The 57,671-nt window shown below is 70.6% G+C and carries 43 protein-coding genes (1 of these 43 running past the window's edge); 19 read left to right on the forward strand and 24 right to left on the reverse strand.

Annotation, left to right across the window (positions count from 1 at the left end):
* The first annotated feature begins 162 nt into the window (after positions 1–162).
* Complete coding sequence (locus A9977_RS08805; RefSeq protein WP_183024516.1) at positions 163–381, forward strand: hypothetical protein; 219 nt, start codon at positions 163–165, stop codon at positions 379–381.
* A gap of 3 nt (positions 382–384) precedes the next feature.
* Complete coding sequence (locus A9977_RS34590; protein ID WP_183024517.1) at positions 385–8,649, forward strand: GH36-type glycosyl hydrolase domain-containing protein; 8,265 nt, start codon at positions 385–387, stop codon at positions 8,647–8,649.
* Here the strand turns inward: A9977_RS34590 and A9977_RS08815 are convergent.
* The 5 genes from A9977_RS08815 to A9977_RS08835 form a co-directional block, all read right to left on the reverse strand.
* Complete coding sequence (locus A9977_RS08815; RefSeq protein WP_183024518.1) at positions 8,592–10,769, reverse strand: TonB-dependent siderophore receptor; 2,178 nt, start codon at positions 10,767–10,769, stop codon at positions 8,592–8,594. The two genes, A9977_RS34590 and A9977_RS08815, sit on opposite strands and share 58 nt — an antisense overlap.
* A gap of 239 nt (positions 10,770–11,008) precedes the next feature.
* The gene (locus tag A9977_RS08820; RefSeq protein ID WP_183024519.1) at positions 11,009–11,737 is read right to left on the reverse strand and encodes a tetratricopeptide repeat protein; all 729 of its coding nucleotides are present in this window, start codon (positions 11,735–11,737) and stop codon (positions 11,009–11,011) included.
* Positions 11,730–12,965 carry an AI-2E family transporter gene (locus tag A9977_RS08825; RefSeq protein WP_183024520.1) on the reverse strand — a complete coding sequence of 412 codons (1,236 nt, stop codon included), beginning with the start codon at positions 12,963–12,965 and terminating at the stop codon, positions 11,730–11,732. Before A9977_RS08825 ends, A9977_RS08820 begins: the two co-directional genes overlap by 8 nt.
* Entirely contained in the window at positions 12,962–13,711 is a 750-nt protein-coding gene (locus A9977_RS08830; protein ID WP_183024521.1) for a LytTR family DNA-binding domain-containing protein, read from the reverse strand. Before A9977_RS08830 ends, A9977_RS08825 begins: the two co-directional genes overlap by 4 nt.
* 35 nt (positions 13,712–13,746) lie before the next feature.
* On the reverse strand, positions 13,747–14,814 hold the full coding sequence (locus tag A9977_RS08835; protein ID WP_183024522.1) for a sensor histidine kinase: 1,068 nt from the start codon (positions 14,812–14,814) through the stop codon (positions 13,747–13,749).
* Positions 14,815–14,863: 49 nt separating this feature from the next.
* Here A9977_RS08835 and argH point away from each other — a divergent pair, with 49 nt between their 5' ends.
* From argH to A9977_RS08875, 8 genes are all read left to right on the forward strand, one after another.
* A complete protein-coding gene (gene argH / locus A9977_RS08840; RefSeq protein WP_183024523.1) occupies positions 14,864–16,261 on the forward strand; it encodes an argininosuccinate lyase in 1,398 nt (465 codons plus the stop codon).
* A gap of 7 nt (positions 16,262–16,268) precedes the next feature.
* Positions 16,269–16,877, forward strand: a complete 609-nt coding sequence (locus tag A9977_RS08845; RefSeq protein ID WP_183024524.1) for a putative colanic acid biosynthesis acetyltransferase — start codon at positions 16,269–16,271, stop codon at positions 16,875–16,877.
* Between the two features lie 76 nt (positions 16,878–16,953).
* Complete coding sequence (locus tag A9977_RS08850) at positions 16,954–17,529, forward strand: RNA polymerase sigma factor (RefSeq protein ID WP_183024525.1); 576 nt, start codon at positions 16,954–16,956, stop codon at positions 17,527–17,529.
* Positions 17,530–17,539: 10 nt separating this feature from the next.
* The gene (locus A9977_RS08855; RefSeq protein ID WP_183024526.1) at positions 17,540–18,295 is read left to right on the forward strand and encodes an anti-sigma factor domain-containing protein; all 756 of its coding nucleotides are present in this window, start codon (positions 17,540–17,542) and stop codon (positions 18,293–18,295) included.
* 91 nt (positions 18,296–18,386) lie between these two features.
* Positions 18,387–19,187: an SGNH/GDSL hydrolase family protein gene (locus A9977_RS08860; RefSeq protein ID WP_183024527.1), complete on the forward strand. Its 801-nt coding sequence runs from the start codon at positions 18,387–18,389 to the stop codon at positions 19,185–19,187.
* Positions 19,188–19,435: 248 nt separating this feature from the next.
* Positions 19,436–20,278, forward strand: a complete 843-nt coding sequence (locus tag A9977_RS08865) for a glycosyltransferase family 2 protein (RefSeq protein ID WP_183024528.1) — start codon at positions 19,436–19,438, stop codon at positions 20,276–20,278.
* 35 nt (positions 20,279–20,313) lie between these two features.
* Positions 20,314–21,285 (forward strand): UDP-glucuronic acid decarboxylase family protein, encoded by a 972-nt coding sequence (locus A9977_RS08870; protein ID WP_183024529.1) that lies wholly within the window; start codon positions 20,314–20,316, stop codon positions 21,283–21,285.
* 13 nt (positions 21,286–21,298) lie between these two features.
* Positions 21,299–22,666 (forward strand): UDP-glucose/GDP-mannose dehydrogenase family protein, encoded by a 1,368-nt coding sequence (locus tag A9977_RS08875; RefSeq protein ID WP_183024530.1) that lies wholly within the window; start codon positions 21,299–21,301, stop codon positions 22,664–22,666.
* Between the two features lie 15 nt (positions 22,667–22,681).
* Here the strand turns inward: A9977_RS08875 and opgC are convergent, their stop codons facing one another.
* Both opgC and A9977_RS08885 read right to left on the reverse strand, forming a co-directional pair.
* Complete coding sequence (opgC, locus tag A9977_RS08880; protein WP_183024531.1) at positions 22,682–23,863, reverse strand: OpgC domain-containing protein; 1,182 nt, start codon at positions 23,861–23,863, stop codon at positions 22,682–22,684.
* Positions 23,864–23,873: 10 nt separating this feature from the next.
* Complete coding sequence (locus tag A9977_RS08885; protein ID WP_183024532.1) at positions 23,874–25,118, reverse strand: glycosyltransferase family 4 protein; 1,245 nt, start codon at positions 25,116–25,118, stop codon at positions 23,874–23,876.
* A gap of 134 nt (positions 25,119–25,252) precedes the next feature.
* On the opposite strand from A9977_RS08885, the gene A9977_RS08890 reads away from it, so the two are divergent.
* Positions 25,253–31,282, forward strand: coding sequence for an MG2 domain-containing protein (locus tag A9977_RS08890; protein WP_220811625.1), 6,030 nt, complete (start codon positions 25,253–25,255; stop codon positions 31,280–31,282).
* A 42-nt stretch (positions 31,283–31,324) separates the two neighbouring features.
* On the opposite strand, the gene A9977_RS08895 is transcribed toward A9977_RS08890, so the two are convergent.
* The 3 genes from A9977_RS08895 to A9977_RS08905 are packed head-to-tail and all read right to left on the reverse strand — an operon-like array spanning position 31,325 to position 32,368.
* Complete coding sequence (locus A9977_RS08895; RefSeq protein ID WP_183024533.1) at positions 31,325–31,747, reverse strand: PaaI family thioesterase; 423 nt, start codon at positions 31,745–31,747, stop codon at positions 31,325–31,327.
* A gap of 34 nt (positions 31,748–31,781) precedes the next feature.
* Positions 31,782–32,033, reverse strand: a complete 252-nt coding sequence (locus A9977_RS08900) for a hypothetical protein (protein ID WP_183024534.1) — start codon at positions 32,031–32,033, stop codon at positions 31,782–31,784.
* Between the two features lie 50 nt (positions 32,034–32,083).
* Positions 32,084–32,368 (reverse strand): DUF3955 domain-containing protein, encoded by a 285-nt coding sequence (locus A9977_RS08905; protein WP_183024535.1) that lies wholly within the window; start codon positions 32,366–32,368, stop codon positions 32,084–32,086.
* Positions 32,369–32,503: 135 nt separating this feature from the next.
* On the opposite strand from A9977_RS08905, the gene A9977_RS08910 reads away from it, so the two are divergent.
* The gene (locus A9977_RS08910) at positions 32,504–32,782 is read left to right on the forward strand and encodes a DUF2164 domain-containing protein (protein WP_183024536.1); all 279 of its coding nucleotides are present in this window, start codon (positions 32,504–32,506) and stop codon (positions 32,780–32,782) included.
* A 23-nt stretch (positions 32,783–32,805) separates the two neighbouring features.
* Here A9977_RS08910 and A9977_RS08915 read toward each other — a convergent pair whose 3' ends face one another.
* Positions 32,806–33,012, reverse strand: a complete 207-nt coding sequence (locus A9977_RS08915) for a hypothetical protein (protein ID WP_183024537.1) — start codon at positions 33,010–33,012, stop codon at positions 32,806–32,808.
* Positions 33,013–33,174: 162 nt separating this feature from the next.
* Here A9977_RS08915 and pbpC point away from each other — a divergent pair, with 162 nt between their 5' ends.
* Together pbpC and A9977_RS08925 are read left to right on the forward strand one after the other, a co-directional pair.
* The gene (pbpC, locus tag A9977_RS08920; protein ID WP_183024538.1) at positions 33,175–35,346 is read left to right on the forward strand and encodes a penicillin-binding protein 1C; all 2,172 of its coding nucleotides are present in this window, start codon (positions 33,175–33,177) and stop codon (positions 35,344–35,346) included.
* Between the two features lie 112 nt (positions 35,347–35,458).
* Positions 35,459–36,784 (forward strand): MFS family transporter, encoded by a 1,326-nt coding sequence (locus A9977_RS08925; protein WP_183024539.1) that lies wholly within the window; start codon positions 35,459–35,461, stop codon positions 36,782–36,784.
* 10 nt (positions 36,785–36,794) lie between these two features.
* Here the strand turns inward: A9977_RS08925 and A9977_RS08930 are convergent, their stop codons facing one another.
* The 4 genes from A9977_RS08930 to A9977_RS08945 form a co-directional block, all read right to left on the reverse strand.
* Positions 36,795–38,138 (reverse strand): S9 family peptidase, encoded by a 1,344-nt coding sequence (locus tag A9977_RS08930; protein ID WP_183024540.1) that lies wholly within the window; start codon positions 38,136–38,138, stop codon positions 36,795–36,797.
* Positions 38,135–40,855, reverse strand: a complete 2,721-nt coding sequence (locus A9977_RS08935) for a tannase/feruloyl esterase family alpha/beta hydrolase (protein WP_183024541.1) — start codon at positions 40,853–40,855, stop codon at positions 38,135–38,137. Before A9977_RS08935 ends, A9977_RS08930 begins: the two co-directional genes overlap by 4 nt.
* A gap of 175 nt (positions 40,856–41,030) precedes the next feature.
* A complete protein-coding gene (locus tag A9977_RS08940; RefSeq protein WP_183024542.1) occupies positions 41,031–42,383 on the reverse strand; it encodes a dicarboxylate/amino acid:cation symporter in 1,353 nt (450 codons plus the stop codon).
* Positions 42,384–42,495: 112 nt separating this feature from the next.
* The gene (locus A9977_RS08945) at positions 42,496–43,056 is read right to left on the reverse strand and encodes a putative glycolipid-binding domain-containing protein (protein ID WP_183024543.1); all 561 of its coding nucleotides are present in this window, start codon (positions 43,054–43,056) and stop codon (positions 42,496–42,498) included.
* A gap of 74 nt (positions 43,057–43,130) precedes the next feature.
* On the opposite strand from A9977_RS08945, the gene A9977_RS08950 reads away from it, so the two are divergent.
* Together A9977_RS08950 and A9977_RS08955 are read left to right on the forward strand one after the other, a co-directional pair.
* Positions 43,131–44,363, forward strand: a complete 1,233-nt coding sequence (locus A9977_RS08950; protein ID WP_183024544.1) for a DNA polymerase IV — start codon at positions 43,131–43,133, stop codon at positions 44,361–44,363.
* A 1-nt stretch (position 44,364) separates the two neighbouring features.
* Entirely contained in the window at positions 44,365–45,042 is a 678-nt protein-coding gene (locus A9977_RS08955; protein ID WP_183024545.1) for a TIGR02117 family protein, read from the forward strand.
* 10 nt (positions 45,043–45,052) lie between these two features.
* Here A9977_RS08955 and A9977_RS08960 read toward each other — a convergent pair whose 3' ends face one another.
* Positions 45,053–46,333: an aspartate carbamoyltransferase gene (locus A9977_RS08960; protein ID WP_183024546.1), complete on the reverse strand. Its 1,281-nt coding sequence runs from the start codon at positions 46,331–46,333 to the stop codon at positions 45,053–45,055.
* Positions 46,334–46,410: 77 nt separating this feature from the next.
* Positions 46,411–47,442: a purine nucleoside permease gene (locus A9977_RS08965; RefSeq protein WP_183024547.1), complete on the reverse strand. Its 1,032-nt coding sequence runs from the start codon at positions 47,440–47,442 to the stop codon at positions 46,411–46,413.
* A gap of 143 nt (positions 47,443–47,585) precedes the next feature.
* Between A9977_RS08965 and A9977_RS08970 the strand changes: the two genes are divergently transcribed.
* On the forward strand, positions 47,586–48,794 hold the full coding sequence (locus A9977_RS08970; protein ID WP_259651877.1) for a DNA topoisomerase IB: 1,209 nt from the start codon (positions 47,586–47,588) through the stop codon (positions 48,792–48,794).
* Here A9977_RS08970 and A9977_RS08975 read toward each other — a convergent pair.
* From A9977_RS08975 to yaaA, 6 genes are all read right to left on the reverse strand, one after another.
* Positions 48,740–49,420: a hypothetical protein gene (locus A9977_RS08975; protein WP_183024548.1), complete on the reverse strand. Its 681-nt coding sequence runs from the start codon at positions 49,418–49,420 to the stop codon at positions 48,740–48,742. The two genes, A9977_RS08970 and A9977_RS08975, sit on opposite strands and share 55 nt — an antisense overlap.
* On the reverse strand, positions 49,417–49,773 hold the full coding sequence (locus A9977_RS08980; RefSeq protein WP_310936110.1) for a response regulator: 357 nt from the start codon (positions 49,771–49,773) through the stop codon (positions 49,417–49,419). The genes A9977_RS08975 and A9977_RS08980 overlap by 4 nt, the downstream gene beginning before the upstream one ends.
* A 72-nt stretch (positions 49,774–49,845) precedes the next feature.
* The gene (gene queF, locus A9977_RS08985; protein ID WP_183024550.1) at positions 49,846–50,703 is read right to left on the reverse strand and encodes an NADPH-dependent 7-cyano-7-deazaguanine reductase QueF; all 858 of its coding nucleotides are present in this window, start codon (positions 50,701–50,703) and stop codon (positions 49,846–49,848) included.
* A 10-nt stretch (positions 50,704–50,713) separates the two neighbouring features.
* Positions 50,714–51,616, reverse strand: coding sequence for an alpha/beta fold hydrolase (locus tag A9977_RS08990; protein WP_183024551.1), 903 nt, complete (start codon positions 51,614–51,616; stop codon positions 50,714–50,716).
* A gap of 16 nt (positions 51,617–51,632) precedes the next feature.
* Positions 51,633–52,478 carry a 2OG-Fe(II) oxygenase gene (locus A9977_RS08995; protein WP_183024552.1) on the reverse strand — a complete coding sequence of 282 codons (846 nt, stop codon included), beginning with the start codon at positions 52,476–52,478 and terminating at the stop codon, positions 51,633–51,635.
* A 10-nt stretch (positions 52,479–52,488) separates the two neighbouring features.
* On the reverse strand, positions 52,489–53,271 hold the full coding sequence (gene yaaA / locus A9977_RS09000) for a peroxide stress protein YaaA (protein WP_183024553.1): 783 nt from the start codon (positions 53,269–53,271) through the stop codon (positions 52,489–52,491).
* Between the two features lie 128 nt (positions 53,272–53,399).
* Here yaaA and A9977_RS09005 point away from each other — a divergent pair, with 128 nt between their 5' ends.
* Together A9977_RS09005 and galU are read left to right on the forward strand one after the other, a co-directional pair.
* Entirely contained in the window at positions 53,400–56,288 is a 2,889-nt protein-coding gene (locus tag A9977_RS09005; RefSeq protein WP_183024554.1) for a valine--tRNA ligase, read from the forward strand.
* A gap of 62 nt (positions 56,289–56,350) precedes the next feature.
* Positions 56,351–57,238, forward strand: a complete 888-nt coding sequence (gene galU, locus A9977_RS09010) for a UTP--glucose-1-phosphate uridylyltransferase GalU (protein ID WP_183024555.1) — start codon at positions 56,351–56,353, stop codon at positions 57,236–57,238.
* On the opposite strand, the gene A9977_RS09015 is transcribed toward galU, so the two are convergent.
* Positions 57,219–57,671 carry the 3' portion of an SGNH/GDSL hydrolase family protein gene (locus tag A9977_RS09015; protein ID WP_183024556.1) on the reverse strand. Its footprint extends 621 nt past the window's final position, so only the last 453 of its 1,074 coding nucleotides appear in the window; the start codon falls outside the window, past its right edge — the gene reads right to left on this strand; its stop codon occupies positions 57,219–57,221. The genes galU and A9977_RS09015 overlap by 20 nt on opposite strands.

Genomic DNA, 57,671 nt, shown 5'->3' on the forward strand with positions numbered 1-57,671 from the left:
GCGGCCCGCGTGCGCGGGCATGTGGGCCGCCTCCTACACACGGTGTCGAAAGTCGCCGCGATGCGAAGAACTTGACACAGGGAGTACCCTGTCTCCTACGTCAGTGGCTTTCGCTCTCTCTCGCGCGGTGGTTGAAACAACGTCCTCACAGGAAACCGTGTCATGTCTTACCCGCACTCCCTCGCCCCGTCGAAGATCGACTTCGTCCGCACCGACGTCGATGCACTGGCGTCCCACATGCACCAGTGCGCGCGGGCGCAGGGCCGCTGGTCCGCGGCGAGAGGCCATCTGCAGCATGTCCGCGCGATGGCCGCCGGACGCATCGTCACCCTGGCCTGCGCGGCGGTCGTCCTCGGCATCGGATTCGCAGTCGCTGCCTGATCGGTGACCGCCGCCGCGGTGATCGCCCGCCTCGCCACCCTCAGCACCTACGCCCGCCACCTTCTCCAACGACCGCACGCACCGGTCCCCCCGCCCATCCGGGCCGAACTCTTCGGCACCCAGCGCTTCAAGCAGCATGGGCGCAGCCTGGCCCGCGCGCAGGGTGTCCAGGGTGCCGACGAGGCACACGCCAGCGCGCCCTTCTTTCCGCGCGTCGAGGAGAACCTGGCCTCGCTGCGCAGCGCCTTCGACTACATCGCGCTGATCTCGCAGAGCGGGCGCTATGTCTCGCCTGCGGCCGAATGGCTGCTCGACAACTTCCACCTGGTCGAGGCCCAGCTGCAGCAGATCCGCGAGGGCGTGCCGCGCAGCTACTACGCGCGCCTGCCCAAGCTGGCCGACGCGCCGTTGGCCGGCCTGCCGCGCGTCTACGGCATCGCCTGGGCCTACGTCGCCCATACCGACAGCGTGCTCAACAAGGAGCTGTTCACCGCCTTCCTCGACGCCTACCAGGACGTCGACGAGCTCACGCTGGGTGAACTGTGGGCGCTGCCCACGACCTTGCGCGTGGTGCTGCTGGAGAACCTGCGCCGCGTGGCCGAGAGCATCGCCGAGAACAAGGTGGCGCGCGAACTCGCGCACGCGGTCTGGGACGCGGCCGATGCGCTGTCGGCCACCGAGCTGGACCTGCTCTACGCCACGGTCTGCGAGCGCGGCCTGCAGGCGAGCTACTGCACGCAACTGTGGCAGCGCCTGCCGGCCGAGCGCGGCGCGCGGCCGCCGCCGCTGTTCGCCTGGACCGAGGCCAACTGCCCCAACGGACCGCTATTGGTCGAGCAGGCGCAGACCGCGCAGGCGGCCGCCAATCTCACGGTGGGCAACATCATCACCACGCTGCGCCTGATCGGCCAGGTCGAATGGGTGGACCTGATCGAACCGGTGAGCCGCTCGCTGCGCGTGCTGCGCGAACTGCCCAGCTTCGCGGCCGAGAGCGAACGCACGCGCCAGCAGATCACGCACGCGATGGAGCAGGTCGCGCGCAGCAGCGAACGCACCGAGCGCAGCGTGGCCGAAGCGGTGCTGCGCCTCGCGCGCAAGACGCCCGTGGCCAAGGGCCAGCGCTCGGGCGCCGAGCGCACCGCGGGCTACCACCTGTTCGGGCTCGGCCGGCCCGCGCTGGTCGCGGCGCTGGCGGCGTCCCGCCCGGGCAAGCCGCCGCGCCGCGCCGCGCGCACACCGCCGCGGCCGGCGCGCCAATGGCGCCTGCCGCTCTACCTGGGCAGCATCGCGCTCGGCACCGCGTCGATGCTGGCGCTGGTGGTGCATGGCCTGCACCGCGTGGGCGTCGGCGAGATCGACGGCATCGCCGTCCTCGCGCTGCTGCTGATGGCCTGGCCGCTGTCCGAGGCCGTGATCGCGCTGCTGCACCGCATCGTCGCGGAGTCGGTGCGCGTGCAGGCCCTGCCGCGGCTGGACTTCGCCACCGGCATCCCGGCCGCGCACCGCGTGCTGGTCGTGATCCCCACGCTGCTGAGTTCGACCGAGTCCAATGCGCAGCTGGTGCAGCGGCTCGAACTGCACTGGTTGGCCAACCGCGAGCCCTATGCGCAGTTCGCGCTGCTCACCGACTGGGCCGATGCGGCGCAGGCCACGCTGCCCGGCGACGAGGCATTGCTGGCCGATGCGCTGCGGCGCATCGCCGCGCTCAATGCGCTGCACCCCGCCGCCGAAGGTGCCGTACCGCGCTTCCTGCTGCTGCATCGCCCGCGCAGCTGGTGCGAGACCGAACAGCGCTGGATCGGCTGGGAGCGCAAGCGCGGCAAGCTCGAGATGCTGCTGCGCCTGCTGGCCGCCGGCGACGCCAGCGGCTTCCTGCCGCTCGCGCCCGGGCTGCGGCTGGCCGCCCCCATCCCCTACGTGCTCACGCTCGACAGCGACACCGGCCTGCCGCCGGGCACGCTGCGCGAGCTGGTCGCGATCGCGGCCCATCCGCTCAACGCGCCCCAGCTCGACGCCGACGGCCGCCGCGTGGTTGCGGGCTTCGGCATCCTGCAGCCGCGCGTGGTCACGCCGTTGCCCACGCGCGAGGAACGCTCGGCCTTCCACTGGATGTTCGCCGGCCAGTGCGGCATCGACCCCTACAGCAGCGGCGCCTCCGACATCTACCAGGACCTGTTCGGCAGCGGCTCCTTCACCGGCAAGGGCCTGCTCGACGTGCAGGCGGTGCACGCCACGCTCGACCGCCGCCTGCCCGACGGTGCGGTGCTGAGCCACGACCTGCTCGAGGGCAGCGTGGCGCGCTGCGCGGTGGTGAGCGACCTGGTGCTGATCGAGGACCATCCGCACCACGCGGGCGTGTCGGCCTCGCGCATCCACCGCTGGACCCGCGGCGACTGGCAGCTGCTGCCGCTGATGCTGCGCGCGCCCCGCTTCGGCATCGATGCGCTGGGCTTGTGGAAGATGAGCGACAACCTGCGCCGCGCGCTGGTGCTGCCGGCCTCGGCCGCGCTGCTCGTGCTCGCGGTCTTCAGCCAGGCGATGCCGCTGCGCTGGGCCTTCGCCGCCGTGGTGTCGGCGCTGGCCTTCGGGCCGCTGCTGGGCGCGCTGGCCGGCCTGGTGCCGACGCGGCGCTCGATCGAGTTGCGCCATTTCTTCGACGTCGGCCTGACCGAACTCGTGCGCGCGCTGACCGGCGCGCTGTGGCAGTTCAGCCAGCTGGCCGCGCAGACGCGACTGCTGCTCGACGCCACGCTGCGCGCCGCCTGGCGCCTCCTCGTGAGCCGCCGCCGCCTGCTCGAGTGGACCACCGCCGCGCAAGCCCAGGCCCAGGCGCGCTACGGCCTGTGGGCCTTCGTGCGCGCTTCGGCACCGCTGAGCCTGCTGTGCCTGGCGCTGGCCATCGCGGCGCTGTGGAGCCCGCACCCGCTCGCGGGCGGTCTGCTGTTCGGCCTGTGGGCGCTGGCGCCGCTGACCGCCTGGTGGGCCAGCCGCGTGCCGCGGGCCGACGGCGAGGCGCTGCCCGCCGCGCAGCGCGCCTACCTCGAGACGCTGGCGCGCGACACCTGGCGCTTCTTCGAGCACGTGGTGGGCCCCGAGGACAACCACCTGCCGCCCGACAACCTGCAGCTCGAACCCGAGACCACGACCGCCCACCGCACCTCGCCCACCAACATCGGCATGTACCTGCTGGCCAGCTGCTGCGCGCGCGACTTCGGCTGGCTCGACGATGCGGCGCTGGCCGCGCGCCTGGAGGCGACGCTGGCCAGCGTGGACCGGCTGCCCAAGCACCGCGGCCACCTCTACAACTGGTACGACACCCAGACGCTGGCGGTGCTGCAGCCGGCCTATGTCTCGAGCGTGGACAGCGGCAACCTGGCCGGCCACCTGCTCGCGGTGGCGCAGGCCTGCCGCGGCTTTGCCTCGACCGCCAACGACGACGGGTCACGCGCCGCGCTGCAGGCCCTGGCCGCGCGCTGCGAGGCGCTGTGCCACGGCATGGACTTCCGCGGCCTCTACGACCCCAAGCGCCACCTGTTCCACATCGGCCTGCGGGTCGACGACGACGTGCTCGACGCCAGCTACTACGACCTGCTGGCCTCCGAGTCGCGGCTGCTGAGCTTCCTCGCCATCGCCAAGGGCGACGTGCCGCGCCGCCACTGGATGGCGCTCGGGCGGCCCTTCCTGTCGGTGGGCGCGCAATCGGGCCTCAAATCGTGGTCGGGCTCGATGTTCGAATACCTGATGCCCGCCCTGGTGATGGCCGAGCCCGACGACGGCCTGCTGCAGGTGGCCAACCTCGCGGCGGTGCGCGAGCAGCAGGCCTTCGGCCGCGCCCAGGGCCTGCCCTGGGGCGTGTCCGAGTCGGCCTATTTCGCGCGCGACCATTCGCTGGCCTACCAGTACTCGCCCTTCGGCGTGCCGCGGCTCGCGCTGCGCCGCACGCCGCCGACCGACCGCGTCGTCGCGCCCTACGCCAGCGCGATGGCGGCGCAGGTCGCGCCCGGCGACGCGGTGGCCAACCTGCGCCGGCTCGAAGCGCTGGGCGCGCGCGGCGACTTCGGCTTCTTCGACGCGGTCGACTTCACGCTCTCGCGCCAGCCCGAAGGCGAGCCGCAGACCGTGGTGCGCAACTTCATGGCCCACCACCAGGGCATGTCGCTGGTGGCGCTGTGCAACGTGCTGCGCGACGGCGCGCCCCAGCGCTGGTTCGGCAGCGCGCCCCTGGTGCAGGCGCACATCGCGCTGCTGCACGAGCGCACCCCGCGCCAGATCATCGGCAGCGCCGACCCGCGCCCGCCCCCCGAGCCCAGCGTGGCCGACGAGGCGCCGGCCCACCAGCCGCGCCTGGTCGACCCCATGCAGCCGGGCTTCCAGCCCACGCACCTGCTGTCGAACGGCCGCTACACCGTGGCGCTGCGCGCCAGCGGCGCGGGCGTGAGCCGCTGGCGTTCGTTCAACGTCACGCGCTGGCGCGACGACCCGCTGCGCGACGGCCACGGCACCTTCTTCTACGTGCGCGACGCGAACGGCACGGCGCTGACCTCGCTCACGTCCCTGCCCGCGCCCGGCAAGGGCTGGCAGTACCGCACGCGCTTCCTGGCCGACCAGGCACAGTTCGAGGCCGGCGGGCCGGGGCTGCAGACGCGCATCACCGTGCTCATCAGCCCCGAAGACGACACCGAGCTGCGCACCGTCACGCTGCACAACACCGACACCGAGGCGCGCACGCTCGAACTGATCTCCTACTTCGAGCCGGTGCTGTCGAACCCCAAGGCCGACGAGGCCCATCCGGCCTTCGCCAACCTGTTCGTCGAAACCCGCTGGGACCCCGCGCTGCGCGCGCTGCTGCTGTCGCGCAAGCCGCGGCTGCACGGCGACGCGGTGGTGGCGGCGGCGCACTTCCTGGCCTCGACCGACGCCCACGTGCTGGACGTCGACTGCATGGCCGACCGCCGCGCCTTCCTCGGCCGCAACCACACGCTGGCCACGCCGCGGCTCGATGCGCAGCCGGTGGATGCGGCCGGCGCGCCGGTCAACGGGCTCGACCCGATCGCCTGCCTGCGCGTGCGGCTGCGGATCGCGGCCGGCGCCACCGCGCGCCTGAGCTTCGCGACCACCGCCGACCTCGACCTCGAGACGCTGATGCCGCGCATCGACCGCTACCTGCAGCCGATGCACGTCGAGCGCGCGATGCGCATGGCGGCCACGCTGGCGCAGGTGCGGCTGCGCGACCTGGCGATCGATCCGGTCAAGACCCGCGCGCTGCAGGACCTGACGACCATCCTCACCTACACCACGCCGCGCGTGATGAGCGACCGCGGGCCGATCGACCTGCGGCAGATCTGGCGTTTCGGCATTTCGGGCGACAAGCCGATCGTGCTGGTGCACATCCACTCGACCATCGGCATGGGCCTGCTCAACACGCTGCTGCGCGCCCAGCCCTGGTGGGGCTTCGGCGGCGTGGCCTGCGACCTGGTGGTGCTCAACGGCGAACCGAACTCCTACCTGATGCCACTGCAGCGCGAGATCGAGGCGCTGCGCGCCCGGGTGGCGCACGAGACGCAGAACAGCTTCCCGCGCAACGACGCGGCCGGCTTCTACCTGCTGCGCGATGCCGAGGTCGCGGCCTCGGAGAAGGCCGCGCTGTCGACCTTCGCGCGCGCGGTGTTCCGCGCCGACGGCCGTTCGCTCGAGGCCCAGGTGGCCGCGCTGCGCGACGCCGCCGTGCCCGCGGTGGCGGACGCCGCGGTGCCGCACACGCCGCTCGCGCTGCGGCCGGCGCCCACGCAGGTCGATGCCGCCGCGCAGCCGCCGCAGGGCGGCTTCGATGCCGAGAGCGGCGAGTTCCGCTTCGAGGTCGACCTGAACCGGCGCACGCCCAAGCCCTGGATCAACGTGATCGCCAACGCGTCCTTCGGTTTCCAGGTGTCGGAATCGGGCACCGGCTACACCTGGGCCGTAAACAGCCGCATGCACCAGCTCACGCCCTGGTCCAACGACCCGGTGCAGGACCCGGCCTTCGAGCACTACCTGCTGCAGGACCTGGACACGCGCGAACTGCTGCCGCTCACGCCCGCCAGCCGCGGCGGCAGCGCCGCGCGGCATCGCGTGCGCCACGGCCAGGGCTACACCGTGTTCGAGTGCCTGCACCACAACATGGTGCTCGAGACCACCTTCTTCGCCGACCGCGACGAGCGCATGAAGCTGGTCCAGGTGCAGGTGCGCAACGAAGGCGTCGGCCGGCGCCGCCTGCGCGCGCTGGCGATGGTCGAGTGGCAGATGGGGGCCGCACGCGGCGAGCGCCGCACGGTGCACAGCTGGAAGGGCGAAGGCCTGCCGGCGGTGTTCGGCCAGCAGCGCGAATCCAGCGCGGGCTTCGGCGGCAGCACGGCCTTCGTCGCGCTGGCCGGCCTGCCGGGCGCGGTGCAGTGGACCTGCGAGCGCAGCGAATTTTTCGCCGGCCATGGCGGCATCGAGGTGCCCGACACGCTGGGCCAGCGTGCCGGCAGCGGGCTCGATGCCTGCGCGGCGATCGGCGCCGAGTTCACGCTCGAGGCTGGCCAGGGCCTGCGCTTCTGCTTCATGCTAGGCCAGGCCGACGATGCCGAAGCCGCCACCCAACTGGCCCGCCGCTGGCAGGCGCGCGACGTGGACCAGGCGCTGCAACAGGCGCGCGGCTTCTGGGACGAGCTGCTGGGCCGGCTGCAGGTGCGCACGCCCGACCCGCTGTTCGATGCCATGGTCAACCGCTGGCTGGTCTACCAGACGCTGGTCTGCCGGCTCTGGTCGAAGGCCGGCTTCTACCAGGCCGGCGGCGCCTTCGGCTTCCGCGACCAGCTGCAGGACGCGATGGCGTTCGCGCTGACCGACCCGGCGCGGCTGCGCGAGCAGATCCTCGTCAACGCGGCACGACAGTTCCCCGAGGGCGACGTGCAGCACTGGTGGCACATGCCTGGCGGCGCGGGCGTGCGCACGCATTTCTCCGACGACCTGCTGTGGCTGCCCTACGCGGTGGCGCACTATGTCGAGGTGTCGGGCGACGCCACGGTGCTCGAACACGTCGTGCCCTTCATCGACGGCCCGGCGATCCCCGAAGGCGCGGAAGACGCCTACTACGCGCCGCACACCAGCCCTGAACGCGCCAACGTTTACGAGCACGGCGCGCGCGCCATCGACCACAGCCTGGCGGTCGGCGTGCACGGCCTGCCGCTGATGGGCACGGGCGACTGGAACGACGGCATGAACCGCGTCGGCCACGAGGGCCGCGGCGAATCGGTGTGGCTGGCCTGGTTCCTGTGCAGCGTGGTCGAGCGCTATGCGCCGATCGCGCAGTCACGCCATGAACACGCGCGCGCCGAACGCTGGCTGGCGGCACGCCAGGGCTGGATCGCCGCGCTGCACGACGCCGGCTGGGACGGCGCCTGGTTCCGCCGCGCCTTCTTCGACAACGGCGCGCCGCTGGGCTCGTCGGCCAACGACGAGTGCCGCATCGACCTGATCGCGCAGGCCTGGTCGGTGCTCTCGGGCGCGTCCGACACCGCCCACACGCAGCCCGCGATGGCATCGATGAAGGCACAGCTGCACGACGACGCCGCGGGCCTGCTGCGGCTGCTGCATCCGCCGCTCGCGCATTCGGCGAACAACCCGGGCTACATCCAGGCCTACCCGCCGGGCGTGCGCGAGAACGGCGGCCAGTACGCGCATGCGGCCGTGTGGGGGCTGATGGCGCAGGCGCTGTCGGGCGACGTCGAGGCCGCTTGGCAGAGCTTCGAGGGCCTGAGCCCCGCCCACCGCGCCCGCCATGCGACGCGCGGCCCGGCCTACGAGCTCGAGCCCTATGTGATGGCCGGCGACATCTACGGCGCCGCGCCCTATGTGGGCCGCGGCGGCTGGAGCTGGTACACCGGCTCGGCCGCCTGGCTGCACCGAGCGGCGATCGAGACCCTGCTGGGGCTGGTGGTGCGCGGCGACCGGCTGTCGGTCACGCCGCGCGTGCCGGCGCACTGGCCGGGCTTCGAGATGGTGCTGCGGCTGGACGGCCGGGTCGTCACGCTGCAGTACGGCGAGGCGCGCACGCAGGGCGTGGCGCTCGCGGTCGGCGAATGGATCGACTGGCGCCATGCCAGCACCGAGGGCGCGGCGGCAGCCGATGCGACGCAGGCCGTGTGGGTGTCGATCACCCCCGCGGCCGGTCGAAGCGATGCCGCGACTCAGAAGTCGATCGCGGCCGACAGCATCAGCGTGCGCGGCGCGCCGACGGTCACGTAGGTGCTGGTGACCCAGTAGGCCTTGTCGGCCACGTTCTCGAGGTTGGCGCGCAGGGTCAGGGGCTTGCCCGCCAGCTTGGTGACGTAGCGCGCGCCGATGTCCAGCCGCGTCCAGCTGGGCATGCGCAGCAGGTTGGCGGCGTCGTAGTAGGTCGACGAGGTGTTGATCACGCGGCCGTTGAAGCTCAGGCCCGGCACCCACGGGGTGTCCCAGTCGAGGCCGACGTTGAAGGTGCGGTCCGGCACGCCGTTGGCGTCGTTGCCCTGGTTCACGCCGCCCTGGGTGCGGGTCAGCTTGGCGTCGTTGAACGAGGCGCTGGCCATGGCGCGCAGGCCCCGCTGGAGTTCGCCGTACATCGTCAGCTCCAGGCCGCGGTTGCGCTGCTCGCCGCCGAAGCTGTAGACCTGCGTGACGGTGTCGGTCGTGGCGTTCGGCCGGGTGATCTGGTAGACCGCCGCCTGGGTGGTCAGCGTGCCCCAGTCGGCCTTGACGCCCACCTCGTACTGCTTGGACTTCTGCGGTGCGAACACCTGGCCGCGGTTGGCGGCGGTCGGCCCCGCGATGCCACCGGCCATCAGGCCCGCGGTGTAGTTGCCGTAGACCGAGATGTTCTGCTGCGGCTTGAACACCAGGCCGACCAGCGGCGTGACGGCGCTGGCGTCGTAGGCAGTGGAACCGTTGACGCTCTTCTGGTTGATGGTCTGGTCGCGCAGGCCCAGCGTCAGCAGGAAGCGGTCGCTGAAGAAGGACATCGTGTCGGCGACCGCCAGGCTGTACTGCGACAGCTCGGCCGTCTTGCTGGGTTCGCCGCGCGCGAAGTTGATCGCCGGCAGCGGCGACGGGTTGTAGAGGTTCGACGCGACGGGGGTGGTGGTCAGCTGGTAGAAGTAGCCCGTTTCGCGGTCCATGCGGTTGGCCGCCAGCACCAGCGAGTGGCCGACGGCGCCGGTCTTGAAGCGCGTGCGCAGGCCGATCTCGGCCGAGGTGGTCTTGTTGTACTCGTCGTAGTAGCCGTTGTTGACCGAGAAGTTGCCCTGCGTGTTGGGGCGCAGGTCGACCGGGCGGGTGACGGCGGTGGGGAAGTTCTGGTCGGTCGACACGTCGCTGTAGCCCACGCCGCCATAGACGGTGGTGTCGCTGTCGATGTCGAACTCCAGGCGCGACATCACGGTCTTGGCCTTGTCCGTGAGTTCGGCGCCCGGGTAGAAGCTCGAGCGGTTGTCGGGCACGGCCGGGACCTGGGTGATGCCGCTGCGGAAGGCGATCTGCGGGCGGAACTCGGTGGTCTTGCCGCTGGTGGTGAGCGCGTCCAGCGACCAGCGCAGGCGACTGCCCGCGTAGTCGATGCCCACCGATCCCAGGCCCAGCCGCTGGCGGCCGCCGTCGACGTTGCCCTCGCCGTTGCGCCACACGCCGTTGACGCGCACGCCCCACTGGTTGTCGTCGCCGAAGCGGCGGCCCACGTCCAGATGGGTGCCGAACTGGGCGTCGCTCATGTAGGTGGTGCTCAGGCGCGTGAGCGGCACGTCGGCGGCGCGCTTGGTCACCACGTTGATGCTGCCGCCGATGCTGCCGTTGGGTCCCACGCCGTTGGTCAGCGAGCCCGGGCCCTTGAGCACTTCCACCCGCTCGATCATCTCGAGCGGGATGCGGGTCGCGGGCGCGAGGCCGAACAGGCCGTTCATGGCGACGTCGCGCGAGCCGACGGCGAAGCCGCGGATCTGGAAGTCGTCGCCATAGCCGCCTCGCGCCGCCAGGGTGCGCACCGAGGCGTCGTTCATGACCACGTCGGCGATGGTCAGCGCCTGCTGGTTGTCGATCAGCTCCGAGGTGTAGTTGGTGGTGCTGAAGGGCACGTTCATCAGGTCGGTGATGCCGAGGATGCCCAGGCTGCCGCCGCGCGCGAACTGGCCGCCCGAGTAGGTCTTCTGCAGGCCGCCGATGGCCTCGGCCTGGTCGGTGACCACCACTTCCTTCAGCTGGGTCTCCGTCGTCTGGGCCGCGGCCCCTGCAGCGGCGAGCACGAGGCAGGCGCCCAGGGAATGACGCAGCAGGTGGGCAAGCGGCGTGGGGGCGAAACGGAAATCTGCGCGGGAAGAGGAACCGGAGGGCAAAGGCATGGAGACGAACGGGAGGAGAAAGGAGGATGGGCACCGGGGGCCGGGCGCACCGGACAGCCGGGCGTCGGCAAGGCGGCGCTGGCACGCGATGTGTCATTCCGGCTCAAAGCGAAACGGAATAACAATGATTCTTATTATATAAACGCATGTAACGAATCTCGTCGCCCTGCCCTCAACAAGAAACAAACGTGGATGGATTGTTGTTCGAGTGCGACGCCGTCGGCACCCGCAGGCCTGCGCTAGGGCGTGGCGGCCAGGCCTTCCTCGGCGCGTATGTAACCCGGCTGCAGCAGCAGCGCACGCCGGTAGTCGGCCCTCGCATCGGCGGGACGGCCGGCGCGGACCAGCAGGTCGGCGCGGTTGCAGAGGATCTGCGCGCTGGGCGGCTGCGCCGCGATGGCGGCGCCGTAGGCGGCCAGCGCTTCGGGATCGCGGCCCAGGTCGTGCAGCAGGCCGGCGCGCAGGTTGTGCGCGATGCTCCAGCCGGGCGCGCGGGCGACCAGCGCATCGACGGTCGCCAGCGCGTCTGCCGGGCGCCCCAGTTCGGCCTCGATGCCGGCCCGGCGCACCGCGAACCAGCGGTTGTCGGGCGCCAGCCGCGTCGCGCGCTCCATGTGCGCGAGCGCTTCGAAGAGCTGGCCGTCGCGGGCCAGGAGCGAGGCGATGAAGTTCTGCACGTCGGCCTGCTCCGGGTAGGCCGCCTCCAGCGCCTGCGCGCGCTGCAGCGCCAGCGCCAGGTCGCCCTCGCGCACCGCCTGCCCGATGCGCGCGTTGCGCTCGCGCGCGTCCGGGGGCAGCCCGCGGATGCGGGCCGCCAGCGCCCGCTGCTCGGTGCGCATTTCCTGGCGGTAGGCGTCGTCGAGATCCTCGGGGCCCGGCGTGCGCGGCTGCGCCGAGGCAGCGGCCGCGCACAGCAGCGTCGCCACCAGGAGCTGCGCGCGGCCCGGGCGGCGCAGCCCTTCAGTCACCGAGCAGTTCGCCGATGGGCTGCAGGTCCTCGACCCGGTCGCAGATGGACTTCACGACCATCATGATCGGGATGCCCAGCAGCAGCCCCCAGATGCCCCAGAGCCAGCCCCAGAAGATCACGCCGATGAACACCGCCACCGGGTTCATGCGGCTGGTGCGGCTGGTGAGCCAGGGCACCAGCAGGTTGCCCACCAGCGTGTGGATCAACAGCGAGGTGCCGCCCACCCCCAGCGCCATCTCGACCCCGTTGAACTGCAGGAAGGCCACCAGCGCCGAGGCGCCCATCACGATCACCGAGCCCACGTAGGGGATCAGGTTGGTGACCGCCGCGAGGATGCCCCAGACCGCCGCGTTCTCCAGCCCGATGGCCCAGAAAGCCAGGCCGGTGGCGACGCCCACCAGTGCGCTGCTGGCGATCTGCACCAGCAGGTAGCGCTGGATGTGGCCGGTGATGTCGTCCAGCACATGCACCGTGACCCGCTTCTTGCTGAGGCTGTTGCCCGCGATCTTCACCAGCTTGCGCCGGAAGGTGTCGCCCGAGCACAGCGCGAAGAAGGTCAGGAAGGCCACCAGCGTGAGCTGGCCGGCCGCGGTCATGAGGCCGACCGTGCCGCTCCAGAGGTAGTCGCGCACGTTGAAGGGCGGGCGCTCGACGATCACCCGCTGCACGCCGCGCCGCGCGGCCGGCGCCGCCTGCGCGGCCTGCTCGAGCTGGGCGGCGGCCTTCTGCACGGTGTCGAGCGCACTGGCGTTGTCGCTCGGCCCGCGCACCATCGCCAGGCGCAGCTTCTGCGCGGCCAGCGGCAGCGAGTCGACCAGTTCGGTCGCGCTGCCCGACAGCGAATAGCCGGTCCAGCCCAAGGCGCCGCCGATGGCCAGCAGGATCGCCGCCGCGGCCAGCGCGCGCGGCACGTGCCAGCGCACCAGCCGGTTGACCACCGGCGCCAGCGCGTAGGTCGCCAGCAGGCTCAGCATCAGCGGAATGAAGACCGCCGCGGCCCAGTGCAGGGCGAACACGCTGGCCAGCACCGCGACCAGCACCAGCGAGGCGCTGCGCACGTCGACCGGCATCTGGAGCAGCACACGGTCGCGCGCCTCTTCGGCCGCTTCCTGCATGACTTCGCGCACCACGTCCGGCGCCGGCGCGGGGGTGCCGTCGGCGGGCAGGGGCTCGGGCTCGGGGGCCGCCTCGACCGGCACGCCCTCGATGGGATGGATGGCACTCATGGCGTCTCCTTCAAAGCTTCACGCACGCAGGCCAGCTGGCGGCGCGACACCACCACCGGCTCCGCGATGCCGTCCAGGCGCAGGGCCCAGCCTTCGGCGTCCTCGCCGTCGTCGTATTTCTCGAGCGCGCGGATCGCGGCGCGCGCCACCAGCGCATTGCGGTGCACGCGAACGAAGTGCTGCGGGTAGCGCGCCTCGAAATCGGCCAGCGAGCCGTCGAGGATGTGGCTGCGGGTGGCGGTGCGCACCGTGAGGTACTTGTATTCCGACTTGAGGTAGAGCACCGAGGCCAGCGGCACGCGCTCGGTGCGGCCGCGGTCCTGGATCAGCAGGTGCGGCTGCGGCGGCGCTTCGGGCGCCGGCGCGCGCTGTTCCTTGAGATGGCGCTCGACCTTCTGCAAGGCCTGCTGCAGGCGCTCGACGCGCACCGGCTTGGTCAGGTAGTCGACCGCGTCGAGCTCGAAGGCGGTCACGGCATGGGCCGCGTGGGCGGTGACGAACACCACGGCCGGCGCGTCGGGCCGGCCCTGCAGGCTGCGCGCGAAGGCCAGGCCGTCCATGCCCGGCATGTGGATGTCGAGCAGCACCAGGTCGAGCCGCAGGCGATCGACCTGTTCGCGCGCCTGCTCGGCGTTCGCGGCCTCCCCCACCACCTCGGCGCCGGGCGTTCGGCAATCGCCCAGCAGCGTGCGCAGGCGCGAGCGCGCCAGCGCTTCGTCATCGACGATCAGGATTCTCAGTGTCATTTTTTTCTCTCCTCCCTCCAACCCGTGGTTCGGACTCATGATCCCAGCGGGACCACGATCCGCACACGGTAATTCTTCTGTTCGAGTCCGGCGCTGAACTGGGCCTGCACGTCGTGCAGCAGGCGCAGCCGGTCGCGCACGTTGGCCAATGCGATGCCGTGGCCGCGCGGCAGCGGCTGCTCGGCCCAGCGCAAGGGCGGCAGGCTGTTGATCACCTCGATCACCGCCAGCGCGCCGCGCCGCTCGGTGCGGATGCGCAGCTGCGCGCCCTCGGGACTGGGCTCCACCCCGTGCTTGACCGCATTCTCGACCAGCGGCTGCAGCAGCAGCGCCGGCAGCCGGGCCGCGCTGGCCGCCGGGTCCAGGTCCCAGCGGATCGCCAGCCGCTCGCCGAAGCGCACCTGCTCGATCGCCAGGTAGCGCTCGGCCAGCGCGATCTCGTCGGCCAGCGTGACCGCCTGCTCCGGATCGGCCAGCGCCCGCCGGAACAGCTCGGCCAGGTCCTCGAGCATGGCCTCGGCCTTGGCCGGCTCCTCGCGCACCAGCGCGATCGCGGTGTTGAGCGTGTTGAACAGGAAATGGGGCCGGATGCGCGCCTGCAGCTCCTCCAGCCGCGCGGTGGTGGCGGCCGGCGTGCGGCCGCGGGCGCGCAGCACCAGCCCGGCCATGATCAGGCCGGCGAACATGGCGCCGGCCGCCGCGCTGGCGATCCAGGGCGCCGCGGCCACCACGCCGGTGAGCCAGAGCAGCGCACAGCCGTAGAGCGCGGCCACCGCACCGAGCGCGGCACCGGCCGCGTACTGGGCCGGCCGCGCCAGCCGCGCCAGCAGCTTCTTGAGCGCGCAGGCCAGCACCAGCCACAGCAGCGTGGCCGGCAACGCGCCGCCGGTGACGGTGGCCGACAGCACCAGCCAGTCGGCCGGCGAGCGCGCCAGGAACAGCGTCGCCACCCCCACCACCGCCTCCACCAGCAGCACGGCACGCAGCACCACGCCGATCTGGCAGGCGTCGAACAGGCCGCCAGAAACCACGCGCGCCGCCGCCCGCGCCGGCTTTCGCGCGGGTGTGGAAGGGGGGGCCGATAAAATCGCCGGATTGCGCATCACAGACACATCGGGTTATCAACCCATTATTGCCTTCCCTAGGCCCTCCATGACCCAAAACCAACTCGACAAGAAATCCGAAGCCTGGTCGGCGCTGTTCTCCGAACCCATGAGCGACCTGGTGAAGCGATACACCGCCAGCGTGTTCTTCGACAAGCGGCTGTGGCAGGCGGATATCGAGGGTTCGCTGGCGCATGCCGGCATGCTCGCCGCCCAGAAGATCATCGGCGCGCAGGACCTGGCCTCGATCCAGGGTGGGATGGCGCAGATCCGCACCGAGATCGAATCCGGCGCCTTCGACTGGAAGCTCGACCTCGAGGACGTGCACCTCAACATCGAGGCCCGCCTGACCCAGCTGGTGGGCGATGCGGGCAAGCGCCTGCACACCGGCCGCAGCCGCAACGACCAGGTCGCGACCGACGTGCGGCTCTGGCTGCGCGGCGAGATCGACCTGATCGGCGAACTGCTGGTCGCGCTGCAGAAGGCGCTGGTCGACCTGGCAGAGAAGAACGTGGAAGTGATCCTGCCGGGCTTCACCCACCTGCAGGTGGCCCAGCCAGTGAGCTTCGGCCACCACATGCTGGCCTATGTGGAAATGTTCAGCCGCGACGCCGAGCGCCTGCTCGACGTGCGCAAGCGCGTGAACCGCCTGCCGCTGGGCGCGGCCGCGCTGGCCGGCACCAGCTACCCGCTGGACCGCGAGGCCGTGGCCCGCGCGCTGGGCATGGACGGCGTCTGCCAGAACAGCCTGGACGCGGTGAGCGACCGCGACTTCGCGATCGAGTTCACCGCCGCCGCTTCGCTGGCGATGGTCCACATCAGCCGCCTGAGCGAAGAGCTGGTGCTGTGGATGAGCCAGAGCTTCGGCTTCATCGACATCGCCGACCGCTTCTGCACCGGCTCGTCGATCATGCCGCAGAAGAAGAACCCCGACGTGCCCGAGCTGGCGCGCGGCAAGACCGGCCGCGTGGTCGGCCACCTGATGGGCCTGATCACACTCATGAAGGGCCAGCCGCTGGCCTACAACAAGGACAACCAGGAAGACAAGGAGCCGCTGTTCGACACCGTCGACACGCTCAAGGACACGCTGCGCATCTTCGCGGAGATGGTCGGCGGCATCACGGTCAAGCCCGAGGCGATGGAGAAGGCCGCGCTGCGCGGCTACGCCACCGCCACCGACCTGGCCGACTACCTGGTCAAGAAGGGCCTGCCCTTCCGCGACGCCCACGAAACCGTGGCCCATGCGGTGAAGGCCGCGATCTCGCACCAGGTCGACCTGTCGGAGCTGCCGCTGGCGGTGCTGCAGCAGTTCAACCCCGGCATCGAGAAGGACGTCTACGACGTGCTGAGCCTGCGCGGCTCGCTCAACGCCCGCAACATCCTCGGCGGCACCGCGCCGGCCCAGGTGCGCGCGCAGGTGGCGCGCCACCGCGCCCGACTGGGATAAGCGCCCCATGAGCGCCGTCCGCCCCCCCGAGGACACCGGCAAGTCCGAGATCCTGGACGCGCTCGCCTCGCGCCCCTCCTTCAACGGCCCGAGCTTCTCGCTGCGCAACCGGCTGCTGCGCGCGCTCTTCATCGTGGTCTGGGCCGCCACCGCCACCTGGACGCCGCGCCAGCTTGCGCCCTGGCGCAGGTTCCTGCTGCGCGCCTTCGGCGCCTCGATGGCCCCGCGCAGCGACGTGCGCGGCAGCGCCAGGGTCTGGTACCCGCCCAACCTCGTGATGCACGAGGGCGCGGTGATCGGTCCGCGGGTCAACTGCTACAACCTGGGCCCGATCACGATCGGGCGCCGGGCGCTGATCTCGCAGGACGCCCACCTGTGCAGCGGCACGCACGATTTCGACGACCCGCACTTCCAGCTGCAGGCGCGCGCCATCGTCATCGGCGCCCAGGCCTGGGTCTGCGCCGAGGCCTTCGTCGGGCCCGGCACCCAGGTCGGCGAGGGCGCGGTGGTCGGCGCCCGCTGCGTGACCTTCGGCGAACTCGCCCCCTGGACCGTCTACGCCGGCAACCCGGGCCGGCCGGTGCGCGAACGCAAGCGCTTCGAACCGCTGCCCTGAACCGGCGCCGGGCTGAATCCGGCGGGCCCCGCAAGCCGTACCCTTGGTATGGCCACTGCTGCCCCACAATGTCTGCATGACAGATCCCAGCCCCGACACCGAACTGATGGCGTTGATCGACCGCGTCGGCCAGCGCGACGAAGCCGCGCTGCGCCAGCTCTACGACCGGACCTCGCCCCGCCTGTTCGGGCTGGCGCTGCGCGTGGTGCGCCAGCGCGAATGGGCCGAGGACGTGCTGCAGGAAGCCTTCATGACCATCTGGCGCGTGGCCGGCGACTACCGCGGCACGCTGAGCCCGCCGCTGGCCTGGCTGGGGCTGATCGTGCGCAGCCGCGCGCTCGACCTGCTGCGCCGCCGCACCGCCGACCGCGCCCAGCTCACGCAGGAATTCGACGAGCTCATGGCCGAGACGCTGGAGTCCGGCGCGCCCAACCCCATGGACATGGCCGATGCCGGCGAGCAGGCCTGGGCGCTGCACCAGTGCCTGCAGCAGCTCGAGGGCAAGCAGCGCGAGGTGGTGAGCCTGGCCTACCTGCGCGACCTGAGCCATGGCGAGCTGGCCGAACAGCTCAAGCTGCCGCTGGGCACGGTCAAGACCTGGATTCGCCGAGGGCTGGAGAAGCTGCGCGTCTGCATGGGCCGCTTCGCGTGAAGGACGCATCATGAACATTTCCACCCCCGCCGAACGGCTCGAACTGCTGGCCGCGAGCTATGCACTGGGCACGCTGCGCGGCGGCGCGCGCCGCCGCTTCGAGACCCTGGCCCGCGAACAGGCGCCGGTGCGCGCCGCGGCGCTGATCTGGCAGGGCCGGCTGGCCAGCCTGACCGAACTCGAGGCCAGCACCGTGCCCGACGCCGCGGTCTGGACCCGCGTGCGCAACCAGATCGAGGTCGAGAAGGAAGAACAGGCGCTGGCGCGCCAGCGTGCCGCGGCCGCGCCCGCCGACGCGCCGCCGCCGCGCGGCTGGCTGCGCAGCCTGGCGCTGTGGCGTGGTGCCACCGCCGCGGGCGCGCTGGCCACCGTGCTGGCCGTGGTGGTCGGCGTGAACCTGCGCGACGAGCTGCGCAACGCCCCCAACGTGCGCTACGTGGCCGTGCTGTCCGACGACAAGGCGGCCGCCTCGATGCTCGTGACCTTCGACCCCACCAAGCGCCAGCTGACGCTGCAGCGGGTCGGCGAGTACAGCGAGGGCGAGGACAAGTCGCTCGAGCTCTGGGCCCTGCCCCCGGGCGGCGCGCCGCGCTCGCTGGGCGTGCTCGACCGGGCGCCGGCGCTGCGGCTGGCGGTGGCGGAATCCGAGGTGCGCGAGGTGCCGGCGCTCGCGATCTCGCTCGAGCGCAAGGGTGGCGTGCCGCGCGGCCAGGGGCCGGCCGGCCCGATCGTGTTCAAGGGCGCGCTGATCGAAAAGATGCTCTGACGGGGAACCATCGCCGCGATTTTTAGTTCGCACGCCCTTGGTCTGCCAACCGCCGGCCCCCGCCGTGCGTTGTGTGGACTCCATGCCGCCGATGAAATCCTCCGCCTTCGTCCTGTGCCTGGCGCTCGCTCTGGGCGCCGCGGGCGCCGCCCGGGCCCAGCTGCCCGCCGCGCCGCAGGCGCTGCCGTCCGCCTCGCCCGACTACCTGGCCGCGATGAACCGCTGGCGCGGTTCGCTCAGCGCCTTCGCGAGCGCCGACAAGGAAAAGCTGCCCGCCACCGACGGCGTGCTCTTCGTGGGCAGCTCCACCATCCGCATGTGGACCCACCTGGCGCAGGACTTCCGCCAGTCGCCGGTGGTCATCAACCGCGGTTTCGGCGGCTCGACCATGGCCGACTGCAGCCTGTTCACCCACGAGCTGGTGGTGCGCTACCGGCCGCGCCACGTGCTGGTCTACGCGGGCGACAACGACCTGGCCGAAGGCCGCACGCCGCTGCAGGTGCTCGAGAGCTTCGCCCAGTTCGCCAACACCGTGCGCGAGACGCTGCCCGAGGCCCGCATCAGCTACATCTCGATCAAGCCCAGCCCCTCGCGCGAGGCGCTGATGGCCAAGATCCGCAGCACCAACGACATCATCGCGGCCTACGTGCGCACCATGGCCAATGCCGAGTACATCGACATCTTCACGCCGATGCTGGGCGCCGACGGACGCCCGCGCGCCGAGCTCTTCCTCGGCGACCGGCTGCACATGAACGAGACCGGCTACCGGCTCTGGCAATCGGTGATCTCGGCCCACGTGACCGCGCCCGAGACCCTGGCGGCCAGCCCCGCCCCGCGGCCGGTACAGTCCGGCCCGGGCGTGCCCAGCGGCGTCTTCGTCCCGACGCCCTGACGGGCATCGGCGCGGCCCGAGCAAGCAGCCGCCCATGACGACGCAGGCCCGAGCGCCCTCCCCGCCCAGGCCCAGTTCACATTCGTTGAACGTTCCGGTATTTCTTGACACATTTGCGGGGCACGCAGGGCTCCAGCGGCGCAATGCGCCTCAAAATGTAAGAAATTGGTGCTAAAGTTTAAATTCCTTTTCAGGCCGTGCACTGGCCTTTGCAAGGGCGAAAACCCGCACTGCACACCTTGAAAGCCATGGAACATTCCCGCTGCATCGTCGTCATCCTCACCTTCAACTCCGCCGCGATCGTCCGCGAGACGGTGGGCGAGGCGCTGAAGGTCAGCCCCCATGTCTACGCGGTGGATTCCTTCTCCAGCGACGGCACGCCGCAGATCCTCGAGGAACTGGGCTGCACGGTGGTCCAGCGCGCCTTCTCCAACTACAGCGACCAGCGCAACTGGGCCATCGCCCAGGTCGAGCCGCACTGCGACTGGCAGCTGCACCTGGACGCCGACGAGGTGCTCGACGCCCAGGCGGTGCGCGAGATCGGCGCCCTGCTGGCCGGCACGCCGGCGCATGACGCCTACCTGCTGCGCCGGCGCGACTACTTCATGGGCAAGATGCTGCGCTTCAGCGGCGTCAACCCCTGGCATCTGCGGCTGTTCCGCTCGGGCCGCGGCCGCTGCGAAGCGCGGCTGTACGACCAGCATTTCATCAGCCCGTCCACGCCCGCGCGGCTTGCGGGCTTCATGCACGACAAGAACTCCGCCAGGCTGACCGACTGGATCGCCAGCCACAACCGCTGGAGCGACGCCGAGGCCAAGGAGAAGCTGGCCCCCCAGGGCGCCGCCGACGGCGTGCTGCAGCCGCGCCTCCTGGGCGACCCGCGGGAGCGCACGCGCTTCATCAAGGAGCTCTACTACAAGCTGCCGAGCGGCCTGCGGGTGTCGAGCTACTTCCTCTACCGCTACGTCTTCCGCCTGGGCTTCCTGGACGGCGTGACGGGCTTCTACTTCGCCTTCTTCCAGGCCCTGTGGTTCCGCATGCTGGTCGACGCGAAGATGTACGAGCAGCGCGCCCAGCAGCGCGCCCCCTGATCCTTTTTATCTGTTCTTACGGAGTGATGCCGCCCATGCGCCAATACAACGCCTCCAAGCGAATTCTCGTCACCGGCGGTGCCGGTTTCCTGGGCAGCCACCTGTGCGACCGGCTGCTCGAACAGGGCCACGACGTGCTCTGCGTCGACAACTTCTTCACCGGCACCAAGCGCAACGTCGAGCACCTGCTCGACCATCCGCGCTTCGAGCTGATGCGCCACGACGTGACCTTCCCGCTGTACGTGGAAGTCGACGAGATCTTCAACCTGGCCTGCCCGGCCTCGCCGGTCCACTACCAGCACGACCCGGTCCAGACCACCAAGACCAGCGTGCACGGCGCGATCAACATGCTGGGCCTGGCCAAGCGGGTGCGCGCCAAGATCCTGCAGGCCTCGACCAGCGAGGTCTACGGCGACCCCGAGGTGCATCCGCAGGTCGAAGGCTACTGGGGCCGCGTGAACCCGATCGGCATTCGCAGCTGCTACGACGAAGGCAAGCGCTGCGCCGAGACGCTGTTCTTCGACTACCACCGCCAGCACCAGTTGCGCATCAAGGTCGTGCGCATCTTCAACACCTACGGCCCGCGCATGCATGCCAACGACGGCCGCGTGGTGTCGAACTTCATCGTCCAGGCGCTCAAGGGCGAGGACATCACGATCTACGGCAACGGCCAGCAGACGCGCAGCTTCTGCTATGTCGACGACCTGCTCGAAGCCATGCTGCGCATGATGGGCACCGGCGACCACTTCCCGGGCCCGGTCAACATCGGCAACCCCAACGAATTCTCGATGCTGGAGCTGGCCAACAAGGTGATCGAGCTCACCGGCTCGAAGAGCAAGCTGGTGCGCCTGCCGCTGCCCTCGGACGACCCCAAGCAGCGCCAGCCCGACATCTCGGTGGCGCAGAAGGAACTCGGCGGCTGGACGCCCACCACGCAGCTCGACGAAGGCCTGGGCAAGACCATCGCCTATTTCGACCAGTTGCTCTCCGCGCCCGCCGCGGCCTGAAGGACCCGAACAAATGAAAATCTCGATCATCGGCACCGGCTACGTCGGCCTCGTCACCGGCGCCTGCCTGGCGGACATCGGCAACAACGTCTTCTGCCTGGACGTGGACCCGCGCAAGATCGCCATCCTGAAGGAAGGCGGCATCCCGATCTACGAACCCGGGCTGGCCGACGTGGTCCAGTCCAACGTGGAGGCCGGCCGGCTGGAGTTCTCGACCGACATCGAGGCCTCGGTGGCGCACGGCGAAGTGCAGTTCATCGCGGTCGGCACGCCGCCCGACGAGGACGGCAGCGCCGACCTGCAGTACGTGCTGGCCGCGGCCCGCAACATCGGCCGCTACATGGAGAGCTTCAAGGTGGTGGTCGACAAGTCGACCGTGCCGGTGGGCACCGCCGACAAGGTGAGCGCGGTGATCCGAGAGGAGCTCGAAAAGCGCGGCCGCACCGACCTCGGCTTCTCGGTGGTGAGCAACCCCGAGTTCCTCAAGGAAGGCGCGGCGGTCGACGACTTCATGCGCCCCGACCGCATCGTGATCGGCGTGGCCGACGACGACAACGGCCGCGAGGCCCTGGCCGCGATGCGCAAGCTCTATGCGCCCTTCAACCGCAACCACGAGCGCACCCGCGTGATGGACGTGCGTTCGGCCGAGTTCGCCAAGTACGCGGCCAACGCCATGCTGGCCACGCGCATCAGCTTCATGAACGAGCTGGCCAACCTGGCCGACCGCGTGGGCGCCGACATCGAGTCGGTGCGCCAGGGCATCGGCTCCGACCCGCGCATCGGCTACAGCTTCCTCTACGCCGGCACCGGCTACGGCGGCAGCTGCTTCCCCAAGGACATCCAGGCGCTGACCCGCATCGCGCGCGACAACGGCCAGACGCTGCGCGTGCTGGAGTCGGTCGAGGCGGTGAACGACGAGCAGAAGACGGTGCTGACCGACAAGGTCTTCGCGCGCTTCGGCGCCGACCTGAGCGGCCGCAGCTTCGCGCTGTGGGGCCTGGCCTTCAAGCCCAACACCGACGACATGCGCGAAGCGCCGAGCCGGGTGGTGATCGGTGCGCTGCTGCGCGCCGGTGCGCGCATCGTGGCGCACGACCCGATCGCCGTGACCGAGACCCGCCGCGTGCTCGCGCTCGACTTCGCCGACGCGCCCGTGCTGCTCGACCAGATCAGCTACGCCAAGGACCCGATGACGGCGCTCGAGGGTGCCGACGCGCTGATCATCGTGACCGAGTGGAAGGCCTACCACAGCCCCAACATCGAGCGGCTCAAGTCGACCATGAAGTCGCCGATCGTGTTCGACGGCCGCAACCTCTACGAGCCGGCGGTCATGAAGGCCGGCGGCGTGACCTACCACGGCATCGGCCGCAACAGCGTCTGAGGACCGGGCCGCGGCTCAGTCCGCGGCGCGCAGCCGCAGCCGCGCCGCCTTGCGCACATCGAGCCACAGCGTGACCCGCGCCACCGCGTAGAGCCCGGCGAACACCACGCCCAGCAGCAGCGCATCACCCCAGGCCGGCCGCACCAGCTGGTTGCTGCCGTAGAAGGCCAGCACCAGCAGCACCGCCACCAGGTGGGCGCAGAACACCGGCAGCGAGGCCGAGCCCATCGCCTCCAGCGCATGGAGCCGCGGCAGCCTGCGCGCCAGCGCGGGCCCGAAGCCGATCGCCAGCACGCCCAGCGCCACCAGGTTCAGGATGCGCAGCGGGCCGAGCTGCCACTTGTCGAACAGCAGGTTGAGCTGCTCGTCGGCTCCGAAGGGCGCCTGGCCGTTGAGGCCGTGATGGCGCCAGTACAGCCCGTACAGCGCCACGGCGGTGGCCGCCAGCAGCAGCCACGGCGGCAGGCGCATCGGCCGCGCGCCCGGCGCGCTGCGGCTGGCGCCCAGCCACAGGCCCATGAACCACAGGAACTGCCAGGCATAGGCATTGAAGGCGCCCATCTCGTGGAAGGGCACCGACAGGCCGGTCCAGCGCACCACCCCCACGTAGATCCATTCGCTCAGGCCGAACTGCGCCAGCGCCCAGACGGTGGTGCTGGCCAGCACCACGCCCAGCCAGCCGTGGCGCATCGCGAGGGCCAGCACCCAGGGGCTGAGCAGCATGAAGAAGATGTACATCGGCAGGATGTCCAGCAGCGGCGGCTCGTAGACCAGCAGCAGGCCGAACAGGAAGCCCTCGCGCGGCTGCTCCAGGTAGAAGGACATCAGGTCCTTCACGGCCGGCTGGTCGATGCGCAGGCCGACGGCCGCGATGATGGTGAACAGGAACAGCAGCGTGGCCGCCTGCGCCAGGTAGATGCGCAGCGCGCGGCGCCAGAAGGCGCGGCGCATCGCGTCGACCCCCTCGCGGTAGCCGGCGCGGCTGTAGACCAGGCCGGCCATGAAGGCCGACAGCAGCACGAAGCCCTCGGCCGCCGACACGAAGCCGAAGGGCTGGCCCAGCGGATCGGTCAGGCGCGAAGGCAGGTGCGTGAGCGTCATCAGCACCAGCATCAGCCCACGCAGCGCATCCACCTCCCAGTAGCGTGGCGAGGCCGGGCGCACCGACGGCGCGCCCTGGGCGTGGATCGGCACCATGCGCTCGGACTCAGACGGTCGCGCGGATCGCGTCGACGATGGCTTCGCCGTAGCGCTGCCATGAATACTCGGCCGCATGCCGCGCCGCGCGGGCCTTCATCGCCACCAGCTCGGGCCGGTGCTGGTTGAGCCAGGCCAGCCTGTCTGCGATGGCCTCGGGCGAACGGATCGGCACCAGGAAACCCGTTTCACCCTCGACCACCAGGTCGGCGCCGCCGGTGTTGGGCGTGATCACCACCGGCAGGCCCTGGCTCATGGCTTCCTGCATCACCAGCGCGCGGCCCTCGACGATCGAGGGCAGGCAGAACACGTCACAGCTGCGCATCAGCGCCAGCACCTCGGCATGCGGGCGGCCCTTCTCGTGGATGAAGCCCGGGCATTCGCGCTGGTAGAAGTCGAGCTCGGCCAGCGGCGCGCCCATCACCCGCAATTCGATGTTCTCGCCGCCCAGCAGGCGCATCGCCTGCATCAGGTCGGCCAGGCCCTTGCGCTGGCCCATCGAGCCCGCGAACAGCACGCGCATCGGCCGCGCCGGGTCGAGCGCGGCCTCGGACCAGCCGCCGGTCCAGACCGGGGGCGAACCGAAGGGCGACATCACGCAGGCCTTCTGCGCCGCCGAGGCCGGCAGCGAATCGCGCACGAAGTGGCTGGCCACCACGACCAGGTCGGCCAGCGCCAGCTCCTCGGTCTTGCGGTCGAGCTTGGCCTGCGAGTCGAGCAGGCCGCCGCCCAGGGTGGGCGCCCAGGCGGGCAGGCGCTCGCCCTCCTCCTGCATCAGGCGCCGGCCCAGTTCCCAGTAGGCGATGGGCAGGTCGTAGATGCGTTTCAGGCCCAGCGTGCGGGCCGAGCGGAAGGTAGCGAGCGCGCCGTCCTCGTAGGCGTACACGCCCTTCAGGCCTTCGCGCGACTGCAGCCGGGGCAAGGTGCCCGCGACGAAACGGTCGAAGTCACGGATCACCGCGTCGACCGAGGCGAAGCCCTCTTCGTGCCGCAGCGGACCGCGCCAGCCCAGCGCACCGCAGGCCACGCGCGCGATCTCGCGTCCCGGGTGCTGCAGCAGCTTGTCGCGCGGCACGTCGAAGCGCCGGCGCATCCATTCGTTGCGCAGGCGCCCGGGCATCAGCTTCAGGGCGAGGCTCTGGTCGTCGGCGGCGACGGTGGTGGCGAAGCGGCCCAGCATTCCGGCCGCCTGCAAGGCGTCGAGCATGGCGCGCACATTCTGGTTGCCCGCGGGATGGCTCAACAGCAGTGTCATGGCGGCCGATCATAGTGGAGCGATTGTTTCCAGAGGGGGCGAAACCGGGTGTTTGGCACGATCCGGTGAGGCCTTTTGCCTTCTAGGCGCCCCTTCGAGTTGCGCTACGCTGCAAACCCGAAGGAGAACGTCCCTTGAAGACAAGAACAACCGCTTCCGTCATCACCGCCGCGCTGCTCGCGCTGGCCGCATTCGAGGCCAGTGCCCTGCAGACCCTGAGCGTCACACCGCAGGGCGAGGTCGCCCGCGTGCGCCAGGTGGTGGCCAAGTTCGATGCCGCCGCCGTCAACTTCGGCGACCCCAAGGCCGCCGCGCCTTTCACCGTGAGCTGCAACGACGCGCAGGCCGCCAAGGGCACCGGGCGCTGGACCGGCGAGAAGCAGTGGGTCTACGACTTCGAGAACGACCTGCCGCCCGGCGTGCGCTGCACCGTGAGCCGCGTGCCCAACTTCAAGCCGGCCGCGGGCGGCGACTGGAGCGGCCCGGAGCGCCACAGCTTCAACACCGGCGGCCCCTTCGTGCGCAACATCCAGCCCAGCTACGGGAAGATCGACGAGCAGCAGTCCTTCGTGCTCGAGTTCAACGGCCCGGCCACGCTGGCCAGCGTGCGCGACAACGTCTGGTGCGCGGCCGACGACATCGGCGAGCGCATCCCGGTGCGGCTGCTCGAGGGCAGCGACCGCGAGGCGCTGCTCAAGGCCGCCGGCCGCGACCGCGCCGCCCAGAAGGAGCCGCTGCGCTTCGCCACGCTGCAGTGCAACCGCACCCTGAGCGCGGGCAGCCGCGTCCAGCTGGTCTACGGCCAGGGCGTGGCCACGCCCTCGGGCATCGTCAACACCACCGAGAAGCGCTTCAGCTACGAGGTGCGCGACCCCTTCGCGGTGTCCTTCACCTGCGAGCGCGAGAACGCGCAGGCCGCCTGCCTGCCGCTGCGGCCGATGGAGCTGCGCTTCAACGCGCCGGTCACGCGCAAGCTGGCCAGCCAGATCCGCCTGAGCGGTGGCGGCCAGACGCTCAAGCCCAAGTTCAACGACGAGGAGAACGCCGCCAGCGACGACGCGGTGATCGAGTCGGTGCGCTTCGTGCCGCCCTTCCCCGAAGAGACGCCCTTCAAGGTCGAGCTGCCTTCGAAGTTCGAGGACGCCTCGGGCCGCGCGCTGGGCGAGCCCGGCACCTTCCCCTTGGCCGTCGCCACCGGCGCGATGCCGCCGCTGGCCAAGTTCGCGGCCTCGCCCTTCGGCGTGCTCGAACGCCTGGCCGAGCCTGGCGGCGTCGCGATGATGCCGGTCACGGTGCGGCGCGTGGAACCCGAACTGCAGGTGCAGGCGCTCACGCCCGGCAAGGTCAGCGACCTGAACCCGAAGACCGACGCCGAGATCATCGCCTGGTATCGCAAGGTGCGGCGCTACGACGAGCGCTCGTCCATCGACCGCGCCACCGCGGGCCGCGACAGCCGCGGCCCCCTGCCGCCGGTGATCGACCGCGACAACCGCAGCAGCGTGCAGACCCGCATGGTGTCGCTGCTGGGCGGCCTGCCCGGCGTGAAGACGCTGGACATGCCCAAGGCCGGCGACGCGGGCCCCGCCGGGCGCCCCTTCGAGGTCATCGGCATCCCGCTGACGCCGGGCTTCCACGTGCTGGAGATCGCGTCGAAGAAGCTGGGCGATGCCTTGCTCGACGAGCGCTACGGCGACGGCCGCACGATGTACGTGCGCACCACCGCGCTGGCCACCAACCTCGCGGTGCACTTCAAGCTGGGGCGCGAGAACGCCGTGGCCTGGGTCACGACGCTCGACAAGGGCCAGGTGGTGCCCAACGCCGCGGTGCGGGTCTCGGACTGCCGCGGCCGCGAGGTGGCCAAGGGCAGCACCGACGCCAGCGGCGTCGTGACGCTGGCCGGCATCTCGTCCAGCCCGCCCAGCTGCTCGGGCGAGAACGACTACGGCAACGACGCCTACTTCGTGAGCGCCCGCGCCACGCTCACCGATGCCGGCGACAAGAACGCCAAGCCGGTGGAAGACCTGGCCTTCACCTGGAGCGACTGGCAGCGCGGCATCGAGCCCTGGCGCTTCAACGTACCGACCAGCCTCGAACCCGAGCCCGACCGCATCGCGCACACGGTGTTCGACCGCACGCTGTTCCGTGCCGGCGAGACGGTGTCGATGAAGCACCTGATCCGCGCCCAGACCGCCAAGGGCTTCGGCCTGCCCGACGCACTGCCCGACACGCTGGTCGTCACGCACAGCGGCAGCGGCCAGAAGTTCACCCAGCCCGTGGCCTGGCGCAAGACCGCCACCGGCGGCCTGAGCGCGGTCAACACCTTCGCCATTCCGCCGGCCGCCAAGCTGGGCGTCTACCAGGTCGAACTGCGCAGCGCCAAGGGCAAGGGCGGCGACGACGACGACTACCAGCGCAGCTTCGGCAGCGGCCAGTTCCGGGTCGAGGAGTTCCGCCTGCCGGTGCTCGAGGGCCGCGTGACGCCCAGCGACAAGAAGCCGCTGGTGGCCGTCACCTCGCTGCCCACCGACGTGCAGATCAACTACGTGGCGGGTGGCGGCGCGGCCAACCTGCCGGTGCGCGTGTCGGCCATGGTGCGCGGCAAGAGCCTGTCCTTCGCCGACTACGACAGCTTCAACTTCTCGCCGCCGCGCCAGCAGGGCGACAGCGCGGCCGCCGATGCAGACGAGGACGCCTCGGCCTCGGCCGACACCCGCGTGATCGCCGACAAGCTGCCGGTCACGCTGGACCGCAACGGCGCCGGCAAGCTCACGATCGACAAGGTGCCGCTGGCCAAGGCCACGCCGCGCGAGCTGCTGATCGAAGCCACCTACTCCGACCCGAACGGCGAGGTGCAGACCATCCGCAGCACGCAGACGCTGTGGCCGGCCGAGGTGATCGCCGGCCTCAAGACCGAAGGCTGGGTCTCGACCGACAAGAAGCTCAAGTTCCAGGCGCTGGCGCTGGACCTCGCCGGCAAGGCGCAGGCCGGCGTGAAGGTGCAGGTGAACGCCGTCGCGCGCATCACCACCACCAGCCGCAAGCGCATGGTCGGGGGCTTCTACACCTACGACAACAAGACCGAGCTCAAGGACCTGGGCACGGTGTGCACCGGCACCAGCGACCTGCGCGGCCTGGTGCTGTGCGAGGCCGCGCTCAAGGAGGCCGGCGAGGTCGAGCTGGTGGTGACCGCCAGCGACAAGGAAGGCCGCGAGAGCAAGGCCGCGGGCTCGGTCTACGTGACCCGCCAGGGCGAGCTGTGGTTCGGCGGCGAGGACAACGACCGCATCGACGTGCTGCCCGAGAAGAAGAACTACCAGCCCGGCGAGGTCGCCAAGTTCCAGGTGCGCAGCCCCTTCCGCTTCGCGACCGCGCTGGTCGCGGTGGAACGCGAAGGCGTGATCGAGACGCACGTGGTGCAGCTCAACGGCCAGGACCCGACCGTGAGCCTGCAGGTCAAGCCCGAATGGGGCCCCAACGCCTACGTCAGCGTGCTCGCGCTGCGCGGCCGGCTGCGCGAGGTGCCCTGGTACAGCTTCTTCACCTGGGGCTTCAAGGCGCCGCGCGAGTGGTGGACCGCTTTCTGGTACGAGGGCAAGGAATACGTCGCGCCGACCGCGCTGGTCGACCTGAGCAAGCCGGCCTACCGCTTCGGCCTGGCCGAGATCCGCGTCGGCACGCAGGCCCACCGCATCGACGTCAAGGTCACGAGCGACAAGCCCAGCTACCCGGTGCGCGGCCAGGCCCAGGTCACCATCTCGGCCAAGCTGCCCGACGGCAAGCCGGCCGCGGGCGCCGAGGTCGCGCTGGCCGCGGTCGACCAGGCGCTGCTCGAGCTGATGCCCAACGACAGCTGGAACCTGCTCGAGGCCATGCTGCAGCGACGCAGCTGGGGCGTCTCGACCTCGACCGCGCAGATGGAGATCGTCGGGCGCCGGCACTACGGCAAGAAGGCCGTGCCTGCGGGCGGCGGCGGCGGCAAGGGCCAGACGCGCGAACTGCTCGACACCCTGCTGCTGTGGAACCCCTCGGTGGTGCTCGACGCCAACGGCCAGGCGGTGGTGACGGTGCCGCTCAACGATGCGCTGACCACCTTCAAGATCGTCGCCGTGGCCGACATGGGCACCGGCCTGTTCGGCACCGGGCAGGCGAGCATCCAGGCCACGCAGGACCTGCAGATCATCAGCGGCCTGCCGCCGCTGGTGCGCGAGGACGACCAGTTCCGCGCGCAGCTCACCTTGCGCAACACCACGCAGAAGGCGATGAAGGTCGAGGCCACGCCGCGCGCGACCCTGCTCACGCTCGAGCCGCAGACGGTCGAGATCCCGGCCGGCGAAGCGCGCGAGCTGGCCTGGAACGTGACGGCGCCGGCCCAGCTCGCGCAGACGCGGGCCGAGGCCATCCTGTGGGAAATCGAGGCCAGGGACACGCTGGGCGGCGCGCGCGATGCGCTCAAGGTGCGCCAGCGCATCGTGCCGGCCGTGCCGCTCACGGTGCAGCAGGCCACGCTGGTGCAGGTCGACGGCAGCTTCACGCTCGACGTGGCGCCGCCGGCCGACGCGCTGCCCAACCGCGGCGGCCTGAAGATGTCGCTGCAGCCCAAGCTGGCCGAAGGCATGCCGGGCGTGCGCGACTGGTTCGCCAACTACCCCTTCAGCTGCCTCGAGCAGAAGACCAGCAAGGCCATCGGCCTGCGCGACGGCAAGCTGTGGCAGGGCGTGGTGGCGCAGCTGCCCAGCTACCTCGACAGCGACGGCCTGGCGAGCTACTTCCCGCCGCGCGACGGCGAATCGAACCGCGGCAGCGACATCCTCACCTCCTACCTGCTGGCCGCCACGCATGAGGCCTCGTCCATCGACCCGGCCTTCGCGCTGTCGGACGCGGCGCGCGCGCCGATGGAAAGCGGCCTGATCGCCTTCGTCGAAGGCCGGATCCAGCGCGAGTTCTGGAGCCCGCGCAAGGACCTGGACGTGCGCAAGCTGGCCGCGCTGGAAGCCCTGTCGCGCTACGGCAAGGCACGCGGCGCCATGACCGCGAGCATCACCATCGCGCCCAACCAGTGGCCCACCAGCGCGGTGATCGACTGGATGCAGATCCTGAAGCGCGTGCCCGACGTGCCGCAGCGCCAGCAGCGGCTGGACGAGGCCGGCAACGTGCTCAAGGCGCGGCTGTCCTACCAGGGCACCAAGCTGATCTTCAGCACCGAGCAGGACGACTACTGGTGGTGGCTCATGACCAACGGCGACGTCAACACCGCGCGGCTGCTCCTGGCGGTGATGGACGACCCGGCCTGGAAGGACGACATCGGCCGGCTGGCCAACGGCTTCATCGGCCGCCAGCAGAACGGCGCCTGGCACACCACCACGGCCAACCTCTGGGGCGGGCTGGCGCTCGACCGCTTCTCGAAGGTGTTCGAGAGCACGCCGGTGACCGGCACCACCACCGCCGTGCTGCGCCCGCCGGCCGTCGGCAACGCCGATTCGGCGGCCCGCACCGACAGCGTGGACTGGAGCCGCGTCGAGCGCGTGAAGGCCAGCGACGCCACCGGCGCGCCCAACCAGGCCACCTGGTTCGGCGCCCCCGCGTCGCCCGGCAACCTGCGCAACAACACCATGTTCCTGCCCTGGAAGCAGCCGACCCAGGAGACGTTGACGGTCACCCAGAGCGGCACCGGCAAGCCCTGGCTCACGCTGCAGTCGGTGGCCGCGGTGCAGCTCAAGGCGCCGTTCGCGGCCGGCTATGCGATCAAGAAGACCATCACGCCGGTCGAGCAGGCCAAGGCCGGCCAGTACACGCGCGGCGACATCCTGCGCGTCACGCTCGAGGTCAACGCCAGCGCCGACATGACCTGGGTCGCCATCACCGACCCGGTGCCCGGCGGCGCGACCATCCTGGGCAGCGGCCTGGGCCGCGACTCGCAGATCGCCACGCAGGGCGAGAAGCGCAGCGGCGCCGGCTGGCCGGCCTTCGAGGAGCGCAGCTTCGAGTCCTTCCGCAGCTACTACGAGTACCTGCCCAAGGGCGTGGTGAAGATGGAGTACACGGTGCGGCTCAACAACGTGGGCGACTTCGCGCTGCCGCCCAGCCGCGTCGAGGCGCTCTATGCGCCCGAGATGTTCGGCGAGGCGCCTAACGCGCGCGTGAAGGTGGAGCCGGCCGCGAAATGAGCGCGGCGCGCGCCCGGCTTCGGCCAGGCGTGCCGCCGGCGCTCAGCGCTGGACGTTGACGACGGTCGCCTGCATCAGCGCGACCACCTTGTAGGCCTCGCCCGCGCCGGCGAAGGCTCGCACCTCGCCCGAGCAGACGGTCATCAGCCGGCCCGCGTTGACCACGCGGCCGATGGCGAGGAAGCGCTCGCCCAGCGCGGGGCGCATCAGGTTGATCTTGAACTCGGCCGTGACCACCTCGAAGCCGGCCGGCGCCTTCGTCAGCGCCGCGTAGCCGCAGGCGCTGTCGACGATGCTGGTGGTGGCGCCCGCGTGCAGGTAGCCGTGCTGCTGCGACAGCGCCTTGGAGAAGGGCAGCGCAATGTGGACCTCGCCGTCGGCCACATGCACCAGCCTGGCGCCGATGGTGGCCATCAGGCCCTGAGCGTCGAAGCTGGCGGCAATGCGTGGGAAGAGATCGCTCATGGGGAACCGTGAAAAGTTGAGAAGGGATACGCCGCTACGACAGCCAGCGCAGGCGGGCCCAGAAGCGGTCGCCCCAGCGGACCGCGCAGGCGCCGCACGCGACGATGGCCAGCAGCACGACCGCGCCCATGGCGAGGCCGCTCAGCGGCCACAGCCGCACGCACAGGCCCAGTCCCACCACCAGGCCCAGCAGGGCGCCGCAGCCGAAGCGCACCTTGCGCTCGAACGCGTCCACCTGTCGCCCCTGCGGCGCGGGGCGGTGGCTTGTTGCGGTGTGTCTGTCCATCCTCGTTTCGGGTCGCCAGCGATCCGGTCGAGGATGCCACAGTGTCTGCGTCAGTCGGTGGCGTCGCGCCGCGTGCTCCGGCTGAGCACGATGTCCAGCGCCAGCAGCACGATGGCGATGGCCAGCAGCGCCAGGCTCACGGGGATCAGACCGAACAGCGGTTCGTACAGAAAGCCGTGGGGATCGACCTCGCTGGTGCCGAACAGCAGCTGCACCGCGAAGCAGGCGAGGGACAGGCCCAGCGTCAGCAGCCAGAGCCAGCGCCGCAGCGGGGCGCGGCTTTTCCGTGCGGAGGGGGAAATGGCGTGGGTGGGCCCCGCGTCCTTGTCGGTCATGTGTATCTCCCGGGATGTGTGACATCCGCTTGGAGCCCGTCGGCCGGCAATGGTTCAGCGCGCCACGCCCCTCCACCGAAAGGCGGCACACTGCGGGTCCGACTGCCGCCCAACCTTCCCCACCGAGTTCTCGCCATGACCCTCGAACTGTCCCGTGAAGCACGCCAGCAGGCCATCAGCTCCATCGAGCGCTACTTCGTCGAACACATGGACGGCCAGAAGATCGGCAACATCACAGCCGGCGCGCTGCTGGGCTTCTTCCTCGAGGAGATCGGCCCCGTGCTCTACAACCGGGGCGTGGCCGATGCGCAGGAACGCCTGCAGGCGCGGGTGGCCGAACTCGACATCGAGGTGCACGAGGAAGAATTCGACTACTGGCGCAAGTACGACAAGCAGACCAAGGGACGGCGCTGAGCCGCCCCGGCGTCATCGCGGCCTCAGTCGCGGCGCGGGTCGTTCGGGCGCCGGTCGTAGCGGTTGGGCACGCCGTCGCCATCGCGATCGCGGTCGTAGCGGTTGGGTGTGCCGTCGCGGTCGCGATCGCGCATGCCCGGGCCCGGCGGCGGCGGACGGTTGTCGTACGGGGCGACCACGCAGCCGGCCAGGGTGGCGGATGCGGCGAGCAAGACGAGCAGTGTCTTCATGGGGTCTTCCTTTCGTTGGGCAGGGGCCGCAGGACACGGCGTGAGGCCACTGTGGCCTTCCCCGGTGTCCGGGCCATCGGCGCGACGCGCGCAGTTCGCGTAGGCCGGCACCCCGTCCGTCGCGCGGCAGAATGGCGGCGTCCCCGGGCCTCGCCCCTTTTCATGAAACTCACCTCGCCCGCCCTTCTCCTCACCACGGCGCTGCTGCTCGTGGCGTCGGCCCCCGCCCTTGCGCTCGACAGCTTCGACCAGGTGCGGCGCGCCCAACAGCCCTCCGACACCGCCGTGCTCGACCGCGACGGCGTGCTGCTGCAGCGCGTACGCACCGACGCCACGGTGCGCCGCGGCCAGTGGATCGCGCTGGCCGACGTGTCGCCCGCGCTGCGCACGGCGATGGTGCTCAGCGAGGACCGCCGCTTCTACGAACACAGTGGCGTCGACTGGCGCGCGGTCTCGGCCGCGGCCTGGGGCAACCTCTGGAACACCCGCACCCGCGGCGCCTCGACCATCACGATGCAGCTGGCCGGCCTGCTCGACGACGAACTGCGGCGCGCCGGCGGCGGCCGCAGCCTGACGCAGAAGCTGGGCCAGACGGTCGCGGCCGGCCAGCTCGAACGCCAGTGGCGCAAGGACCAGATCCTCGAGGCCTACCTCAACAGCGTGCCCTTCCGCGGCGAGCTCGTGGGCATCGACGCGCTCTCGCGCACGCTGTTCGGCAAGGCGCCGCACGGCCTCGATGCGCGCGAGGCGGCGGTGGCGGCCTCGCTGGTGCGCGCGCCCAACGCCGGGCCCGCGCGCGTCGCGCAGCGCGCCTGCGAGGTGATGAAGGCGATGGAGGCGAGCGAGGCCGATCGGCGCCGCGTCGACTGCTCGGCGCTCGACATGTTCACCAGCGCGGCCCTGCAGCGCCGCGCCTTCGACCCCAGCGAAGGCATCGCGCCGCACCTGGCGCGCCGCGCGCTGCAGGAGCGACGCGCGTCCACGGCGAAGGCCGGCGACACCGAACTGCGCACCACGCTGCGCGCACCGCTGCAGCGCTTCGCGCAGGCCACGCTGCAGCGCCACCTGCGCGAACTGCACGGCCGCAACGTCGAGGACGCGGCGCTGGTGGTGCTCGACAACGCCAGCGGCGAGGTGCTGGCCTGGGTCGGTTCCTCGGGCCAACTGAGCCGCGCGGCCGAGGTCGACGGCGTGCTCGCGCAGCGCCAGCCCGGCTCCACGCTCAAGCCGCTGCTCTATGCGCAGGCCGTCGCCGAGCGGCGGCTGACTGCGGCCTCGCTGCTCGACGACTCGTCGGCGCAGATCAACACCGCGAGCGGCCTCTACATCCCGCAGAACTACGACCGGCGCTTCAAGGGCCTGGTCTCGGCGCGCACCGCGCTGGCCGCCTCGCTCAACGTGCCGGCGGTGCGCACGCTGGTGATGGTCTCGCCCGAGGCCTTCGCGCGCCAGCTGCGCGGCGCGGGCATCGCGCTGCGCGAGAGCGGCGGCTACTACGGCTACAGCCTGGCGCTGGGCAGCGCCGAGGTCTCGCTGCTGGCGCTGACCAACAGCTACCGCACCCTGGCCAACGGCGGGCGCTACGGCGAGACCCGCATCCTGCCCGCCGCGCAACCCGCGGCCGCGACCCAGGCCCTCGATGCGCGCGCCGCCTTCATCGTGGGCGACATCCTGTCCGATGCCAATGCACGCACCCGCACCTTCGGCGTCGACAGCGTGCTGGGCACGCGCTTCTGGACGGCGGTGAAGACCGGCACCAGCAAGGACATGCGCGACAACTGGGCCGTGGGCTGGTCGCAGCGCTACACGGTGGGCGTGTGGGTCGGCAACGCCAGCGGCGCGCCGATGTGGGATGTGAGCGGCACCAGCGGCGCGGCGCCCGTCTGGGCCGAGGTGATGGGCTTCCTGCATGCGCGCGAACCCAGCCGCGCCCCGACGCCGCCTGCGGGCCTGGTGCAGCTGCCGGTGCGTTTCGGCGATGCGATCGAAGCACCGCGCGAGGAGTGGTTCCTCGCCGGCACCGAGCAGCCGCTGTTCGCGCGCGACACCCCGGCCGCCGACCCCGAGGCCGGCGCGCGCATCACCGCACCGGCCGACGGCTCGATCATCGCGCTCGATCCCGACATCCCGCCCACGCGCCAGCGCGTGCGCTTCGAGGCCCAGGGCAGCGGCCTGCAGTGGCGCATCGACGGCAAGCCCTTCGCGCGCGGCAACCGCGCGCTGTGGCTGCCCTGGCCCGGGCGGCATGTGATCGAGCTGACCGATGCACGCGGCCGCGTGCTCGACCAGGTCCGGCTCGAGGTGCGGGGCGCCGGGGTGGTCGCCCGACGCTAGCCCGGCCGCGATCCCCCTGCGCGCGGGTCGGACGCGATGCCCGCTGACAGCACGCCCGAGCGGGTCGCCGCACAATCGGAGGCGCCCAAATCTCATACAACAAGGCGAATCCATGTCTGTCACCGCTCCCCCCGCCGCGGGCGCCTCGGCCCCGCCGCGCGCCTACACCTCCGAGGAAAAACGCCACCGCATCTTCGCGATCATGGCCGCCTCCTCCGGCAACCTGGTCGAATGGTTCGACTTCTACGTCTACGCCTTCTCCGCGCTGTATTTCGCGCCGGCGTTCTTCCCCAAGTCCGACCCCACCGCACAGCTGCTCAACACCGCGGGCGTGTTCGCGGCCGGCTTCCTGATGCGCCCGATCGGCGGCTGGCTGTTCGGCCGCATCGCCGACCGGGTGGGCCGCAAGACCTCGATGCTGATCTCGGTCACGATGATGTGCGGTGGCTCGCTGGTCATCGCCTGCCTGCCGACCTATGCGCAGATCGGCGCCTGGGCGCCCTTCCTGCTCCTGGTGTGCCGGCTGTTCCAGGGCCTGTCGGTGGGCGGCGAATACGGCACCACCGCCACCTACATGAGCGAGATCGCGCTGCGCGGCCAGCGCGGCTTCTTCTCCTCCTTCCAGTACGTCACGCTGATCGGCGGCCAGCTGCTCGCGGTGCTGGTGATCGTGGTGCTCGAGCAGTTCCTCGACGAGGCCGAACTCAAGGCCTGGGGCTGGCGCATTCCCTTCGTGATCGGCGCCATCGCGGCCGTGGTCGCGCTGCTGCTGCGCCGCACATTGCACGAGACACAGACCGCCGAGGCCAAGGCCAACAAGGAAGCCGGCAGCATGGCCGGGCTGTTCAAGCACCACAAGGCGGCCTTCTTCACGGTGCTGGGCTACACGGCCGGCGGCTCGCTGATCTTCTACACCTTCACCACCTACATGCAGAAGTACCTGGTGAACACGGTGCACCTGCCGATCAAGACCACCAGCTACGTGATGACCTGCGCGCTGTTCGTCTACATGTGCATGCAGCCGCTGTTCGGCATGCTGTCGGACCGCATCGGCCGGCGCAACAACATGCTGCTGTTCGGCGGCCTGGGCGCGCTCGCCACGGTGCCGATCCTGACCGCGCTGCAGCATGTGACGAGCCCGATCGTGGCCTTCGTGCTGATCATCGTGGCGCTGGCCATCGTGAGCTTCTACACCTCGATCAGCGGCATCGTGAAGGCCGAGATGTTCCCGCCCGAAGTGCGCGCGCTGGGCGTGGGCCTGGCCTATGCGGTGGCCAACGCGATCTTCGGCGGCTCGGCCGAGTACGTGGCGTTGGGCCTCAAGAGCCTGGGCCACGAATCGGCCTTCTACTGGTACGTGACGGCGATGATGGTGATCGCCTTCCTGGTGAGCCTGCGGCTGCCCCGGCAGGCGAACTACCTGCACCACGACCACTGAGCGAGAACGATCAACGGCCCGCGGCCGGCACCCGCGTCGCCAGCGCGGGCGGCGTGTAGTCGGGCCGCAGCTGGCAGCCCTTGCCGAAGTCGGCTTCGTACTGCGCACACAGCTGCGCGACCTTCTGCGGCGTGGGCTTCTCGCCGCGATCGATCCAGTCGAGCAGCGCGCGCATCAGCGCCGGGTACTCCGGATCGCTGAGGTAGCTGTGGGTCGACTGTTCGCTGAAGGTCTGCACCAGCCGGTCCGAGGCGCCGGCCGCGTCGACGATGTCCTTGTAGCTGTGCTCGAGCTCGACGAAGGCCGTCGGGTCATGGATGGCGTGTAGCGTGAGCACCGGCAGGCGCAGGCGCCCGCCGGGCCGGCTGTCGGCCGCGAGCGCCGCCACGGCCACGGGGTCGGCCTCGTAGCGCAGCACGCCGGCGTTCAAGGCCGCATCGTCGCTCGAGCCGCTGTAGACCACCTTCGCATTGCCGAAGGGGTTGCGGTCGCCGAGCCGCTTCTGCGTGAGATCCCTGAACAGGAAGGTGGCCCAGCTCAGGTGGCTGAGCAGGCTGCGCTCGGGAATGCGCACCACCGACAGGATGGTCTGCAGCCGCTGCGCCTGCTCGGGGCTGCGTTGTGCCGCGGGCAGGCCGACGCCGGTGCACTCGCGCACGCGTTCGGCCAGCTCGGCATGCGTGAGCGTCGCGCCCGCCGGCAGGCCCTGCCACAGCGGGTAGGCCGGCTCGTCGGGCCGCGGATGGTTGCGGCAGACGTACTGGTAGACCACACGCAGGTCGAGCCGGAATTCGTAGGCGTTGCCGCCACCGCTGAGCACGCCGCTGGTCAACAGCACGCCGTCGTAGGCCGGCCGCTGGCCCGGCACCGGGCCGTAGCGTTCGGCGGCCTTCGAGGCGACCCCGCCGCCATAGCTCTGGCCATGCAGCACGGTGCGCCGCGGCTGGCCGAAGGACTGCACGAAGAGGCGGCGCAGGCGTTCGGTGTCCTCGCCCGCCATGGTCACGCCGTAGCCGCCACGGCGGTAGGTCGAGCCGGCCCAAGCATAGCCGGCCTTGACCATCACCGACCAGCGCTGCAGGTCCTCGGCGCCGCGCGCCAGGGTCGGCGCGCCCAGCTCCGGGCCGCCGTGCGTGTGCATCACCAGCACATCGCGCTGCCAGCCGGCGGGGATCGCGATCCAGTAGAGCGCGCCCTCGGCATCGCGGCCGTTGTAGCAGCGTGCATCGGCCGGCACGCTGGCCGGGCAGGCGGCCGGCTGCGGGGCCGTGGCGTCAGGCGCGGCGCTGGCCGCGCCCACGACGCAGGCCAGGCCGAAGGCGAGCGCGGCGCGACGGCCTTGGCGCGCGTTCAATTCCGCACCCCGAGTTCGAAGGCCGCGCCGCTGCCGCCCTGCGCGACGAAGCCCAGCACGCCCGCGCTGTGGATGAAATGGCCGGCCCGCGTGCCGCTGCCCTGCAGCACGCCCAGCACCGGGCTGTCGGCCACCAGCGTGCCGGTCGCGCCGCCGAGGTTCAGGCTGCTGCCCGCAAGGGTCGCCTCGTGCGCCGTGCCGTCGCTGCCGGCCATCAGGTAGCGGCCATCGGCCGCGCCCGCCACCACGCCCTGCTGCACCGCCTGCAGGCGCAGGCCGAAGCGCGTGCCCGACTCGCGCACCAGGAACAGCGGCACCGTGGTGGCGCCCACCTTGCCGAAGATCACCGAGCCGCTCGGCGTGCCGCCGGTGGTGGTGGCCGAACCGGTCGGCGAGGTGCTCATCATGTCGAAGGCATTGCGGCCGGCGTTGTACACGAGGTAGCCCTTGGTGGTGGAGGTGCAGTCCGCATCGTAGGTCATGAAGCCACCCGTCACCGGGTCCTGGCAGGACTGGAAGGTCCCCGCGTTGCGCACGCGCGTCGATCCCGCGTAGCCGCTGGCCGTGCCGCCCGCGCCGTACTGCACGCCGGCGCTGTTGAAGATGTTGGCGACCGGGTTGAAGGTCGCCGGGGCCGCACTGTTCTCGAAGCTGTTCTGGAACGCGATCAGCGGCACGAAGCTGTTGCCGCTGGGCGTCGCGATGCCGCCCTGCACCACGCCGCCGGCGCCCAGCACGAAGGTCGCGCCGTTCTCGGCGCTGCCGTAGCTGCAGGCGCCCAGCGGCAGCAGCGTGCCCGTGCGCTGCGTGCCGGCCGGGCGCTGCAGGCTGGCATCCAGCGTGAGCGTGTAGTGCAGCGTGGCCGGGTCGAGCGACAGGCGCAGCTCCTCGCCGAGGAAGTCGCCGCCCTTGTAGACCGTGGCGACCGCGGGCAGGTTCGGGCAGGCCAGCGGGTCGACCGTCTCGGTCACGCAGCTGTAGTTGACCGCCGCGTCCAGGCTGCCGCTGCCCTTGTACTTGGGCCAGGCCGGGAACTGGCACAGCGGCCGAGTGCGGCCATAGGTGGCGGGCACCGCGTCGACCGCCACGCCGGTGGCGGGCGCGAGGCCACCCTCGACCCAGTTCTCCAGCGCCGCCAGCGAGTCCCAGTTGGGAATGAAGACGCCGGTGCCGTGACCCATGCCCGGCACCGTGTAGAAGCGCACGCCCTGGTCGACCGCGGCCTGCCCCACGGTGGCGACCACGCGCCGGTAGTAGTCGATGGTCGAGTTGGGGCTGATCACCTCGTCGCCCAGGCCGTGCAGCAGGATCAGCCGGCCGCCGCGCGCCAGGAAGGGCCGCAGGTCGGGGTCGGTCGCGTCGGTGATGGCCGAGGCCTCGACGACGCGCGCGGTGAACGCGCCCGGGTCGAGCGGATCGAGCGTGAGCGAATCGAAGGTGGCGTTGCGCGTCACGAAGAACTTGGCCCACTGGTCGCCGGTGACGTACATGTTGGCGTCGGCCGAGGTCGCGGGATTGCCCGGCGTGCGGCGCGTGCCGAGGTCGCGCGTGGTGAAGGGGCCGGCCACCAGCGCGCCTTCGAGGATGTTGTAGCCGCCGGCGCGCGTGGTGCCGTTGGCGAGCGCGTAGCGGGTGAATTCGAGCGGCGACTCGATCGCGCGGATGCTCGCGAGCTGCGGGTCCGACAGGCAGCCGTCGCCGCTGTCGGTGCCGCCGCTGCAGCGCAAGCTGTCGAGGATCTGCGTGTTGAGCTGGCGGCAGCTCTCGACGTTGCTCACGATGCCGTCGGCCGCGCCGTCGAGCTTGTCGCAGGCGGCCAGCACGGTGCGCTGCACCAGCAGCGTCTTCGCGACGTTGAGCCAGCCGGCACCGCCGTTGGCGTAGAGCGCACGGCCCACCGCCAGGTTCGACAGCCGGGTGCCGGCGTAGTTGAGCGCCGGCTCGTTGGCGATCACGCCGTCGTAGTCGGCGGGCCAGCGCTGGATGTGGGCCAGCGCGTCGCGCCCGCCGGTGGAGGTGCCGAGGAAGTAGGCATGCGCCGGCGCGCGTCCGTAGTGCGCCTGCACCAGCTGCAGCGCCACGTCGTGCGTCTTCTTCAGCGCCTGCCCGCCGTAGTTGGCCAGCGCCTCGTCGTTGGCGGCGAACTGCGCGTCGGTGATGCTGCCGCTCTGGTGGCCGCCGTCGTCGCCGAAGGTCACGTAGCCCAACGCGAGAGGCGCGGGCTTGTCGATCGGGCCGAAGCGGATCGGCTCGGTGCCGTCGATCAGCCGGCCGTTGAAGCCGCCGCCGCCGAAGTGGATCAGCTTGCGGTTCCACTGCTGCGGCAGGTTGACCGCGAACTGGATCACCGGCGCCTGCGCATCGATGGGCTGGATGGTGCCGCGCACCCGGCAGTAATCGCCCAGCGTGTTGCCGGCATCGCCGGCGCCCACGGCCGTCGCCGTGGTGATGGTGGCCCCCTGCGTCGGCAGGCCGATGCGCGCGGGCGCGATGACCGTGCCGGCCAGCGCGCTGCAGGCCACCAAAGGTGCCGTCGGCACTTCGGGCTGCGGTGGGGGGCCGTCGGGATCGGCGCCGGTCGGGGGCGGCTGGGTGGCAACCGGCGGCACGGCGGCACCATCGCTGCCGCCGCCGCAGGCGGTCAACAGCAGGGCAAGGCCGAAGAGTGCCGGCAGCGCGGTGGCACGGCCGGCGAGAAGAGGATGGCGCAAAGGCATGGGTGTCTCCGAACGGGGACCTCGCGGGGCCCCTTGGTGATGGGCGAGCCGACGATAGGCGGCACGCCAACCCCAGGTCAAATACGAAAACAGGACCCGTTCGATACTTGAAAGATATGGAGATGCGCGCGCGTCTCCTCGGCCCATGCAGGCGCCGGCCCGCCTCGGGCGCGGGTCAGGCGCGTGGCGCCTCGCCAGCCATGCGCTCGGTCTTTGCGTTGAGCAGCACCTCGGGCTCGTTGGCCTCGACCCAGCTCTCGTTGTTGAGGGCCGCGTGCAGTCGCTTCTCGTCGAGCTCGTCGGTCCACTTGGCCACCACGATGGTGGCCACGCCGTTGCCGATCAGGTTGGTCAGCGCGCGCGCCTCGGACATGAAGCGGTCGATGCCGAGGATCAGCGCCAGGCCCGCCACCGGCACATGGCCCACGGCCGACAGCGTGGCCGCCAGCACGATGAAGCCGCTGCCGGTGACGCCGGCCGCGCCCTTGGAAGTCAGCAGCAGCACCGCCAGCAGCGTGATCTCCTGCACCAGCGTCATGTCGGTGTTGGTGGCCTGCGCGATGAACACCGCGGCCATCGTGAGGTAGATCGAGGTGCCGTCGAGGTTGAAGGAGTAGCCGGTCGGGATCACCAGGCCCACGCAGGTCTTCTTGGCGCCCAGGTTCTCCATCTTCTCCATCATGCGCGGCAGCACCGATTCGGACGACGAGGTGCCCAGCACGATCAGCAGTTCTTCCTTGATGTACTTGATGAACTTCCAGATGCTGAAGCCGTGGAAGCGCGCGATGCCGCCCAGCACCACGAAGATGAACAGCAGGCAGGTCAGGTAGAACACGCCCATCAGCTTGCCCAGCGAGAACAGCGAGCCGATGCCGTACTTGCCGATGGTGAAGGCCATGGCGCCGAAGGCACCGATGGGCGCCAGCTTCATGATGTAGTTGACGATCACGAACAGCACGTGCGAGCCCTTCTCGATCACGTCGAACACCAGCGTGCCGCGGCCGCCGAACTTGTGCAGCGCGAAGCCGAACAGCACGGCGATCAGCAGCACCTGCAGGATCTCGCCCTTGGCGAAGGCGTCGACCAGCGTGTTGGGGATGATGTTGATCAGGAAGTCGACCGTGCCCTGCATCTTGCCCGGGCCGGTGTAGGCGGCGATGGACTTGGTGTCGATGGTGGACGGGTCGATGTTCATGCCCGCGCCGGGCTTGAACACGTTGACCAGCACCAGCCCGACCACCAGCGCGATGCTGCTCACGACCTCGAAGTACAGCAGCGCCAGGCCGCCGGTCTTGCCGACCTTCTTCATGTCCTCCATGCCGGCGATGCCGACCACCACGGTGCAGAAGATGATCGGCGCGATCATCATCTTGATGAGCTTGATGAAGGCGTCGCCCAGCGGCTTCATCGATTCGCCGACCTGGGGATAGAAGTAGCCCAGGGCCACGCCGATGATCACCGCGGTGATGACCTGGACGTAGAGCGACCGATAGAGGGGAAGCTTGGTCGTGCTTGGCTGTGTTGTCATGTTTTTGCCTGCAGGAAAGTGAAGGTGTCTGCGCGCGGAAAGCGTCGAAGCGTCTGGTGCTCGGCCCGCCGGTGCGGGCGTGGATTCTCCTCCTTGCGGTGCAGGCTTTCAGTCAGTCGGCGGTCAGCCAGCGTTCGGGGTAATGTGAAACGAAGCCCTCCGGCGTGAGGTTCAGCAGGGCCGAATAGCCGAAGCGCGGCGCCTCGTACCAGCAGGCACCGGCGCTGCGTTGCGCATAACGTTGTTCGAGCAGCCCCAGGCTGCGTTCGTCGGCATCCAGCCAGGCGGCCGGCGCATCGGCGGCCTCGCCCGGTTTCAGGCCCAGGCGCCGCAGCGCGATCAGGTTGGTGGCGGGCGTGAAGCCCAGGTCGAGGTCCATGCAGTGCGCCAGGTCGGGCACCGCCTCGTCGTTGAGCAGCCAGCCGCCGCGCGCGTTGCGCGTGACCGACAGGTCGATGTTCTCGCCGTCGACCCAGCCGCGCACCGTGCCCCATTGGGTGTGCCACAGCGCATCGCAGCGCACCCGGTAGTGGAGCTGGACATGCCGGCCCTGCGGGTCGGAAAAGACGGCGGCACCGTCGAGCTGCCATGCCGTGTCGTTGCGCTCGAGCCGGCAGGCGTCGTGGCCTGGTGCGTCGAGGCGGCGCCAGAGGATCGAGGCGACGGTGTGCATGGGCGCGATGATGGCGCGCCGCCGGGCCCGGCGCAAGCGCTGTACAAGGTTTCGTCACAAGCGAAAATCATGCTGTGACCGTTGTTTCCCCTTCTCCCTTGCGCCGCATCGCCCATCTGGACATGGATGCGTTCTTCGCGTCGGTGGAGCTGCTGCGCTATCCCCAGCTCAAGGGGCTGCCGATGGTGATCGGCGGCGGGCGGCGCAAGGTCGACGAGATCGTGGAGCGCGACCATGCCGGGCGGGCGCTGTCCGAGATCCCGGTCGAGGCTTTCCCGCTGCTCAAGGACTACGTGGGCCGCGGCGTGATCACCACCGCCACCTACGCCGCGCGCCAGTTCGGCGTGGGCTCGGCCATGGGCATGATGAAGGCCGCCAAGCTGTGCCCCCAGGCAATCGTGCTGCCGGTGGACTTCGACGAGGTGCGGCGGCTGTCGCGGCTGTTCAAGAGCGTGATCCGCGAGATCGCGCCGGTGGTGGAAGACCGCGGCGTCGACGAGGTCTACATCGATTTCACCGAAGTGCCCGGCGGCCAGCGCGAGGGCGGCCGGGTGCTGGCGCGGCTGATCCAGAAATCGATCTTCCAGGCCACCGGCCTGACCTGCTCGATCGGCGTGGCGCCCAACAAGCTGATCGCCAAGCTGGCCAGCGAGTTCGACAAGCCCAACGGCATCTCGATCGTCTACGCGAGCGACCTGGAGCCCCGGATCTGGCCGCTGCCCTGCCGCAAGGTCAACGGCATCGGCCCCAAGGCCGACGAAAAGCTCAAGCGCCTGGGCATAGCGACCGTGGGCCAGCTGGCGGCGCGCGACCGCGACTGGCTGATCGCGAATTTCGGCAAGGCCACGGGCGCCTGGATGCACGAGGTGTCCTGGGGTCGCGACGACCGGCCGGTGGTCACGGAAAGCGAGCCGGTCTCGATGAGCCGCGAGACCACCTTCGACCGCGACCTGCACGCGGTGCGCGACCGGGCCGAGCTGGGCGCGATCTTCACCCACCTGTGCGAGAAGGTGGCGGAAGACCTGCGGCGCAAGGGCTACGTGGGCAAGACCATCGGCATCAAGCTGCGCTACGACGACTTCAAGAGCGCCACCCGCGACCAGACCATCGACCGCTTCACCGACGACGGCAAAACCATCCGCCAGATCGGCGGCCAGTGCCTCAAGCGGGTGCCGCTGGAGCGCCCGCTGCGGCTGCTGGGCGTGCGCGTGGGCGCGCTGGCCAAGGCGGGCAGCCCGGAGGCGCTGGCGCCGGCCGGCACGCGCGCGGCGGCGGAACCGGTCTCGACCACCGCGTCGCTGTTCTGAGATGGCACGCTGGTTGCGGCGCATCGCCTTCGCACTGCTGGGCTTGCTGGCCGCCCTCGGGCTGTATGTCGCAGTGGCCTTCGCGCTGGTGTTCTGGCCGGCCAACGCCGGCCCGGCCCGCGAGCCGCCCGAAGTCGAGGCCTGGGTGCTGAGCAACGGCGTGCACACAGACCTGGTGCTGCCGATCCGCTCGGCCGCCATCGACTGGCGGCAGCTCTTCCCGCTCGCGGACTTCCAGGCCGTGCCGGCCGATGCCGAGTTCGTCGCCATCGGCTGGGGCGACCGCGAGTTCTACCTGCACACCCCCACCTGGGCCGACCTCACGGCCAGGCGCGCGGTCGGGGCGCTGCTGGGCGGCAACCGCGCGCTGCTGCACGTGAGCTACCTGCAGCGCGCGCAGCTGCGCCAGGGCGCCTACCGGCTGCCGCTCTCGGCCGCGCAGTACGCACGGCTGGTGGACCATGTGCGCGCCGCGCTGCTTTCGGGCCGCGCGACACCCATCGCGGGTGCGCACTACGACGCGCAGGACGCCTTCTACGAAGCCGAGGGCGGCTACAACCTGTTCGAGACCTGCAACACCTGGACCGGCCGCGGGCTGCGGCGCGCGGGCGTCACGGTGAGCCGCTGGACGCCCTTCGACTTCAACGTGACCTGGCACCTGGCGCCGGCGGTGCCCTGAGCGCGGTGGCTCAGTCCAGGCCGTCGAACTCCGCGTCGTCGGGCCCGATGTGGGCGGGCGAGCGCCAGCCGGCGTCGCGCATCGAGCGCGCCACCTGGTGCTCCACGCCCATCAGCACCGCGAACAGTGCCATGCGCACCGGGATGCCGTTGTCGGTCTGGCGGAAGATCGCCAGCCGCGGGTCGTGGTTGAGGTCGATGCTCAGGTCGTTCGCGCCCGGACGGCCGTCGCGCGGCAGCGGGTGCATCAGGATGGTGTCGGGCTTGCAGACCCGGTCGACCAGCGCCTTGCAGACCTGGAACTCGGGCGTGTAGCCCTCGATCTCCTCGCCCGCGAAGCGCTCCTTCTGGATCCGCGTGGCATAGACCACGTCGGCGCCGCGCAGGCCTTCCTCGAGCGAGGGCGTCTGCTCGACCACATGGCCGTTGCGCGCCACCAGGTCCACCAGGTAGGCCGGCATCTCCAGCGAAGGCGGTGCGATCAGCGTGAACTTGAGCCCGCGGTACAGCGCCAGCAGCCGGATCAGCGAATGCACGGTGCGGCCGTACTTGAGGTCGCCCACCATCGCCACGTGCGTGCCGTCGACCAGCTTGCCCATGCGCGAGAATTCGCGCTGGATGGTGTAGAGGTCGAGGATGGCCTGGCTCGGGTGCTCGCCCGGGCCGTCGCCGGCGTTGATGACCGGGATGTTGGTGGCGCGCGCGAACTCGGCCACCGAGCCCTGCTCGGGATGGCGCACCACCAGCGCATCGACGTAGCCGCTCATCACGCGGCTGGTGTCGTAGATCGATTCGCCCTTGGCCATCGAGGAGAAGGTGAAGCCGGTGGTGTCGCAGACCGTGCCGCCCAGCCGGCAGAAGGCCGCGCCGAAGCTCACGCGGGTGCGGGTGCTGGCCTCGAAGAACAGGCTGCCCAGCACCGCGCCCTCGAGCACGCGCGAGACCTTTTGGCGCCGGGCGATGGGCTGCATCACGTCGGCCACCTGGAACAGGTCCTCGAGGCTGTCGCGGTTGAACTGCGCCACCGACAGCAGGTGCGGCCGGCCCTCGGCCGCCATGCGCTGGCCCAGCGGACGGGCGTCGGCGCCCGAGGCCGGCAGCGCCTCGCGCTGCAGGATCTCGGCGACGAACTTGCCCACCATCTCGGGCATGGCGCGCGATTCGCCGGAGTCGGCCGGCAGCAGCCAGGTGTCGAGGGCCCGGCGGCGCACGCCCAACCGTTCGGAAAAAGCGTCGCGGGTGAGGTTGAGGCGACGCATCGCGTCGCGGAGGATGTCTTGTTGCTGGCTCATGGGCGCGAAATATACGCCTTGAGCCGCCACTTCACATCAACATTTACGCATTGCGCACACTTTCGACTGCAATCAGCTCAGAGCTTGGGCACGCCGCCTTGCCATTGGGGCCAGTTCGCCACGATGTGGTCGACCACGCGGCTGCCGACCTTCTCGATGTTCTCCACCGTCTCGGCAAAGCCGCCGGCGGTCTCGCCCGGGGCCGGGTCCAGGTGCTGCAGCGTGGTTTCCTTCGGGTTGCCCTGGTCGAAGTTGACCGCGCCGCGCAGGCTCATCACGCGCTCGGTGCCGTGGGTGCGGTTGATCACCAGCGTGATCGCGGCCGCTTCCATCTCGGTGATCACGTAGTCGTCGGCGCCGTAGAGCTTGGCGATGTACTGCGCCTGCCTCGACATGCCCGGGCCGTGGAAGAAGGTGTCGCCGGTCATGTGGGTGCCGGTGCCGACGAAGGGCGCGCGGCGGGCCGCGGCGTCGGGATAGCGCAGGCGGTAGGTGCGGGCGCTGTCCGAATCCTTGAGCGGCGTGTCGCCCGAGAGCTTCATGGCCCAGCCGACCAGCGCCGGATTGAGCTGGAAGCGGCGGTAGTTCTCGTAGCCCTTGCGCGGCATGAAGGTCGGCTCGCCCGACTTGTTCTCCTCGGGCGCCCAGCGGTGGCCCAGGTCGTAATCGACCAGCCAGGTGGCCCAGTTGACCTCGCCGATGGTGCCGCGCGAAGGCGGCGTGCCGGCCACGCCCGAGATCACGTAGTAGGCCTGCGAGAAGTCGAAGGCCGGGTTCAGCAGGATGGCCTGCATCGACGAGGAGGAATTGACCTTGCCCATGCCCAGCACCGCGCCGCAGACGCCGTCGGCGTTGCAGTACACGGGCTGCAGCGCGCCGGGCACGGTGACCGGTTTGGCGTCCTTCCAGTAGCGCTCGTACCAGTGCTGGAACTCGCCCGCGCGGTCGCCCGTGTTCTGGCCGATCTCGAACATGGCGGCGACGAAGACCTTGACGCGGACCGGCGCCGCGGCGGCGGGGGTCGAGGGCGTGGAGGCGCAGCCGGCCGAGACGGCGGCGGCCAGCAGCAGCGCGGGCCAGCGCGCATGGGACAGGAAGGAGACGGACATGGTGGGGCTTTCGAAAGGAATCATGGAAGTCTAAAAGGTGACCGGGGAGAACGGGCAGGCCGCGCACCCGGCGCGTTTGCGGCGTCCTACAGCCGCCCATGGCAGCGGGCCGCATCGTGGGCCCACTCACCCAAGCACATCACATGCCTACCGCCGCTGCCTCCCTGCGCCCCACCCCGCTGGCCAATGGCCTGGTCTATGTGAACCCCGAGATGCCGGGCCTGCGGCGCGTCCGCCAGGGCGAGCACTTCCGCTTCAAGGACGCCAAGGGCCAGTGGGTGCGCGACGCCGACGAGATCGCCCGCATCCGCAGCCTGGCGATCCCGCCGGCCTACACCGAGGTCTGGATCTGCCCGCTGCCCAACGGCCACCTGCAGGCCACCGGCCTCGACGCCCGCGGCCGCAAGCAGTACCGCTACCACCCCGACTGGCGCCTGCTCAAGGACGAGAGCAAGTTCGAGCGGCTCGAGGCCTTCGGCCGCGCGCTGCCCCGCATCCGCGCACGCGTGGCGCGCGACCTCGAGGGCGGGGCCCGCACCGCGCCCACGCGCGAGCGCGTTCTGGCCACGCTGGTGCGCCTGCTCGACACCACCTTCCTGCGCGTGGGCAACGAGGAGTACGCGGCCAGCAACGGCTCCTACGGCCTGACCACGCTGCGCAACAAGCACGCGGCGGTGCGCGGCAGCTCGCTCAAGCTGCGCTTTCGCGGCAAGAGCGGCGTGCAGCACGAGGCCGAGGTGGACGACCCGCGCGTGGCCAAAGTGGTGCGCGCCTGCCAGCAGCTGCCGGGCCAGGAGCTGTTCCAGTACGTGGATGCCGAGGGCGCGCCGCACGGCCTGTCGTCGACCGACGTCAACGACTACCTGCGCGAGGCCGCCGGCGACAACTTCACGGCCAAGGATTTCCGCACCTGGCACGGCACGGTGCAGGCGCTGGAGCTGACGCGCCTGGCCTGCGACCGCAACGGCGACGAAACGGCGACGCCGGCGATGCGCTACAGCGCCAAGGAGATCGTGGCGGCGGTCGCGCGCCAGCTGGGCAACACGCCGGCCGTGTGCCGCAAGGCCTATGTGCATCCGGCCGTGCTCGCGCTCGGGGCCACGCTGGCGGCCGACGCGGGCACGATGAACGAGGTCTGGGAAAAGATCGCGGGCCAGGCCAGGAGCCGGCGCCGGCTCTATGCCGCCGAGGCGCGGCTGCTCGCCTTCCTGGTGGCGCATGCCCGCCGCACGGCGCGCGAAGCGAAGAAGGCCGCGGCCGCGCCGCGGCGAGCGCGCCGCGCCACGGCGCCGTTGGCTCAGGCGGCGGCGAGCGTCAGGCGGACCGCGTCGCGCTCGATGGCCAGCGCATAACCGAGGTCATCGGCCAGGGACTGCAACGCGATCGCGTCGATGGCCAGCATGCGCGGCGCCCGGTGCGCACCCGCCATGGCGTCGGCCCCGTCGGCCTCGCCGGCCGTCACGCGCAGCCACAGCGCATCGTCCCCGTCGGCCGACACCGTGACCGTGCCGACGTCGGTCGGCGTGTCGTGCAGGTAGCCCAGCGCGCCGAGGAACAGGTAGCGCAGCGCGGCGCTCGACGGCCATTTGGGCGCGCCGTCGATCGGCGCCTGCAGCGCGCCATCGACCTGCAGGTGGATGCCCTGCAGCTCGAAGGCCGCGCGCATCAGCCCCACGCCCTGCGCCACCAAGGCGTGGCGGGTGATGCCTTCGTCGTCGATGGCGAGCTCCCAGTCGCGCAGCGAACGCACCGCGTTCACCAGTTCGGCGATCTGGCTGTCGATCAGCGTCACCCGTTGTTCGCAGACCACCGGATCGATGGCCGGCGCCGCCACCTGGCGCCGCAGCATCAGCAGCCCCATGCGCATCACCGAGACCGGCCCGGTCATGTCGTGACGCAGCGCGGGCAGGGCCCGGATCAGCAGTTCATGGCGCACACCCGCAGCGATCCAGCTGCGCGCGCCCGGGGAGGCTTTCATGAGGCCGGGGCGCTGCGGGCCAGTTCGAGGATGCGGTCGAGCGCATCGAAGTCGATGGGCTTCTGCAGGTGGTGGTCGAACAGGCCGGCGTGGGCGCCCGTGGTCTCGTGCGAGGAGAGCCCGGTGACCGCGACCAGCAGCGGCGGTCTCGCGCGCTCGCGCAGCTGGCGAGCGACTTCGGTGCCCGGCAGGTCGGGCAGCGTGATGTCGATCAACGCAATGTCGAAGGACTCGTTGGCGCAGACCGCCAGCGCCTCGCGGGCCGTATAGGTGCAGCGGGCGCTGTGATCCTGCAGCGACAGCAGTTCCTGCAACAGGTCGGCAGCGGCCTCGTTGTCATCAACGATCAACACATTCACAAAAGTTTCCCGAGAAAAGGTTCCAGAGTATCGGCGTCGGGCGCGATCTCTTATGTAGGCGCAAGCCTACTGTCGCGCCGTGCGTGCGTTGAGCGGCAGCGCCTGCGGCCAGCTGGTGCGGAACGGGTTGATGTCCAGCCCGCCGCGCCGGGTGTAGCGCGCATAGACGGCGAGCTTGGTCGGCTGGCACCGTTCCCAGATGTCGCGGAACATGCGCTCGGCGCAGGGCTCGTGGAATTCGTTGTGGTTGCGGAAGCTCACGATGTAGGCCAGCAGCCCCGCCTGGTCGATGGCCGGGCCGCTGTAGCGGATCTGCACGCTGCCCCAGTCGGGCTGGCCCGTGACCAGGCAGTTGCTCTTGAGCAGCCGGCTGGTCAGCGTCTCGGTGACGGCCGGCTGGGTGGTGTCGCTCTTGAGCAGTTCGGGCGCGGGCTGGTAGTGGGTGCACTCGATGTCGAGGCGGTCCAGGTCCAGGCCGTCGAGCTCGTGCACCGGCTCGCGGTCGAACAGCTCGGGCGTCAGCAGCTTCACGCCGATGCCGCCGCTGCGCCCGCTGCCGCGCCAGGCCGCCTCGGCCAGGTCGGCGCGCAGCGTGTCGCGCACCGCCGCTGCATCGGCGAAGACGCTGTTGTTGAAGCTGTTGAGGTAGAGCTTGAAGGACTTGCTCTCGATGATGTGCGGCGTCTCGCAGGGCACGGTGATGTGCGCGATCGCGACCTGCGGCTTGCCGCGCGGGTTGAGCCAGCTCAGTTCGAAGGCCGTCCAGAGGTCGGCGCCGAAGAAGGGCAGCGCGTCGTCGGCGATGCCCATGGCGGCGCGCTGGGTGGCGCGCGCGATGGGAAAGAGCAGCGTGGGGTCGTAGCGGTCGGCATAGGCCGAGCTGCGGCCCAGCTGGGATTGTTCGGGGGTGTTGTCGAGGCTCATGGGGTGTCTTTTAGGCGGATTGCGTTTCCTGCGAGGCCTGGAGGAAAGGAACCATGTGCGCGAGCAGGACTTCGGCCAGCCGCGGCGACAGGTCGTGGCCCATGCCGGGAATCGCGACGAACTGCGCGCCCGGGATGCGCCGCGCGGTGTCCTGGCCGCAGGCGAAGGGCACCAGCGGATCGGCGTCGCCGTGGATCACCAGCGTGGGGCAGGCGATGCGCGCCAGCAGCCGCTCGCGCCCGCTGTCGGCGGCGACGGCCGTCATCTGGCGCACCAGGCCGTGCGGGCGGTAGGCGCGGCGCAGCGCGCGGGTGAGGCGCGCGCGCAGCGCCGCGTCGTCGGGCGGATAGGCCGGGCCGGCGATCAGCCGCACCAGCTGCATGCTGTGGTGCACGCGCGCCGCCTCGTCGCGCGCCAGCGGACGGCGCAGCGACAGCGCCATCACGTCGCGGCGCGGCCCGGGCAGGCCGCGCGCGCCGCTGGAGCTCATCAGGCTGACCAGGCTGGCGACGCGCCGCGGCGCGGTGGCGGCCATGCGCTGGGCGATCATGCCGCCCATCGAGGCGCCGATCACGTGGGCCTGCTGCACGCCCAGCGCATCGAGCACGCCGATCGCGTCGTCGGCCATGTCCTGGAGGCCGTAGGCCGAGCGCACCGGCAGGCGCAGCTGGAAGCGCAGGCCCTGCCACAGCAGGTTGCCGGTGCCGGCGGCGTCGAAGTCCTGGCTCAGGCCGGCGTCGCGGTTGTCGTGGCGCAGCACGCGGAAGCCCGCGTCGACCAGCGCCTGCACGAAGTTGTCGGGCCAGGCGATCAGCTGCATGCCCAGGCCCATGATCAGCAGCACCACGGGGCGCTCGTCGCCGCCGCCGCTGTCCTCGACCTCGATGCCGATGCCGTTGGCGCGCACCCTCATGGCCGGGCCTTGCGATTCATATGAACTCGCGCTCGCGCAGCCACTTGGTCGCAACCCATTTCTCGCCTTCCAGCACCGGCGCGCCGCCGTGCAGCGTGCGGGTGTCGGGATGGGGCCGGTCGTAGCTGAAGAAGACGCCGGTGCCGCGCTTGGGCGCGACCTCGAGCCCGACGTCGGGGAAGGTGGTGGCGCCGCCCTTGACCGGCTCCTGCAGGTACATCACGAGCGTGCCCACGCGCTGGCCGCCGCGCCGCAGGATGGTCGGCGTGCCGGGCTCGCCCGGGTCGAAGTAGTCGTAGTGCGGCCGGTACTGGGCGCCGGGCCCGTAGCGCAGCACCTGCAAACCCTCGCCGAACACCAGCGGCCAGTTGAGCAGCGCGGCGATGCGCTGCTCGACGCGCGCCACGACCTCGGTCTCGCCGCGCTCGAAGAACATGCCGTCGCTGGTGCGGTCGACGTTGAGCACCTCGCCGCCGGTCTGGGTCTCGACGGTCAGCGAGCGGGCCAGGCGCTTGCGCGCGCTGGCGATCAGCGCCTCGCATTCCTCGTCGGCCAGCAGGTCGCCGAAGACCACCACCCGCGGATGGGCCAGCGTGTGCAGCACGTGCACCCGGCGGTCGCCGGCCTCGAGGTAGAGCGGCGAGCCTTCGAGGTCGGGCCCGGGCAGGGCGGCCGAGGCGGCGGTCACCGTCACCGGCGCGATCTCGGGCGCGCCGCGTTCGATCTCGGCCAGCGCGGCATCGGTGGCCGTGTCCTGCCAGCCGGCCATGCGCATCGAGGTGCGCAGCGCCGCGACGGAATGGCCGGCGGCCAGCTGGGCCACGACCCATTCGCGCAGTTCGGGGGTGACGGGTTGCGTCATCGCATCCTCCTCAGGTCTTTCGTCGGAACACCAGCCTTTCAGGCAGCGAGACCGCCGCGTCGAAGGCATACCCTTCCAGGTCGAATTTTTCCAGCGCCTTGGGCGTGGCCGCCTTGTGCAGCACGGCCCAGCGCGCCATCAGGCCGCGGGCCCGCTTGGCGTAGAAGCTCACGATCTTGTACTGATCGCCCTTGCCTTCCTGGAACACGCATTCCACCACGCGCGCCTTGAGCACCTTGCGATCGACCGACTTGAAGTATTCCTGCGACGCCAGGTTGATCACCACCGGCGTGCGGTCGGCCGCCAGCCGTTCGTTGAGGTGGGCCGCGATGCGCTCGCCCCAGAAGGCGTAGAGGTCCTTGCCATGGCGGTTGGCCAGCTGCGTGCCCATCTCCAGCCGGTAGGGCTGGAGCCGGTCGAGCGGACGCAGCACGCCGTAGAGGCCGCTGAGGATGCAGACGTGGTCCTGCGCCCAATCGAGCTGCCTGGCCGTCAGGGTCTTGGCATCGAGGCCGCCGTAGACATCGCCGTCGAAGGCCAGCGCGGCCTGGCGCGCGTTCTTCTCGGTGCCCCTGGTCGACCATGCGGCGTAGCGCGCGACGTTGAGCGCCGACAGCTTGTCCGACAGGTGCATCAGCTCGGCGACCTGCTGCGGCGATTGCTGGCGCAGCAGGCCGATCAGTTCGGCGGCCGGGCCGCGCGGGCCTTCGAACACGGGCTGGGTGGCGGGGAGACCTTCGGGGAGGGGGCTGTCGTAGTCGAGCGACTTGGCGGGCGAGAGCAGAAAAAGCATGGACGGAATTATGGGCGCGGCCCGCGACCGGCCCGGGGCCGCGCCGGAGGGCCCGGGTAAAATTGCGGGCTTCCCCATCTTCTGTCAGCGACGGCCCCGATGAGGTGCCGCTCGCCATCCATCACGCCATGAGCGAACCCACTGCCCAACCCGGCCTCGAGAGCCTGTCCAAATCCTTCGAACCCGTCGCCATCGAGGCGCACTGGGGTCCGGAGTGGGAGCGGCGCGGCTACGCCAAGGCCGGCTACCGCGGCACGCAGCAAGCCAGGGAAGGCGCCGACGCCTTCGCGATCCAGCTGCCGCCCCCCAACGTGACCGGCACGCTGCACATGGGCCATGCGTTCAACCAGACCGTCATGGACACGCTCACCCGCTACCACCGCATGAAGGGCGACAACACGCTGTGGGTGCCGGGCACCGACCATGCGGGCATCGCGACGCAGATCGTGGTCGAGCGCCAGCTGCAGGCGCAGAACATCAGCCGCCACGCCATGGGCCCGACCCCGGCCGAGGCGCGCAAGAACTTCGTCGCCAAGGTCTGGGAATGGAAGGAGCAGTCGGGCAACACCATCACCCAGCAGATGCGCCGCATGGGCGACACGGTGGACTGGAGCCGCGAGTACTTCACCATGGACGACGACCTCTCGCAGGTCGTGACGCAGACCTTCGTCGCGCTCTATGAAGAAGGCCTGATCTACCGCGGCAAGCGCCTGGGCAACTGGGACCCGGTGCTCAAGACCTCGGTGAGCGACCTGGAAGTCGAGAGCGAGGAGGAAGACGGTTTCCTCTGGCACATCGCCTACCCGCTGGAAGACGGCAGCGGCACGCTGACCGTGGCCACCACCCGGCCCGAGACCATGCTGGGCGACACGGCCGTGATGGTCCACCCGGAAGACGAGCGCTACCGGCACCTGATCGGCCAGCGCGTGAAGCTGCCGCTGGTCGACAAGCTGATCCCGATCATCGCGGACGACTACGTCGACAAGGAATTCGGCACCGGCGTGGTCAAGGTCACGCCGGCCCACGACTACAACGACTATGCGGTCGGCCAGCGCCATCAGCTCGAGATGATCGGCGTGCTGACGCTCGACGCGACCATCAACCAGAACGCGCCCGAGAAGTACCGCGGCCTGGACCGCTTCGTGGCGCGCAAGGCCATCGTGGCCGACCTCGAGGCGCTGGGCCTGCTGGTCGAGGTCAAGAAGCACAAGCTGATGGTGCCGCGCTGCGCGCGCTCCGGCGCGGTGGTCGAACCCATGCTGACCGACCAGTGGTACGTGGCCATGACCAAGGCCGGCCACGACGGCCAGTCGATCGCGCAGAAGGCCATCGACGCGGTGAAGTCGGGCGAGGTGCGCTTCGTGCCCGAGAACTGGGTCAACACCTACAACCACTGGATGGAGAACATCCAGGACTGGACCATCTCGCGCCAGCTCTGGTGGGGCCACCAGATCCCGGCCTGGTACGACGAAGACGGGAACGTCTACGTCGCGCACGACGAGGCCGAGGCGCAGGCCAAGGCGCCCGGCAAGACGCTGCGCCGGGACGAGGACGTGCTCGACACCTGGTACTCGTCGGCGCTGGTGCCCTTCTCGTCGCTGGGCTGGCCCGAGAAGACCAAGGAGCTCGAGCTCTACCTGCCCTCCTCCGTGCTGGTCACGGGCTACGACATCATCTTCTTCTGGGTCGCCCGGATGATCATGATGACCAAGCACTTCATCGGCAAGGTCCCGTTCCGTGACGTCTACATGCACGGCCTGGTGCGCGACGCGCAGGGCAAGAAGATGAGCAAGTCCGAGGGCAACGTGCTCGATCCGGTCGACCTGATCGACGGCATCGCGCTGCCCGAACTGCTCGACAAGCGCACCCAGGGCCTGCGCAAGCCCGAGACCGCGCCGGCGGTGCGCAAGAACACGCAGAAGGAATTTCCCGAGGGCATCCCGGCCTTCGGCGCCGATGCGCTGCGCTTCACCTTCGCCTCGCTGGCCTCGCTGGGCCGCAACATCAACTTCGACTCCAAGCGCTGCGAGGGCTACCGCAACTTCTGCAACAAGCTCTGGAACGCCACCCGTTTCGTGCTGATGAACTGCGAAGGCCAGGATTGCGGCCTGCGCGAGCACACCAAGGAAGAATGCGCGCCCGGTGGACCGTCGCACGGCTACCTCCAGTTCAGCCAGGCCGACCGCTGGATCGTGTCGCGCCTGCAGCGCGTCGAGGCCGAGGTCGCCAAGGGCTTCGAGGACTACCGCCTGGACAACGTGGCCAACGCGATCTACCAGTTCGCCTGGGACGAGTTCTGCGACTGGTACCTGGAGATCGCCAAGGTGCAGATCCAGACCGGCACCGAATCCCAGCAGCGCGCCACCCGCCGCACGCTCATCCGCACGCTGGAGACCCTGCTGCGCCTGGCGCACCCGGTGATCCCCTTCATCACCGAGGAACTCTGGCAGAAGGTCGCGCCGGTCGCGGGCCGGCAGGCCGAGTCGATCATGATCGCCGCCTATCCGCTGAGCCAGCCCGAGCGCATCGACGAGACGGCCGAGGCCCATGTGGCGCGGCTCAAGGCCCTGGTCGACGCCTGCCGCACGCTGCGCGGCGAGATGAACGTCTCGCCCGCCACCCGGCTGCCGCTCTACGCGGTGGCCGACACGGCGGCCGACAGCGCCTTCCTGCGCGAAGTGGCGCCGGTGCTGCAGACGCTGGCCAAGCTCAAGGAGGTCCGGGTCTTCGACGACGAGGCGACCTGGGCCGGCGCGGCGGGCGCGGCGCCCGTGGCGGTGGTGGGCGCGGCGCGCCTGTGCCTGCACATGGAAGTCGACAAGGTGGCGGAAAAAGCCCGGATCGGCAAGGAAATTGCCCGGATCGAGGGCGAGATCGCCAAGGTCAACGGCAAACTCGGCAACGAGGCCTTCGTGGCGAAGGCGCCGGCGGCCGTGATCACGCAGGAACGCCAGCGGCTCACGGACTTCAGCGCCATGCTGGCCCGCCTGGGCGACCAGCTAGTGCGCCTCGGCTGACAGCCACGGTCACGTTCAGCCCGTACCATCCACCGTCCCCAACTCTTCCTCCGATCGAGTTCATGTCCAACACCACGCGCATCCGCAAAGCAGTTTTCCCCGTGGCCGGTTTCGGCACCCGCTTCCTGCCCGCCACCAAGGCCCAGCCCAAGGAGATGCTGCCGGTGGTCGACAAGCCACTGATCCAGTACGCGGTCGAAGAGGCCTATGCGGCCGGCATCCGCGACATGATCTTCGTGACCGGCCGCAACAAGCGCGCCATCGAAGACCACTACGACACGGCCTACGAACTGGAAAACCAGCTCGAAGCCAGCGGCAAGACCGCGCTGCTCAACATCGCCCGCTCGGTCATGCCCGACGACATGACCGTGTCCTATGTGCGCCAGCCGCGCATGCTGGGCCTGGGCCATGCGGTGCTGTGCGCCGAGCACCTGGTGGGCAACGAGCCCTTCGCCGTGCTGCTGGCCGATGACCTGATGGTCGGCCCGCCGGACGGACAACCCGTGCTGGCCCAGATGACCGCGGCCTTCGCGCAGCTGGGCCGTTCGCTGCTGGCGGTGCAGGAAGTGCCGCTGGACCAGGTCAAGCGCTACGGCATCGTGGCCGGCGACACCATCGACGAAGGCCTGGTCAAGGTCAACAAGATGGTCGAGAAGCCCTCGCCCGAAGCCGCGCCTTCGCGCCTGGGCGTGGCCGGCCGCTATGTGCTCACGCCGGGCGTGTTCGCCGAGATCCGCAACCAGCCCAAGGGCGCGGGCGGCGAGATCCAGCTCACCGACGGCATCGCAGCGCTGATGAAAAAGGAAGCGGTCTACGCCTATGCCTACAAGGGCATCCGCTACGACTGCGGCAGCAAGGAAGGCTTCCTGCAGGCCACGGTCGAACTGGCGCTGGCCCACCCCGAGGTCGGCGGCCAGTTCCGCGAATACCTCAAGACCCTGGCGCTCTGAGCGAGGCCTCGGCCAGCGGCAGCACGAAGCGCGCGACATCGGCGTCGCTCAGCGGCGTGAGCGGCAGGCCGAAGCCCTCGCGCAGCCGCGCCACCAGGGCTTGCGCCCACAGGGCGTTGTAGACCAGGCCCGCGTGGTCGTCCTCCAGGATGGCGTGCGTGGGCGCGTTGCCCAGGGTGTTGCTCACCTGCAGCGAGCCGCCGATCGTGAGCGTGCGGTAGGCCGGCTTGCCCTCGGCGTCGCGCGCGCCCCAGTGCGCCCGCACCCAGGCATCGTCGTCGAAGAAGATCGTCCGGGGCTCCGCTTCGGCCATGGCGCGCAGCGCCGCGTTGAGCCGGTCCAGCGCGGACACGATGTTGGCCGACTCGCGCGCGCTCTGCCAGCGCTCGAACTGCAGCGGATCGGCGGCTTCGTTCGACACCCCGACCACCAC

Origin of the sequence: Variovorax sp. UMC13, assembly GCF_014170375.1 — a bacterium.
Lineage (GTDB): Bacteria > Pseudomonadota > Gammaproteobacteria > Burkholderiales > Burkholderiaceae_C > Variovorax.

Coding starts and splice junctions, on each gene's coding strand:
- A9977_RS08805 (WP_183024516.1), top strand. CDS start 163: ATGTCTTACCCGCACTCCCTCGCCCCGTCGAAGATCGACTTCGTCCGC.
- A9977_RS08815 (WP_183024518.1), bottom strand. CDS start 10,769: ATGCCTTTGCCCTCCGGTTCCTCTTCCCGCGCAGATTTCCGTTTCGCC.
- A9977_RS08825 (WP_183024520.1), bottom strand. CDS start 12,965: ATGAGTGCCATCCATCCCATCGAGGGCGTGCCGGTCGAGGCGGCCCCC.
- A9977_RS08830 (WP_183024521.1), bottom strand. CDS start 13,711: ATGACACTGAGAATCCTGATCGTCGATGACGAAGCGCTGGCGCGCTCG.
- A9977_RS08835 (WP_183024522.1), bottom strand. CDS start 14,814: ATGCGCAATCCGGCGATTTTATCGGCCCCCCCTTCCACACCCGCGCGA.
- argH (WP_183024523.1), top strand. CDS start 14,864: ATGACCCAAAACCAACTCGACAAGAAATCCGAAGCCTGGTCGGCGCTG.
- A9977_RS08845 (WP_183024524.1), top strand. CDS start 16,269: ATGAGCGCCGTCCGCCCCCCCGAGGACACCGGCAAGTCCGAGATCCTG.
- A9977_RS08850 (WP_183024525.1), top strand. CDS start 16,954: ATGACAGATCCCAGCCCCGACACCGAACTGATGGCGTTGATCGACCGC.
- A9977_RS08855 (WP_183024526.1), top strand. CDS start 17,540: ATGAACATTTCCACCCCCGCCGAACGGCTCGAACTGCTGGCCGCGAGC.
- A9977_RS08860 (WP_183024527.1), top strand. CDS start 18,387: ATGAAATCCTCCGCCTTCGTCCTGTGCCTGGCGCTCGCTCTGGGCGCC.
- A9977_RS08865 (WP_183024528.1), top strand. CDS start 19,436: ATGGAACATTCCCGCTGCATCGTCGTCATCCTCACCTTCAACTCCGCC.
- A9977_RS08870 (WP_183024529.1), top strand. CDS start 20,314: ATGCGCCAATACAACGCCTCCAAGCGAATTCTCGTCACCGGCGGTGCC.
- A9977_RS08875 (WP_183024530.1), top strand. CDS start 21,299: ATGAAAATCTCGATCATCGGCACCGGCTACGTCGGCCTCGTCACCGGC.
- opgC (WP_183024531.1), bottom strand. CDS start 23,863: ATGGTGCCGATCCACGCCCAGGGCGCGCCGTCGGTGCGCCCGGCCTCG.
- A9977_RS08885 (WP_183024532.1), bottom strand. CDS start 25,118: ATGACACTGCTGTTGAGCCATCCCGCGGGCAACCAGAATGTGCGCGCC.
- A9977_RS08895 (WP_183024533.1), bottom strand. CDS start 31,747: ATGAGCGATCTCTTCCCACGCATTGCCGCCAGCTTCGACGCTCAGGGC.
- A9977_RS08900 (WP_183024534.1), bottom strand. CDS start 32,033: ATGGACAGACACACCGCAACAAGCCACCGCCCCGCGCCGCAGGGGCGA.
- A9977_RS08905 (WP_183024535.1), bottom strand. CDS start 32,368: ATGACCGACAAGGACGCGGGGCCCACCCACGCCATTTCCCCCTCCGCA.
- A9977_RS08910 (WP_183024536.1), top strand. CDS start 32,504: ATGACCCTCGAACTGTCCCGTGAAGCACGCCAGCAGGCCATCAGCTCC.
- A9977_RS08915 (WP_183024537.1), bottom strand. CDS start 33,012: ATGAAGACACTGCTCGTCTTGCTCGCCGCATCCGCCACCCTGGCCGGC.
- pbpC (WP_183024538.1), top strand. CDS start 33,175: ATGAAACTCACCTCGCCCGCCCTTCTCCTCACCACGGCGCTGCTGCTC.
- A9977_RS08925 (WP_183024539.1), top strand. CDS start 35,459: ATGTCTGTCACCGCTCCCCCCGCCGCGGGCGCCTCGGCCCCGCCGCGC.
- A9977_RS08935 (WP_183024541.1), bottom strand. CDS start 40,855: ATGCCTTTGCGCCATCCTCTTCTCGCCGGCCGTGCCACCGCGCTGCCG.
- A9977_RS08940 (WP_183024542.1), bottom strand. CDS start 42,383: ATGACAACACAGCCAAGCACGACCAAGCTTCCCCTCTATCGGTCGCTC.
- A9977_RS08945 (WP_183024543.1), bottom strand. CDS start 43,056: ATGCACACCGTCGCCTCGATCCTCTGGCGCCGCCTCGACGCACCAGGC.
- A9977_RS08955 (WP_183024545.1), top strand. CDS start 44,365: ATGGCACGCTGGTTGCGGCGCATCGCCTTCGCACTGCTGGGCTTGCTG.
- A9977_RS08960 (WP_183024546.1), bottom strand. CDS start 46,333: ATGAGCCAGCAACAAGACATCCTCCGCGACGCGATGCGTCGCCTCAAC.
- A9977_RS08965 (WP_183024547.1), bottom strand. CDS start 47,442: ATGTCCGTCTCCTTCCTGTCCCATGCGCGCTGGCCCGCGCTGCTGCTG.
- A9977_RS08970 (WP_259651877.1), top strand. CDS start 47,586: ATGCCTACCGCCGCTGCCTCCCTGCGCCCCACCCCGCTGGCCAATGGC.
- A9977_RS08975 (WP_183024548.1), bottom strand. CDS start 49,420: ATGAAAGCCTCCCCGGGCGCGCGCAGCTGGATCGCTGCGGGTGTGCGC.
- queF (WP_183024550.1), bottom strand. CDS start 50,703: ATGAGCCTCGACAACACCCCCGAACAATCCCAGCTGGGCCGCAGCTCG.
- A9977_RS08990 (WP_183024551.1), bottom strand. CDS start 51,616: ATGAGGGTGCGCGCCAACGGCATCGGCATCGAGGTCGAGGACAGCGGC.
- A9977_RS08995 (WP_183024552.1), bottom strand. CDS start 52,478: ATGACGCAACCCGTCACCCCCGAACTGCGCGAATGGGTCGTGGCCCAG.
- yaaA (WP_183024553.1), bottom strand. CDS start 53,271: ATGCTTTTTCTGCTCTCGCCCGCCAAGTCGCTCGACTACGACAGCCCC.
- A9977_RS09005 (WP_183024554.1), top strand. CDS start 53,400: ATGAGCGAACCCACTGCCCAACCCGGCCTCGAGAGCCTGTCCAAATCC.
- galU (WP_183024555.1), top strand. CDS start 56,351: ATGTCCAACACCACGCGCATCCGCAAAGCAGTTTTCCCCGTGGCCGGT.